The 54,992-nt window shown below is 65.1% G+C and carries 58 protein-coding genes and 5 pseudogenes (1 of these 63 running past the window's edge); 42 read left to right on the top strand and 21 right to left on the bottom strand.

Annotated elements, in window-relative coordinates:
• The 11 genes and pseudogenes from AC50YA_RS10900 to AC50YA_RS10850 all read left to right on the top strand — a co-directional run.
• On the top strand, window positions 1-162 hold the 3' end of the coding sequence (locus tag AC50YA_RS10900; protein ID WP_494982304.1) for an ArsR/SmtB family transcription factor. Its footprint begins 195 nt before the window's first position; the window shows 162 of its 357 coding nt (coding positions 196-357); its start codon lies beyond the left edge, outside the window; the stop codon is at window positions 160-162.
• Entirely contained in the window at window positions 155-598 is a 444-nt protein-coding gene (locus AC50YA_RS10895; RefSeq protein ID WP_459319351.1) for an SRPBCC family protein, read from the top strand. The genes AC50YA_RS10900 and AC50YA_RS10895 overlap by 8 nt, the downstream gene beginning before the upstream one ends.
• Window positions 595-1,224, top strand: a complete 630-nt coding sequence (locus AC50YA_RS10890; protein ID WP_494982303.1) for a maleylpyruvate isomerase family mycothiol-dependent enzyme — start codon at window positions 595-597, stop codon at window positions 1,222-1,224. The genes AC50YA_RS10895 and AC50YA_RS10890 overlap by 4 nt, the downstream gene beginning before the upstream one ends.
• 359 nt (window positions 1,225-1,583) lie before the next feature.
• Window positions 1,584-1,985, top strand: a complete 402-nt coding sequence (locus AC50YA_RS10885) for a hypothetical protein (RefSeq protein ID WP_494982302.1) — start codon at window positions 1,584-1,586, stop codon at window positions 1,983-1,985.
• A gap of 92 nt (window positions 1,986-2,077) precedes the next feature.
• A pseudogene (locus tag AC50YA_RS10880) lies at window positions 2,078-2,409 on the top strand (hypothetical protein).
• A complete protein-coding gene (locus AC50YA_RS10875; RefSeq protein ID WP_494982301.1) occupies window positions 2,390-2,659 on the top strand; it encodes a hypothetical protein in 270 nt (89 codons plus the stop codon). Before AC50YA_RS10880 ends, AC50YA_RS10875 begins: the two are co-directional and overlap by 20 nt.
• A gap of 49 nt (window positions 2,660-2,708) precedes the next feature.
• The gene (locus AC50YA_RS10870; RefSeq protein WP_494982300.1) at window positions 2,709-3,353 is read left to right on the top strand and encodes a hypothetical protein; all 645 of its coding nucleotides are present in this window, start codon (window positions 2,709-2,711) and stop codon (window positions 3,351-3,353) included.
• Entirely contained in the window at window positions 3,350-3,898 is a 549-nt protein-coding gene (locus AC50YA_RS10865) for a tyrosine-type recombinase/integrase (RefSeq protein ID WP_494982299.1), read from the top strand. Before AC50YA_RS10870 ends, AC50YA_RS10865 begins: the two co-directional genes overlap by 4 nt.
• Window positions 3,895-5,805 carry a hypothetical protein gene (locus AC50YA_RS10860; RefSeq protein ID WP_494982298.1) on the top strand — a complete coding sequence of 637 codons (1,911 nt, stop codon included), beginning with the start codon at window positions 3,895-3,897 and terminating at the stop codon, window positions 5,803-5,805. The genes AC50YA_RS10865 and AC50YA_RS10860 overlap by 4 nt, the downstream gene beginning before the upstream one ends.
• A 157-nt stretch (window positions 5,806-5,962) precedes the next feature.
• Window positions 5,963-6,610, top strand: coding sequence for a hypothetical protein (locus tag AC50YA_RS10855; protein WP_494982297.1), 648 nt, complete (start codon window positions 5,963-5,965; stop codon window positions 6,608-6,610).
• On the top strand, window positions 6,607-7,173 hold the full coding sequence (locus AC50YA_RS10850) for a hypothetical protein (protein WP_494982296.1): 567 nt from the start codon (window positions 6,607-6,609) through the stop codon (window positions 7,171-7,173). Before AC50YA_RS10855 ends, AC50YA_RS10850 begins: the two co-directional genes overlap by 4 nt.
• Window positions 7,174-7,503: 330 nt before the next feature.
• On the opposite strand, the gene AC50YA_RS10845 is transcribed toward AC50YA_RS10850, so the two are convergent.
• The 8 genes from AC50YA_RS10845 to AC50YA_RS10810 all read right to left on the bottom strand — a co-directional run bounded on the left by AC50YA_RS10845 (window position 7,504) and on the right by AC50YA_RS10810 (window position 13,785).
• Window positions 7,504-7,629, bottom strand: coding sequence for a hypothetical protein (locus AC50YA_RS10845; RefSeq protein WP_494982295.1), 126 nt, complete (start codon window positions 7,627-7,629; stop codon window positions 7,504-7,506).
• A 180-nt stretch (window positions 7,630-7,809) separates the two neighbouring features.
• The gene (locus tag AC50YA_RS10840; RefSeq protein WP_494982294.1) at window positions 7,810-8,238 is read right to left on the bottom strand and encodes a hypothetical protein; all 429 of its coding nucleotides are present in this window, start codon (window positions 8,236-8,238) and stop codon (window positions 7,810-7,812) included.
• Window positions 8,171-8,485 carry a 3-oxoacyl-[acyl-carrier-protein] synthase III C-terminal domain-containing protein gene (locus tag AC50YA_RS10835; RefSeq protein WP_494982293.1) on the bottom strand — a complete coding sequence of 105 codons (315 nt, stop codon included), beginning with the start codon at window positions 8,483-8,485 and terminating at the stop codon, window positions 8,171-8,173. Before AC50YA_RS10835 ends, AC50YA_RS10840 begins: the two co-directional genes overlap by 68 nt.
• A gap of 110 nt (window positions 8,486-8,595) precedes the next feature.
• Complete coding sequence (locus tag AC50YA_RS10830; RefSeq protein ID WP_494982292.1) at window positions 8,596-8,934, bottom strand: pyridoxamine 5'-phosphate oxidase family protein; 339 nt, start codon at window positions 8,932-8,934, stop codon at window positions 8,596-8,598.
• Window positions 8,935-9,265: 331 nt separating this feature from the next.
• Complete coding sequence (locus AC50YA_RS10825; RefSeq protein ID WP_494982291.1) at window positions 9,266-10,486, bottom strand: NADP-dependent isocitrate dehydrogenase; 1,221 nt, start codon at window positions 10,484-10,486, stop codon at window positions 9,266-9,268.
• A 221-nt stretch (window positions 10,487-10,707) separates the two neighbouring features.
• Complete coding sequence (locus AC50YA_RS10820) at window positions 10,708-12,567, bottom strand: phosphoenolpyruvate carboxykinase (GTP) (protein ID WP_494982290.1); 1,860 nt, start codon at window positions 12,565-12,567, stop codon at window positions 10,708-10,710.
• A gap of 286 nt (window positions 12,568-12,853) precedes the next feature.
• On the bottom strand, window positions 12,854-13,330 hold the full coding sequence (locus tag AC50YA_RS10815; protein WP_494982289.1) for a DUF6278 family protein: 477 nt from the start codon (window positions 13,328-13,330) through the stop codon (window positions 12,854-12,856).
• Window positions 13,327-13,785: a hypothetical protein gene (locus AC50YA_RS10810; protein ID WP_494982288.1), complete on the bottom strand. Its 459-nt coding sequence runs from the start codon at window positions 13,783-13,785 to the stop codon at window positions 13,327-13,329. The genes AC50YA_RS10815 and AC50YA_RS10810 overlap by 4 nt, the downstream gene beginning before the upstream one ends.
• Window positions 13,786-14,132: 347 nt before the next feature.
• Here AC50YA_RS10810 and AC50YA_RS10805 point away from each other — a divergent pair, with 347 nt between their 5' ends.
• The 10 genes from AC50YA_RS10805 to AC50YA_RS10760 all read left to right on the top strand — a co-directional run bounded on the left by AC50YA_RS10805 (window position 14,133) and on the right by AC50YA_RS10760 (window position 24,374).
• Window positions 14,133-14,513, top strand: a complete 381-nt coding sequence (locus AC50YA_RS10805) for an ArsR/SmtB family transcription factor (protein ID WP_494982287.1) — start codon at window positions 14,133-14,135, stop codon at window positions 14,511-14,513.
• Window positions 14,510-16,249: a SulP family inorganic anion transporter gene (locus AC50YA_RS10800; protein WP_494982286.1), complete on the top strand. Its 1,740-nt coding sequence runs from the start codon at window positions 14,510-14,512 to the stop codon at window positions 16,247-16,249. Before AC50YA_RS10805 ends, AC50YA_RS10800 begins: the two co-directional genes overlap by 4 nt.
• Window positions 16,250-16,266: 17 nt before the next feature.
• The gene (locus AC50YA_RS10795; protein WP_494982285.1) at window positions 16,267-16,533 is read left to right on the top strand and encodes a hypothetical protein; all 267 of its coding nucleotides are present in this window, start codon (window positions 16,267-16,269) and stop codon (window positions 16,531-16,533) included.
• A gap of 11 nt (window positions 16,534-16,544) precedes the next feature.
• On the top strand, window positions 16,545-17,267 hold the full coding sequence (locus AC50YA_RS10790; RefSeq protein WP_494982284.1) for a class I SAM-dependent methyltransferase: 723 nt from the start codon (window positions 16,545-16,547) through the stop codon (window positions 17,265-17,267).
• Window positions 17,264-19,000, top strand: coding sequence for an aa3-type cytochrome oxidase subunit I (gene ctaD / locus AC50YA_RS10785; RefSeq protein WP_494982283.1), 1,737 nt, complete (start codon window positions 17,264-17,266; stop codon window positions 18,998-19,000). The genes AC50YA_RS10790 and ctaD overlap by 4 nt, the downstream gene beginning before the upstream one ends.
• 48 nt (window positions 19,001-19,048) lie before the next feature.
• Window positions 19,049-19,288 carry a hypothetical protein gene (locus tag AC50YA_RS10780; protein ID WP_494982282.1) on the top strand — a complete coding sequence of 80 codons (240 nt, stop codon included), beginning with the start codon at window positions 19,049-19,051 and terminating at the stop codon, window positions 19,286-19,288.
• A complete protein-coding gene (locus AC50YA_RS10775; protein WP_494982281.1) occupies window positions 19,269-20,150 on the top strand; it encodes a potassium channel family protein in 882 nt (293 codons plus the stop codon). Before AC50YA_RS10780 ends, AC50YA_RS10775 begins: the two co-directional genes overlap by 20 nt.
• A 42-nt stretch (window positions 20,151-20,192) precedes the next feature.
• A complete protein-coding gene (locus AC50YA_RS10770; protein WP_494982280.1) occupies window positions 20,193-21,212 on the top strand; it encodes a beta-ketoacyl-ACP synthase III in 1,020 nt (339 codons plus the stop codon).
• A 545-nt stretch (window positions 21,213-21,757) separates the two neighbouring features.
• The gene (locus AC50YA_RS10765) at window positions 21,758-22,186 is read left to right on the top strand and encodes a hypothetical protein (protein ID WP_494982279.1); all 429 of its coding nucleotides are present in this window, start codon (window positions 21,758-21,760) and stop codon (window positions 22,184-22,186) included.
• 205 nt (window positions 22,187-22,391) lie between these two features.
• The gene (locus tag AC50YA_RS10760) at window positions 22,392-24,374 is read left to right on the top strand and encodes an aconitate hydratase (RefSeq protein ID WP_494982278.1); all 1,983 of its coding nucleotides are present in this window, start codon (window positions 22,392-22,394) and stop codon (window positions 24,372-24,374) included.
• A gap of 728 nt (window positions 24,375-25,102) precedes the next feature.
• Here the strand turns inward: AC50YA_RS10760 and AC50YA_RS10755 are convergent.
• Together AC50YA_RS10755 and AC50YA_RS10750 are read right to left on the bottom strand one after the other, a co-directional pair.
• Window positions 25,103-27,598 carry an ATP-dependent Clp protease ATP-binding subunit gene (locus AC50YA_RS10755; protein WP_494982277.1) on the bottom strand — a complete coding sequence of 832 codons (2,496 nt, stop codon included), beginning with the start codon at window positions 27,596-27,598 and terminating at the stop codon, window positions 25,103-25,105.
• A 113-nt stretch (window positions 27,599-27,711) separates the two neighbouring features.
• Window positions 27,712-28,440, bottom strand: coding sequence for an NADPH-dependent FMN reductase (locus AC50YA_RS10750; protein ID WP_494982276.1), 729 nt, complete (start codon window positions 28,438-28,440; stop codon window positions 27,712-27,714).
• 517 nt (window positions 28,441-28,957) lie between these two features.
• On the opposite strand from AC50YA_RS10750, the gene AC50YA_RS10745 reads away from it, so the two are divergent.
• A complete protein-coding gene (locus tag AC50YA_RS10745) occupies window positions 28,958-29,842 on the top strand; it encodes a slipin family protein (RefSeq protein WP_494982275.1) in 885 nt (294 codons plus the stop codon).
• Window positions 29,843-29,993: 151 nt separating this feature from the next.
• Window positions 29,994-30,134, top strand: coding sequence for a hypothetical protein (locus AC50YA_RS10740; protein WP_494982274.1), 141 nt, complete (start codon window positions 29,994-29,996; stop codon window positions 30,132-30,134).
• An 82-nt stretch (window positions 30,135-30,216) separates the two neighbouring features.
• Here AC50YA_RS10740 and AC50YA_RS10735 read toward each other — a convergent pair whose 3' ends face one another.
• Window positions 30,217-30,630 (bottom strand): VOC family protein, encoded by a 414-nt coding sequence (locus AC50YA_RS10735; protein ID WP_494982273.1) that lies wholly within the window; start codon window positions 30,628-30,630, stop codon window positions 30,217-30,219.
• A 265-nt stretch (window positions 30,631-30,895) separates the two neighbouring features.
• Between AC50YA_RS10735 and AC50YA_RS10730 the strand changes: the two are divergent.
• Window positions 30,896-32,319: pseudogene (locus AC50YA_RS10730) on the top strand (Tn3 family transposase); the annotation flags it as partial.
• A 663-nt stretch (window positions 32,320-32,982) separates the two neighbouring features.
• Here the strand turns inward: AC50YA_RS10730 and AC50YA_RS10725 are convergent.
• Window positions 32,983-33,309: pseudogene (locus AC50YA_RS10725) on the bottom strand (ParB/RepB/Spo0J family partition protein); the annotation flags it as partial.
• Window positions 33,310-33,785: 476 nt separating this feature from the next.
• Between AC50YA_RS10725 and AC50YA_RS10720 the strand changes: the two are divergent.
• The 6 genes and pseudogenes from AC50YA_RS10720 (at window position 33,786) to AC50YA_RS10695 (ending at window position 41,165) form a co-directional block, all read left to right on the top strand.
• Window positions 33,786-35,023, top strand: a pseudogene (locus AC50YA_RS10720) (IS110 family RNA-guided transposase).
• A 403-nt stretch (window positions 35,024-35,426) separates the two neighbouring features.
• The gene (locus AC50YA_RS10715; RefSeq protein ID WP_494982272.1) at window positions 35,427-36,176 is read left to right on the top strand and encodes a class I SAM-dependent methyltransferase; all 750 of its coding nucleotides are present in this window, start codon (window positions 35,427-35,429) and stop codon (window positions 36,174-36,176) included.
• A gap of 660 nt (window positions 36,177-36,836) precedes the next feature.
• Window positions 36,837-38,354 carry a purine-cytosine permease family protein gene (locus tag AC50YA_RS10710; RefSeq protein WP_494982271.1) on the top strand — a complete coding sequence of 506 codons (1,518 nt, stop codon included), beginning with the start codon at window positions 36,837-36,839 and terminating at the stop codon, window positions 38,352-38,354.
• Window positions 38,347-38,955, top strand: a complete 609-nt coding sequence (locus AC50YA_RS10705) for a TetR/AcrR family transcriptional regulator (RefSeq protein ID WP_494982270.1) — start codon at window positions 38,347-38,349, stop codon at window positions 38,953-38,955. Before AC50YA_RS10710 ends, AC50YA_RS10705 begins: the two co-directional genes overlap by 8 nt.
• 99 nt (window positions 38,956-39,054) lie before the next feature.
• Window positions 39,055-40,044 carry a nitrilase-related carbon-nitrogen hydrolase gene (locus AC50YA_RS10700; protein WP_494982269.1) on the top strand — a complete coding sequence of 330 codons (990 nt, stop codon included), beginning with the start codon at window positions 39,055-39,057 and terminating at the stop codon, window positions 40,042-40,044.
• Window positions 40,041-41,165 (top strand): agmatine deiminase family protein, encoded by a 1,125-nt coding sequence (locus AC50YA_RS10695; protein WP_494982268.1) that lies wholly within the window; start codon window positions 40,041-40,043, stop codon window positions 41,163-41,165. The genes AC50YA_RS10700 and AC50YA_RS10695 overlap by 4 nt, the downstream gene beginning before the upstream one ends.
• A 51-nt stretch (window positions 41,166-41,216) precedes the next feature.
• On the opposite strand, the pseudogene AC50YA_RS10690 reads toward AC50YA_RS10695, so the two are convergent.
• Window positions 41,217-42,422: pseudogene (locus AC50YA_RS10690) on the bottom strand (IS110 family RNA-guided transposase).
• A 550-nt stretch (window positions 42,423-42,972) separates the two neighbouring features.
• On the bottom strand, window positions 42,973-43,518 hold the full coding sequence (locus tag AC50YA_RS10685; RefSeq protein ID WP_494982267.1) for a DUF3846 domain-containing protein: 546 nt from the start codon (window positions 43,516-43,518) through the stop codon (window positions 42,973-42,975).
• 60 nt (window positions 43,519-43,578) lie between these two features.
• Here AC50YA_RS10685 and AC50YA_RS10680 point away from each other — a divergent pair, with 60 nt between their 5' ends.
• From AC50YA_RS10680 to AC50YA_RS10660, 5 genes are all read left to right on the top strand, one after another.
• Window positions 43,579-44,232, top strand: a complete 654-nt coding sequence (locus tag AC50YA_RS10680; protein ID WP_494982266.1) for a hypothetical protein — start codon at window positions 43,579-43,581, stop codon at window positions 44,230-44,232.
• A gap of 85 nt (window positions 44,233-44,317) precedes the next feature.
• Complete coding sequence (locus tag AC50YA_RS10675; protein WP_494982265.1) at window positions 44,318-45,163, top strand: S26 family signal peptidase; 846 nt, start codon at window positions 44,318-44,320, stop codon at window positions 45,161-45,163.
• Complete coding sequence (locus tag AC50YA_RS10670; protein WP_494982264.1) at window positions 45,160-46,038, top strand: LamG domain-containing protein; 879 nt, start codon at window positions 45,160-45,162, stop codon at window positions 46,036-46,038. Before AC50YA_RS10675 ends, AC50YA_RS10670 begins: the two co-directional genes overlap by 4 nt.
• 190 nt (window positions 46,039-46,228) lie before the next feature.
• Entirely contained in the window at window positions 46,229-46,495 is a 267-nt protein-coding gene (locus tag AC50YA_RS10665; protein ID WP_494982263.1) for a hypothetical protein, read from the top strand.
• A 101-nt stretch (window positions 46,496-46,596) separates the two neighbouring features.
• Entirely contained in the window at window positions 46,597-47,334 is a 738-nt protein-coding gene (locus AC50YA_RS10660; protein ID WP_494982262.1) for a VOC family protein, read from the top strand.
• A 61-nt stretch (window positions 47,335-47,395) separates the two neighbouring features.
• Here the strand turns inward: AC50YA_RS10660 and AC50YA_RS10655 are convergent, their stop codons facing one another.
• The 6 genes from AC50YA_RS10655 to AC50YA_RS10630 all read right to left on the bottom strand — a co-directional run bounded on the left by AC50YA_RS10655 (window position 47,396) and on the right by AC50YA_RS10630 (window position 50,211).
• Window positions 47,396-47,737, bottom strand: coding sequence for a hypothetical protein (locus AC50YA_RS10655; RefSeq protein WP_494982261.1), 342 nt, complete (start codon window positions 47,735-47,737; stop codon window positions 47,396-47,398).
• A 188-nt stretch (window positions 47,738-47,925) separates the two neighbouring features.
• On the bottom strand, window positions 47,926-48,147 hold the full coding sequence (locus AC50YA_RS10650; protein WP_494982260.1) for a hypothetical protein: 222 nt from the start codon (window positions 48,145-48,147) through the stop codon (window positions 47,926-47,928).
• 118 nt (window positions 48,148-48,265) lie between these two features.
• Window positions 48,266-48,505 carry a hypothetical protein gene (locus AC50YA_RS10645; protein ID WP_494982259.1) on the bottom strand — a complete coding sequence of 80 codons (240 nt, stop codon included), beginning with the start codon at window positions 48,503-48,505 and terminating at the stop codon, window positions 48,266-48,268.
• Between the two features lie 117 nt (window positions 48,506-48,622).
• The gene (locus AC50YA_RS10640) at window positions 48,623-49,036 is read right to left on the bottom strand and encodes an Asp23/Gls24 family envelope stress response protein (protein ID WP_494982258.1); all 414 of its coding nucleotides are present in this window, start codon (window positions 49,034-49,036) and stop codon (window positions 48,623-48,625) included.
• Window positions 49,029-49,391 (bottom strand): Asp23/Gls24 family envelope stress response protein, encoded by a 363-nt coding sequence (locus AC50YA_RS10635; protein WP_494982257.1) that lies wholly within the window; start codon window positions 49,389-49,391, stop codon window positions 49,029-49,031. The genes AC50YA_RS10640 and AC50YA_RS10635 overlap by 8 nt, the downstream gene beginning before the upstream one ends.
• Window positions 49,392-49,608: 217 nt before the next feature.
• On the bottom strand, window positions 49,609-50,211 hold the full coding sequence (locus tag AC50YA_RS10630; RefSeq protein ID WP_494982256.1) for an RNA polymerase sigma factor: 603 nt from the start codon (window positions 50,209-50,211) through the stop codon (window positions 49,609-49,611).
• A 201-nt stretch (window positions 50,212-50,412) separates the two neighbouring features.
• Here AC50YA_RS10630 and AC50YA_RS10625 point away from each other — a divergent pair, with 201 nt between their 5' ends.
• From AC50YA_RS10625 to AC50YA_RS10600, 6 genes are all read left to right on the top strand, one after another.
• Window positions 50,413-50,922, top strand: a complete 510-nt coding sequence (locus tag AC50YA_RS10625; RefSeq protein WP_494982255.1) for an Asp23/Gls24 family envelope stress response protein — start codon at window positions 50,413-50,415, stop codon at window positions 50,920-50,922.
• A 58-nt stretch (window positions 50,923-50,980) separates the two neighbouring features.
• Window positions 50,981-51,160, top strand: a complete 180-nt coding sequence (locus tag AC50YA_RS10620) for a hypothetical protein (RefSeq protein WP_354249741.1) — start codon at window positions 50,981-50,983, stop codon at window positions 51,158-51,160.
• Window positions 51,157-51,552 (top strand): Asp23/Gls24 family envelope stress response protein, encoded by a 396-nt coding sequence (locus AC50YA_RS10615; protein ID WP_494982254.1) that lies wholly within the window; start codon window positions 51,157-51,159, stop codon window positions 51,550-51,552. The genes AC50YA_RS10620 and AC50YA_RS10615 overlap by 4 nt, the downstream gene beginning before the upstream one ends.
• Window positions 51,549-52,130 carry a DUF6286 domain-containing protein gene (locus AC50YA_RS10610; protein ID WP_494982253.1) on the top strand — a complete coding sequence of 194 codons (582 nt, stop codon included), beginning with the start codon at window positions 51,549-51,551 and terminating at the stop codon, window positions 52,128-52,130. The genes AC50YA_RS10615 and AC50YA_RS10610 overlap by 4 nt, the downstream gene beginning before the upstream one ends.
• Window positions 52,131-52,172: 42 nt before the next feature.
• The gene (locus AC50YA_RS10605) at window positions 52,173-52,793 is read left to right on the top strand and encodes an Asp23/Gls24 family envelope stress response protein (protein WP_494982252.1); all 621 of its coding nucleotides are present in this window, start codon (window positions 52,173-52,175) and stop codon (window positions 52,791-52,793) included.
• 105 nt (window positions 52,794-52,898) lie between these two features.
• A complete protein-coding gene (locus AC50YA_RS10600; RefSeq protein WP_494982251.1) occupies window positions 52,899-53,171 on the top strand; it encodes a PRC-barrel domain-containing protein in 273 nt (90 codons plus the stop codon).
• Window positions 53,172-53,413: 242 nt separating this feature from the next.
• On the opposite strand, the gene AC50YA_RS10595 is transcribed toward AC50YA_RS10600, so the two are convergent.
• Window positions 53,414-53,770, bottom strand: a complete 357-nt coding sequence (locus AC50YA_RS10595; RefSeq protein ID WP_494982250.1) for a YegP family protein — start codon at window positions 53,768-53,770, stop codon at window positions 53,414-53,416.
• A gap of 640 nt (window positions 53,771-54,410) precedes the next feature.
• Between AC50YA_RS10595 and AC50YA_RS10590 the strand changes: the two genes are divergently transcribed.
• Entirely contained in the window at window positions 54,411-54,623 is a 213-nt protein-coding gene (locus tag AC50YA_RS10590; protein WP_494982249.1) for a hypothetical protein, read from the top strand.
• Window positions 54,624-54,992 lie beyond the last annotated feature (369 nt).

The following is a 54,992-nucleotide window of genomic DNA, read 5'->3' as shown; positions in this document are numbered from 1 at the left end:
CGACACGCTCAGTTCCGCCCCTGCCACTTGGAGTTGCATGCCCTCGATGCCGCTGCCGGTTGGATCGAAGAGAGTCGGCGTCTTTGGTCGGAGCGCTTCGACAAGCTCGACCAACACCTCCGCACCCTGCAAGAACCACCGATTGGAGATCCCCATGAATGAGAACACCCTGCGTTTCACCCGCACCTTCGAGGCGCCACGGCAGCTGGTTTTCGACTGCATGATCGACCCCGAACATCTGACTCACTTCTGGGGTCCCATTGGAGTCACCACACCCTCGGAAACAATTACCGTAGACGCCCGCGTCGGCGGGGTCTTCACGACCATCATGGTCAACGGCGCCGACGGCAGCACCTACCCAACCAGTGCAAGATACCTTGAGGTGAGCCCACCAGAGCGGTTGTCGTGGATCGAGGACCGATCGGGGATGACCGTGACCATCACCTTCACCGAACTCGGGAACCACCGAACCCAAGTCGACATAGAACAGACCAAGGTGCCGTCACCGATGATGAATGCCGATGCCCAGGCCGGATTCCTCACGTCCCTGGACCGGTTCGACGCCTACCTCGCTCAGCTGACCCGAGCCGATCGATGAGCGCGGGCAACGACCTGATGGCGACCATCGCCGCCGAGCGGCGGGCCTTCAGCAATATCCTGGAAGCCCTGCCCCAACAGGACTGGAACACCCCCTCGCTATGCACGGGCTGGCGGATACGCGAAGTTGTCGCGCACATGACCATGCCCCTGCGCTTTTCGACCCCGCGGTTCATAGGCGAGATGCTCCGTTCCCGCGGCAACTTCGCCCACATGGCCGATCGAGTCGCCCGCCACGACGCCCAGGAACCCATCAGCACACTGCTCCACCGGTGGCGGACGAATGAGGACACCCGGTGGAAGCCCCCGGGTGGCGGCCTCAAAGGGGCCCTCACCCATGACATCGTTCACGGCCTGGACATCACAATCCCGCTGGGCATCAGACACTCAGTTAGTGAGGCCAGCTTGCTCACGGTCCTCGACCAGGCAACCAGCCCGCTCAGCCAGAAACATTTCCGGCTTGACCTGATCGGCATCCGCCTTGAGGCCGACGATGTCGACTGGGCCTTCGGAGCTGGCGAGCCGCTCCGCGGTGCCGCCCACCACCTCCTGATGGTCCTCATGGACCGCAAGCTGCCCACCGGCGTCCTCGCCGGCCAGGCAAGTGATCGGTTCACACCTGCCTGATCCAGCCCCGACCACCCTCGCTGCACAGACACTGTCGACGCGCGGACGTTAGGCGGTAGGAGATCCGCTCCCTTAAGACGGCAGCCCTCCCGAACTTCATGACCCCGCTGCCCCGAGGAATTGCCGACCGTTCAACCCCGCGTGCTGAACAGTTTCAGGATTAGGGCTTTTCCGATTTGACGCCTATAGGAGCATCGTCGTAGACACAACAGGGCCAGGGCGGGCCGGAGCTCTGCGACGGACAGCACTGGACCCAACAGCCGGCGGCGCCAGCGGACGCCCGACCACTGGTTGAAGCGCAGCGGAAACCAGGGCATTGATACTCTGGTCCCCGCTCTCACCGTCAGAAGGGACACAGAATGGGCCTACGTAGTCTCTTTCAGCGAAAAGCAGCAACCACGGCCCCTGCCGTCGCTGCTCCCGCCGGCGCTGTCCAGGACGAGCCCTTGTCACCGGAACTGCAGAAGGAACTGCAGGCCGCGTGGGCCGAACTGACTGAAGCAGCCAAATACTCCGCCGTGACCAACTTCCACGCATGCACGAGGGGCGGCCGCCCATGGACCGAGGACCCGGCAGCCGTTCGCGCCGTCGCGGCCACGCTTCGTGAATTCGCGTCCACCGATACCCAGCAGCCGACCGGAAGGCATGCGCTCCGCGGGGACGACCGCGCGGACGCCGGGCCGAACGGGTTGTGCCCCCTGGGGGCAGGTGGAGCCCTCCGCACAGCTCAAAGCTGTCCCCATTGGCGTGCAACCCGTTAATGTCGGTCCCCTCCCCCATAGTTAACAACTGCGGCCCAGACGGCCGCTTTTCTTTGGCGCGTCTATTCGAACATATGTTCTAAGGTTGTGTTATGGGACCGGAGCAAGCGAGCAGGCTGCAGGCGCAGTATGCGCGGCGCGCAGGCCCCATCGGGCTAACGGTGGAAGAGCTCAATTTTGAGCAGTTTCCGGCTAAGAACGGCTTCCCGGGATCCCCGTGAAGGCGTGGATCCGGTTCCCGAACTGCGCCGAGCTGGTGGACGGTGAGGTGTTTGCCTGGACCGCGAAAGCTGTCGAAGTGACATGGAAGGACGGGCCGGTGACGTACCGGACCTGGGTGTGGAGCTCGGCGGTGACCCGCCGGGAAGAAATGATGAACAGAAATTTGGGAGAGCGGACCAGCCGTGACGGCAACAGCAAGTGAAAAAACCCTGGACGTTCCCGTGGACGTCCGATTTACCGCCGCAGGCGCTCCCCTGGCCATCCGCCACGACGGCCGCATCTGGGCCGTGGCGGCTGATCCATTGCACTGGTTCACCAGGGACTCCTGGTGGGACACCCGGCGATCCGCACCGGTGGGCATGGGGAATGTCGTGGACGTCGAACATTGGCGCGTGCAGGTCCGCCTTATCTGCCCTCGCGTGGGGTTCACAGCCATGTGTGTTCTGCACTAGGGTCGTCTCGGAACGCACGGATTATCTACCCCTGACGAGGTACGTTCGTATGGCGCAGTCCCTGATTCCGTTTCCCTCGACCAACCACCCGAACGTCCCGATTTCACGGCGCTGGATCGCGTTCAGCGTCATCCACAAAGCTGGAGGCCCGTCTTGGGCAGTGGTGGACGCCTCCACCTACGAGCTGCATCCTGAGGCCAGCGCCTACCTTCACTACCTGCTGGGTTCTGCCCGGTCCACCAACACCATTCGGGCATACGCGCAGCGCCTGGCCGCGTACTTCACCTGGTCCGGTCCGGCCCGGCTGGACTGGACAGGCGGCGTACCTGTCGTTTCCCGGTTCATCCGGGAACTCACCGTCACCGCGTTGACCGCCCCGGCAGGAAACGCGGAATATCGTGAGCCGCGCTACCGGAGCGGGAAAACGATGAACCAGTACGCCGCGGCAATCACCCAGTTCTACATGTGGGCAGCACGCAGTGATCTGATCAGCGAGAAGACGGCGGCCGGTTTCTACGAGACCAGAATCGCCTACGGCTTTTCCGGTGACAGGCTCCTGCCGGGCCAGGTTTCCAAGTCCCGGGCCGTTCGGGTCAAGGAAGTCGAAGAAGCCCCAAAGCTGCTCGATGAATCCGGAGAGGAGTCGTTGCTGGGAGCCATCACCAACCGGCGTGACCGCTGGTCGCACTCATGATCGAAACCGGGGTCCGGATCGGCGAGGCCTTGGGGCTCCGGACAGAGGATCTGCATCTATTCCATGACTCGCGCGCCGTCGGTTGCCAGACCGTTGGGCCGCATATCCACGTTCGGCGGCGGCAGAATCCCAACGCTGCACTGTCCAAATCCTCGAACCCACGCACAGTCCCGGTCACCGCAGCGGTCTGCACCCTGTACCACCTCTACCTCGAGGACCGCATCGACCGCCTGGCCCAGGATTCCAGCCCAATGGTCTTCGTCAATCTGTATTCCCGGTCCCCTGCCGGAGAAGCGCTGAAGTACTCCAACGCCGTCAAAATGTTCTACCGCTCCTCAGGCAGGGCAGGGGCCCGGGCGAACCCGCACATGACAAGGCACACCGCGGCGACCCGCTGGAAACGCGCAGGAGTGCCGGCACGGGACGTTCAGGCACTCCTCGGGCACCGCAGCCCCGCATCCCAGCTGGTGTATGAGCACTCCACCGACCAGGACCTTCGCGACGCCATCGAAGGCGTCCGCTACGGTTCGCCGAGGCCCTCATGAGTCGCGGACAATCGGTCGCCTCCGAGGTTGCCCCGGCACTGGCGCCGGCGGAACCAGTCGACCCGGCCGCGGACCTTGCCGGTTTCCAACACATGCTTGCCCAGGAAATCCGGGACGATTGGCGGCCAGACGAATGGGACAGCGAGGCGTGGGTCTTCACCGGAGTCCCGGGCCACCTGGGCACGCTCGTCAACCGGTGCAGGTTCCCCGGCTGCCATGGCCCCTCGTTCACCCGCCGCAGCGGGCTGTGCAACGTCTGCACCGGCCGCTACAGCCGGCACACCAAACGAATGGGCGACATGAGCGTCGAGGCCTGGATCAACCGGGCGGTCGAGCTGCAGGGCACGAACTGGGCCTCCCGCATCGTCCCGATCCTATGCTCGGTCACGAACTGCACCAACCGCAGCAGGGGCCTCGGTGTGCCCTTGATGGCCACGACGGGTGGAAACCCCAAACGATGGCACCAGCAAAAAGACCGGCTCCCTCCCCTGTGCCTGGGCCACCAGCCCCGCCACACAGTCGAGGACATTGATGCATGGATCGCTTCCCAAGCCGCCACACCGGTTGCGGCGCCGGACTATTGCGCAGTTCCTTGGTGTGGTTTCAAACGTCACCATGCCAACAACCAGGTGGGCATCTGCAGACGGCACGCCAAGCTGATCAAAGACCAGAGTGGGCTGGCTCTGCACCTTGAAGTGGAAGCCGTCGTCTCTCTCGAACCTGACGGCTACCGGGAAATTCACGCCCCGGCCGCGAGACCCGGCGGGTACCAGCTCAGCCTTGCCCCACTGCGCCAGCGGCACCCTGGACTGGCCACGGAACTGCTGTGGTCCCTTCAGCACCAGGACCGCATTGGTTTCCCGGTCAACATCTCCACGACCAAGGCCCTCATCAAGTCGGCACTGGACTTCCCGCAAGAAATGCAATCCTTCCTGAACGCAGACACCCACGCGCTTGCCGAGGGCAGGATGCTCCGTTCCGTAAACGCCTGGTCCATGTTCCGTGTGGTCCGCGCGAGGTTGTTGGAACGCTACGTCCCGTGGTCCACCAACGGCGATCTGCTCCAATCGGACCTCATCCCCTTCTGTCTGCTGATGACCTCCTCTAACAGATCAGGATCCACCCGCTCCATGGCAGCCCTGGACTTCCGGCCGATCCGTCTGGACTGGGCACGGAAGATGACCAAGCTCTGGATCCTGGAGCGATCCACCACGGAAACCTCCTCGACGACCCTCATCACCCACGTCGCACGACTGTGCACCGACTTTGCCGTCCAATGTGCGGCGCGACGACTTCCTTCACCGACCAACGCATCCGGACTGACCCGCGAACACGGCAAGATGCTGGCACAGGCACTGGCCGGCATGACACGGCTCGACGGGAAACCTCTGACCAACGCCAACAAACGCTTTCTCGGATCGACCGTGGCAGGCATGATCGACTACGCCCGGAAGAGCTCGGACCTGTTCGAAAACACGACCCTCTCCTTCTCCCTCGACTACGACCTCCGGATCCCCCTCGAGGCCGGCCCAGGGACAGACGCCGACGACGAGACCGGACGGGCAATCCCCGAACCCGTCATCGAGTACCTCTTCGCGCAGTTACCCGAGGCGCATGTCTCCAGTCCGGTCTCGGCCGCGGTCCCCACTGCCGTCTACAAGGCAGCATTTACCTGCTACCTGACGCTGCTGCGCGATGCCGGACGGCGGCCCAGCGAGACCACCGGCCTCGGACGTGACTGCCTCAGCTACGACAGCACCGGCCAGGCCACCCTGCTGTGGAACAACGACAAAGGCAGACGCCGGGGCCGGCGGCTCCCCATCTGGGCAGAAACCGCACAAGCCCTGGAATCGTGGTTCACCATCCGGGACGCACACATCGCGGCAATGCCGGCCGGGCCAGCATGAATGGCTCTTTCCCACGTTCCGCTCCCGGGTCAGGGACAAACACCTCAAAACAGCCTGGTTCACCCGCCGGCTACGGGACTGGACCGACAACAAACTCCCGGACCTGCCAAGCCCGGCCAACGGTCCCGGAGCGGGGATCCCGTTCGGTAAATCCGCCGTGTTCGCCTACGCCTTCCGCCATTCCTACTGCCAACGGCTGGCCGACGCGGGTGTCGCCCAGGAAACCCTCCGCCGCCTCATGGACCACCGATCCGCGGACACCACAGCCAGGTACTACACAGTGACCAACGCCCGAAAACGCAAAGCCATTGAATCCGTCAAAAGACTCTCCTTCGACACCCACGGCACCCACGCACCCGTCGCTGAAGAGCTCTACTCGATGGCCGCCGTGGCCGTCCCGTTCGGAAACTGCACCGAACCGACCAACATCAAAGCAGCAGGCAAGGCATGCCCCGCACGATTCCAATGTGGGGGCTGCACGTTCTTCAGATCCGATCCCTCCCACCTTCCCGACCTGAAGGCACATCTGGAACGGATGAAAGAAGACCTCGCCTGGCAGATCGCCCAAAACCTGCGGCCGTCACTAATCACCGATACACGGAATGAAGTCGAAGCGTTCACGGCCCTCATCCACGCACAGGAATCGCGGCTCGCTGACCTTCCCGCCACCGAAAGGGACTCCCTGCAGGAAGCCTCCGTCGTGCTGCGCCGGCTCCGCGCGGATATCCCAACCGCCATCGAAAAACCCTTCATCCCTGTCGGAAGCCTCAAAATCAGGGCCGGCAACGGCAAGGACTTCGAGTGAACGAGCATCCACCGAACACCGCTGCCATGGTCCGGCAACGGAAGAAGGACAGCAAGAACAAGCGAGGTGCAGTCCTAGCCACCATTGAGGCCATGGAAAGCACCCGCAGCCCGATCACGGTCGCGGAGGTAGCCCGCCGCGCTGGCGTCAGCCCCTGGCTTGTCCGGCAGGAACCGCTCCTGAACGACGTCAGGAACGCCCAGAAGCGGCTGTCCACGGGAGTGCCCCGCGAGGCCAAGGACTCAAACACTGGATCGTTCCAGGTTGAGCGTGAGCTCCTGCGCCACGAAAACAAGCGGCTCCGCGACGAGACACGTCGATACCGACAGCACATCTCGGAACTGCTAGGGGATCAGATCGACGGCACCGACGCCCACGCCCAAAGCGTCCGCGTTCAGGAACTGACAGACCAAAACGCCGCCCTCTCCCGGCAGACCAGCGAAGCAACCCAACAAGTCCATCAGTTGCAGCAGCAGCTTGCAGCTGTGTCATCAGACTTGGAGGCTGCACATACCGTCAACCGTTCCCTGATGGCCCAGCTCAACCGGCCAAGATCAACATAACGATCCCAAGCCGTTCGCCGACGCCCTCAAAGCTGAGACGGGTCAGGGTCGAGCCCATGTCGAAGAGAACTTTTCATCAAGTCGGCATCGAATGCCCATGGATTCTTCGTCCATCAGATGAGACCATCGACACCGCAGTGCTGCTCAAACGCCTCGCGCTCCGCCAGCTCAATCACTCCATGTCCTCCAGAAGGATGAATCTCTCGACCGCAGCAGCCGCAATGAGCGCCCGTCAGCAGTTCAGGTTCCGATTCCGGTGCCGGCTTCCTGGCATCGGCGCGGCCCGTGCCGGGCGCCGCGCCGGGTACACCCGCCTGAACGGCCGGGGACTCAAGAGTCCAGCATCCCCTTCAGGACCTCGGCCTCATCCCAGGCACCAGCAGCTGCAAAGTCCCTGGATTCGCCCGCATAGCTGAGGGTAAGGTGCAGAATCAGTCCCGCTCTGTTCCACTGCATTGGGGCCCAGTCTTTGACGTAGCGGGGCTTCAACACAAGCGGACTTTCGTGAACAGGTCGACAGCGGACGACGGACGGGCGGGGTTGTGGGTGCCAGGAAGAATCCAAACGGTGTTCGCCGCATCAAGAGGGGCCCTGCGGTTTACTGCGGTTTTCGGCTTGGTGTGTTTATGGCTGTTGTCAGCTGTCGTACCGGGTCGGGGACGGCTCGCTGGTGGCGCCAGCCAGGTAGTCGAGGCAGGCGTTGTAGTCGGCTATGACTTCTTCGAAGTTCCGCAGCCGAGGCCGGGCACCAGTGGTCTCGGCGATGTCCGTTTGGGTCAGTTGCGGTTGGCAGCTGCGTTTGCCGGTGCTCAGGGTTGCGATGCCCCAGTCGGTGGTGGCCGGGGTGGTGGTGATGCCGACTCCTTCGAAGGGGTCGGTGAGAATGTTCCGGGCAACGGATGCCCAGGCGATGAGGTGGAATTTCCGGGCGGTGTCGAGTTGGTGTTCGTCGCCGCTGGCCCAGGCCTGATGGACCTTTTCGGAGAGTTTGTTCCATTCATCGGCGGGGCGGACCAGCAGGTGAGTGGCATGGACCTTGTCTTGGAGTTCTTTGAGCAGTGGCATGTGTTGATTCCCTTGTCTTTGCCTGGGTGTGAGGTCTTGGTGTTGCGTCAGGCCCGGGGCGCGGTGCCTGTGGCGGGGTGCAGACGACTTGGCCGGCGTGGGAGAATCCTTCACCGAATCCGAACAGCAGTACCGGGCTGCCGGGTGGGAGTTGGCCGCTGCGGATGAGTTTGGCCAGTGCGATGCGGATGCTGGCATCGGAGGTGTTTCCGGAGGTGACGACCTCGCGCGCCGTGATGGCCCGCAACCTCGCCAGGCGGATGAATACGAAGGCTCAGCGGGCATGCCTGAACTGGGAATTCCTTCCGCAACCAGCCAAGTGCAGGGGACGGCCGGATGTGACCCGGCCCTCCTCTCTTACTCCTGTGCGTCCTCCTGGGTGTCGGTGGGCCGCCGCCGGCCGGTGAGCCCGGTGGGGACAATCTCCACGTAGGACCCTTTCGCGGTCGGCGTCCAGGGGCGCTGGGCCTTCTGCTGAGCGGCGTCGATTTCCGACCAGTTCTGCAGTTCGCGGGCCGTCCCTTGAACGACAACGATCCAGGCGGACGCTTCCGACCGACCGTTGGCTTCAAAGGCCACCGAAGGGTTGATGGTCAGTTCCACAAGCATTTCGCCCTGCGGCGTTCGCACAAGTATTTTTCCGTCCTGGGCGTGGAATTCCACGGGAAAGATATCAGGCTTGTTATGCACACTCACGGCCAGCCGGCCCTCTCGTACCGGTCAGCAGGTCCCAGCATTCATCCGGGGCCAGGTTCGCCGCGGGATACTGCGCATCAGAGAGCATGATCGTCCTTCCACGGCCCCGGACATGCCGTTGGCCTTGTCAACTGCCTCATCCGACGTTCTTGCGCCGATGATATACCGCCCAGCATAGCGCCGGGTTTGGACCCCTTGGCCCTCCACGACCCGACCCGGACTCGGCCCCGGAGGACACGGAAGCCGGTCGGACCAAGCTCGAGACGCGTACCGCCCGTTCGGCGTTCCCCCGAGCGGGCGAGTCGATCTCCGGGAACGGTCGCTCGGGGGACTAGCCCAGGCGTGCCTTGAGGTTATCGTCCAGTGCTGCGAGGAACTCCTCGGTGGTGAGCCATTCCTGGTCCGGTCCCACCAGGAGGGCCAGGTCCTTGGTCATCTGACCGGCTTCGACCGTCTTGATGACGACGTCTTCGAGAGTGACGGCAAAGTCAATGACGGCAGGGGTGTTGTCCAGTTTGCCGCGGTGCATGATGCCCCTGGTCCACGCGAAGATCGAGGCTATCGGGTTGGTGGACGTGGGCTTGCCCTGCTGGTGCTGGCGGTAGTGGCGTGTCACGGTGCCGTGTGCGGCTTCGGCCTCGACGGTCTTGCCGTCCGGTGTCATCAGCACGGAGGTCATGAGTCCGAGCGAGCCGTAGCCCTGGGCAATGGTGTCGGACTGGACGTCGCCGTCGTAGTTCTTGCAGGCCCAGACGTAGCCGCCTTCCCACTTCATCGCCGATGCCACCATGTCATCGATCAGCCGGTGCTCGTAGCTGAGGCCTGCTGCTTGAAACAGATCTTTGAACTCGGCTTCGAATACTTCCTGGAAGAGATCCTTGAACTGTCCGTCGTAGGCCTTCAGGATGGTGTTCTTGGTGGAGAGGTATACGGGGTAGTTCCGCTGCAGTCCATAGGCGAAGGAGGCGCGGGCGAAGTCCCGGATGGAGTCGTTGAAGTTATACATGCCCATCGCCACCCCTCCCCCGTCGGGGTAGGTGACCACCGTCTGCCTGATCTCTTCGCCTCCGCCGGAGGGGGTGAAGGTCATGGTCAGCGTGCCAGGACCCGGGACCTTGAAGTTGGTCGCCATGTACTGGTCGCCGAAGGCATGACGGCCGATGATGATCGGCTTGTTCCAACCCGGAACCAGGCGCGGGATGTTGGAAATGATGATGGGCTCACGGAAAACGACGCCGCCCAGGATGTTCCGGACGGTTCCGTTCGGGGACGGCCACATCTTCTTCAGGCCGAATTCCTCGACCCGGGCCTCGTCAGGGGTTATCGTGGCGCATTTGACGCCGACGTTGTATTCCTTGATGGCGTTCGCAGCGTCGATCGTGACCTGGTCATCGGTCGCGTCACGGTTCTGGATGGACAAATCGAAGTATTTCAGGTCCACATCCAGATACGGGACGATCAGGCGGTCCTTGATGAACTGCCAGATGATGCGGGTCATCTCGTCGCCGTCAAGCTCCACAATGGAGCCAACAACCTTGATCTTTTCGTTCATACCGTCTCCTTGATTCATGGGCACAATGACCCACACCGATGGTGGTCTCTGACATCTGAAGCCCCGGCGGTGGGCCTGACGTCGCGGGCCGGCGCGACAGGCTGGGATGACGCCGGATCACCCGGTTCTTTCCGGGTGCGCGCTGCCGGTCCGGCGCGCTGGCAGCCGAACCCGGAAGCGGCGCCCGGCGCACGGACGGTTCCGGGCACCACCCCTGGCACCTATCGGGAGCTGACGCGCGGCGTCCCCCGGCGGGCAGCAAAGCGGTTCTTGAGATGTTGCAGCTCGGCCGGCAGCTCGGCAGGCAGCGAGTCACCGAACCTGGCGTACCACTGATCGATGCTGTCGATTTCCTGGGCCCATTCCTTTGAATCGACCGCCAATGCGGCACTGAGGTGTCCGGGGGTGACGTCAAGGCCTTCGATGTCGAGGGACTCCGGTGCGGGGACGAAGCCGATGGGGGTTTCGATGGCAGCCGCTGTCCCTTCGAGCCGTTCGATGGCCCATTTCAGGACGCGGGAGTTGTCTCCGAATCCGGGCCAGAGGAAACTTCCGTCGCTGCCGCGGCGGAACCAGTTGACCAGAAACATCCGGGGCAGTTTTGCGGGATTGGCCATCCGGCCGATCTCCAGCCAGTGATTGAGGTAGTCCCCAGCGTTATAGCCGATGAAGGGCAGCATGGCCATCGGATCGCGGCGGACGACCCCGACCTGACCGGCGGCTGCCGCTGTCGTCTCGGAAGACAGCGTCGACCCCATGAAGACACCGCCCGCCCAATCCCTGGACTCGGTGACCAGCGGGATGGTCGTCTTCCGGCGGCCACCGAAGAAAATGGCCGAGAGCGGAACGCCCTCGGGCTGATAGTATTCCTCGGCCAGGATGCCGACCTGGCTGATGGGCGTGCAGAACCGTGAGTTGGGGTGCGCTGCGGGCCGGCCGGAGGCCGCGGTCCAGTCCTGTCCGATCCAGTCGGTCAGGTGCTCCGGGATGTCCCGGGTCATGCCTTCCCACCACACGCCGCCGTCATCGGTGAGGGCGACGTTGGTGAAGATGGTGTTGCCCTTGGCGATGGCGTCCATCGCGTTGGGGTTGGTGTGCCAGCCGGTGCCCGGTGCCACGCCGAAGAGACCCGACTCCGGGTTCGTGGCCCGCAGTTCCCCGTCCTTGCCCGGACGTATCCAGGCGATGTCATCCCCGAGGGTTTCCACCGTCCAGCCCTCCACGGTGGGGTTCAGCAGGGCGAGGTTGGTTTTACCGCAGGCCGAGGGGAACGCGGCGGAGATGTAGTAGACCTTCTGTTCCGGGCTGGTGAGTTTGAGGATGAGCATGTGTTCCGCGAGCCAGCCCTCCTGCCGGGACATCGCGGAGGCGATACGCAGTGAGTAACACTTCTTGCCCAACAGCGCGTTGCCCCCGTAGCCGGAGCCGTAGGACCAGATGGACTTCTCCTCGGGGAAGTGAACGATCCATTTCTCCTCGTTACAGGGCCAGCTGACATCCTGCTGGCCCGGTTCCAGCGGTGCGCCGACCGAGTGCAGCGCCGGGACGAAATCCGCGTCCAGCTCGACCATTCTGGCCAGCACGTCCGCACCGGTGTGCGCCATGATCCGCATCGACGCCACGACGTAGGCGCTGTCAGTGATCTCAACCCCGAACTTGGGGTCCTCCGCGTCGAGGTGGCCCATCACGAACGGAATCACGTACATGGTGCGCCCGCGCATGGCGCCAGCGAAGAGCCCCTGCAATTTTTCCTTCATCTGCGCCGGTTCCATCCAGTTATTGGTGAAACCTGCGTCCCGTTCGTCTTCGGAGCAGATGAAGGTCCGCTCTTCGACCCGGGCGACGTCCTTGGGGTCGGAGAAGGCGGCAAAGGAGTTGGGGAACTTGTCCTCAGCCAGGCGCGTCAGCGTACCGGCGGCGACGAGCCCGTCGGTGAGCGCACGATATTCGGCCTCTGATCCGTCGACCCAGTGGATCCGGTCCGGTCCGGTCAGGGCGGCTACATCGCCGACCCAGCCCAGAAGACGGGTGGAGGCAACGGGGGCGGTGTCCAGGAGGCTGGAGTATGTGGTGTTGTGCACGGTTCTCTTCCTTCCCCCGCACTCACGGCGGGCGGGGCGGTCCTAGAAAGCTCATGGGAATGGTTCGTGAAGCCGCGGCCAAGCGGCCCGGGTCAGGCAGTGCCCGCCGGCATAGCGGTAAAGAAAACTGGCCGCAGGTTTACTGTTTGATGGATACATCATCTAATATAACAGCTAGTTGCGGACCTGCGCTGCCCTGCCCCCTGAGATCGTGAGGCTCCGGCGCCCCCCGTGAGGCGGCCCTTCGGCCGGCAACGGCAGGGATTGGGCGGGGCGCCGGCAGGTGCTACGGTCCCGGCGTCAGGCTTTCGGCGTAGGGCAGGACGGTCCTCAGGTCCGGGGCCCCGATTTCCAGGCGCGCCCGGGCGAGGGCGATGACGTCCAGGTCGGTGTTTTCGGCAAGGTGGACGACGGGGTGGCCGTTGGGCAGCAGGAGCCACCGGGCCGCGGGGAGGTTCCGGACCAGGACGGTTCCGATGAAGAGTCCGGCTTCTACCCTCAGGCGCCACGGCGCCAGCGCGTTCCTCTCCGGCCCGGCGAGGAGTCCTTCGAGTACTTCGATCCCCTGCCCGGCGTCAGCGAGCGTTGCGCCGCGGGCCGCTGCCCATTGACGGAGGCTGCTGCATTGCCCCAGATGGGCATCGAGTTGTTTTTCGACGGCAGCGACGTCACCGGCCAGTTCCCGGGTGAAGAAGATTGCGTAGTCCCGGGCGGTGCCGGTACCTGGGCTGTGCCGGGAAAAATCCGCGGGCTGTCCGCTCATAGCCTGAGGCCTCCGGTCGCCATCCGGGTGAGGGGAATCCCTGTTTGGAGTTCATGTCCGTTGAGGGAGCTGTACGCGGTGATACGGCGATCTTCCCCCAGCCCGGTCAGGGATGCCCGCGGGAAGAGCGCCGTGACGGACGCGCCCGCGCAGGACGCGCCGCCTCGAGGGTGCACCGTGCGGGTGACGGTCCCGAAATCGTAGGTGGACTGGCCCGTGACGCGGCCGTCCCGGAGGCTGACTGTGAGGTGCCTGATCGTGGTCCGGTCCGCGTCGCCGGCACGGAGCCCTACCAGGTAGCTTCCCCCGGCTGGGGGCCTGTTCAGTTCAAATTCCACGCGCACGTCCGGTCCGGAGGTGTCCACCGAGACCCCGGTGATGATCGGAGCCGGAGGCGTGGGGGCAGGAACGGGCGCTGGCCGCTCGACCCCCGACGTCGTCAGCGGGTCCCTCATGCCGCCCCCGCCCCGGCCGCTGCGCGGACCGGAGGGGCTGTGTCCGGGCAGCGGTTCGGAAGGCTTGCGGCGCGCCGCGCCCAGCCCGTCCTATGGAGGCCGGCTCCCCGGCGAGGGGGCTCTGACGCGCGGCGGGCCGTGGGGGCCGGCTGGGGCTTTACTGCCATGGGCATGGTGAGGGACCTCTTTCCGGCCGGCCAACGTCCGTGACGGTGCCCACCGATAGGGGCTGTGTCCGGGCCCGCGCAGCGGGCCCGGCAGGAGCAACTGCTTTACCCCCTGTTATATTGGATGATAGAAGGATAAAATAGTCAAGCAAGGTTTTGCTGTGAAGCCGGGAGGCAGGCATGGACGAGTTTTCGGATTTCCGGGCGCCCTTATATGAGGTAAAGGCCAACCTGTTCAAAGGTCTGGCGCATCCGGTGCGGATCAGAGTGCTGGAGCTGTTGTCCGAGGCACCGGAAGTGTCGGTGACTGACATGCTCGCCGCGACCGGGCTGGAGGCCTCGCATCTGTCCCAGCACCTGTCCGTGCTGCGCCGTTACCACCTGGTGACGGCCGAACGCAGGGCCCTGCAGATGTTCTATTCCCTGGCTTACCCCCAGGTCGCGGACCTCCTCGCGGTGGCCAGGCTGCTGCTGAACGACATGCTGCGCAACACCCGTGACCAGCTCGAATATTCAGCGGCAAGCTCTCCCGCGGCTGCCCCGGCGAGCAGCGCCCGATGAGTGCTCTGGACACGGCCCGTGCGCTGTTGCCGTCCTGGCGGGACTATGGTGAATTGCCCCGCAGCTGGAAAGGGGACCTGATCGCGGGCATCACGGTCGGTATCGTCGCGCTGCCGCTGGCACTGGCCTTCGGTGTCAGCTCCGGCGCCGGTGCGGCCAGCGGACTGATCACCGCCGTCATCGCGGGGGTGGTCGCGGCTGTTTTCGGCGGCTCGAACATCCAGGTTTCCGGGCCGACCGGCGCCATGGTCGTCGTCCTGGGCCCGGTCATCGCCACCCAGGGCATCGGTGCGCTGGCCGCGGTCTCGGTCCTGGCCGGCGTGATCGTCATCGTTGCCGGGGTACTCAAACTCGGCCGGGTCGTTACCCTCCTGCCCTGGCCGGTGATCGAAGGATTCACCTTGGGAATTGCCATGATCATCTTCCTCCAGCAGGTTCCCGCTGCCTTCGGCGTCAAAGCCGGACCGAGCAGCAACGCCGCCGTCTCCGCCGTCCAGGGACTCACCACAGCGACCCCCGCCGCTCTCCTGGCCCCCGTGGCCCTGGTGGCCCTGGTCGCGGTGATCATGATCGCCGCGCCCCGGATCCACCCGCAGATCCCCGGGTCGCTCATTGCCATCATCGTCGCCAGCATCGCCGCCCAGGTCCTGGACCTTCCGGTGGCCCGGATAGGTGCCCTGCCGGACACCCTGCCCGCCCCGGTGATCCCCGCCCTGGACTGGGGCGCAGTGGCTGCGCTGGCCGCCCCGGCGGCCACGATCGCGGCGCTGGCCGCGATCGAGTCGCTGCTCTCAGCACGGGTCGCCGCCTCGATCTCTGACACCGGCCCCTATGACGCGGACCGCGAACTCCTCGGCCAGGGACTGGCTTCGGTCTGCTCCGGGTTCTTCGGCGGCATGCCTGCCACCGGTGCCATCGCGCGCACCGCGGTAAACATCCGCTCCGGCGGCCGGACCAGGCTTGCCGCGATCATCCACGCCTTGGTCCTGCTGGCCGTGGTCTACCTTGCCACCGGCCCGGTCTCCCGGATCCCGCTCGCGGCCCTCGCCGGTGTCCTGATGGTCACCGCTACGCGCATGGTGTCCCTCGCCACGCTGCGCAGCGTGATCGGCTCCACCAGGGCCGACACGGTCGTTTTCTTCGTCACAGCGCTGATCACCGTGTCCTTCGACCTGATCCAGGCCGTTGCGATCGGCATCGCCGTCGCGTCCTTCTTCGCCCTGCGCACCCTGGTCAACTCCAGCGGCGTGCACCGCGAAGAGATCCCCGGCCCTATTCAGGAAGGCGACGAACACATCGCCGTGTTCCGGCTCGACGGGGCCCTGTTCTTCGCCGCGGCCGAACGCGTCCTGGACCGGGTCAGCGCGATCCGCAACGTCGATGTCGTCATTATCCGTATGTCCCAGCTCCAGGTCCTGGACGCGACCGGGGCAAGGGTCATCACCGACATCGTCAACGCCCTGGAACGCCGCGGGATTACCGTGCTGATCAAAGGCATCCAGGAACGCCACCTGGCCCTGGTCACCCGGGTAGGTGTGCTGGAGTCCCTGCGCCACCACAATCACCTGTTCGAAGATCTGCCCCCGGCCGTGGAACACGCCCGCAGCCACGTCGCCCGCGCCAGGGCCGCCCGTGCCGCCGAACATCCCCCACAGGACAAGGCACCCGATGCCGGGCAGGACCCCGTCCGTGGCCGGGCTGCGGGAGCTACTCCCGGAAACACCACGGTCCGATGAATGTTCAGGAGCATCCTTTGCCACCGACAGCCTCCGCGGAATCCAGGCCGCAACGGGATCACGTGCCGCACTACCTCCTGGGTTTCGGACTCGCGGCCCTTCTGCTGTTCGACCTCCCGGCACTTTTCGCGGGCCCCACGAACCCGGCCTGGCTGGCCGCGGTGGTACTGACCGGCCCGACCGTCGGCATCCCCGCCGGGATCGCCGCGTTCCGACGCCGCAATGCCTCATCCGGCGGTCCTGCGGGAGCTGGCGCGCCGTACCCGGGCAGGGCCCGGCGGTGAGCGTGGACGGCATGCCGCTTCCGGCGTGGAAGCACTCCAGACCCGGCGGGACCGGCTACCCCGCAGACGCGCAAGCCTGGGACCGCTGGTACGCCGACGCCGATTACGGCTGGTCCCCGGCCAGCTCGACGGTCCGCTCAGCACTGAACGGGCTTACGCCCGGGCGGGCGCTGGACCTCGGGTCCGGGGACGGCCGGCACGCGGTCTGGCTGGCCGGGCGCGGCTGGCACGTCCAGGCCCTGGACTTTTCCGCAGAAGCCCGGGCCATCGGGCGGGAGCGCGCCTTCGCCGAGCGTGTGACCGGGCTGATTACCTGGACATTCGGCGATCTCACAGCGCCCATCCCTGACCCGGCGAGCCTGGACCTGGTCCTGGCCGCCTTCCTGGACCTGCCCGGACCGGACCTCGAACGCGTCATCGCCCGCGCCGCCCCGGCTCTCGCCCCCGGGGGAATCTTCCTGTTCATCGGCCATGATCCGGAAGACCCGCGCGAAGGCACCACAGGCCCGCGGGACCGGTCAACGCTGCACGACAGTACCGAAGTCGCCACGTGGGCCAGGGCGGCCGGCCTGGAAGTCCAATCAGCCGAAACCCTCTCACGGCCCGTCCCCGGGTACCGGCGCCCCGCGCTGGACTGCGTCGTCCTGGCCCGCAAACCTGCCCAGGCTCCGGACGTACCGTCCTTCAACACCCCCTTGTCCACCAGGCACACCAATCGTGAGGTCCCTTCATGACCACGAACACCACCTTCCCCGCAACCCCCGCCGTGGTCCCCCGGTCCAAGGGACGCATCGTGGTCAGCTGGATCACCACCACCGACCACAAAACCATCGGGTACATGTACCTGATCGCATCCTTCACGTTCTTCTGCCTCGGCGGGGTCATGGCGCTGCTCATCCGGGCCGAACTCTTCGAGCCAGGCATGCAGATCCTGCAAACCAAAGAACAGTACAACCAGCTGTTCACCATGCACGGAACCATCATGCTGCTGATGTTCGCCACGCCCCTGTTCGCCGGGTTCGCGAACGTCATGATGCCCCTGCAGATCGGCGCCCCGGACGTCGCCTTCCCGAGACTGAACGCCCTGGCGTTCTGGTTCTTCCTCTTCGGCTCCCTCATCGCTGTCTCCGGGTTCATCACCCCTCAGGGCGCCGCGTCGTTCGGCTGGTTCGCCTACGCCCCCCTGTCCAACACCACATTCACCCCGGGAGTCGGCGGTGACCTGTGGGTCTTCGGCCTCGCCCTGTCCGGTTTCGGCACCATCCTGGGCGCGGTGAACTTCATCACCACCATCATCTGCATGCGCGCCCCGGGCCTGACCATGTGGCGGATGCCGATCTTCACGTGGAACACCCTGGTCACCGCCATCCTGATCCTGATGGCCTTCCCCCCGCTTGCAGCCGCGCTGTTCGCCCTCGGCGCGGACCGGAAATTCGGCGCCCACATCTTCGACCCCGAAAACGGCGGCCCGGTCCTGTGGCAGCACCTGTTCTGGTTCTTCGGCCACCCCGAGGTATACATCATCGCCCTGCCGTTCTTCGGCATCGTCTCGGAGATCTTCCCCGTCTTCAGCCGCAAACCCATCTTCGGCTACAAGGGCATCGTCTACGCAACCATCTCCATCGCCGCACTATCCGTGACCGTGTGGGCGCACCACATGTACGTCACCGGCTCCGTGCTGCTGCCGTTCTTCGCGTTCATGACGATGCTCATCGCCGTGCCTACCGGCGTGAAATTCTTCAACTGGATCGGCACCATGTGGGGCGGGTCCCTGACCTTCGAAACCCCCATGCTCTGGAGCCTGGGTTTCATCGTCACGTTCCTCTTCGGCGGCCTGACCGGGATCATCCTCTCCTCCCCGCCGCTGAACTTCCACGTCTCCGACACCTACTTCGTGGTCGCCCACTTCCACTACACCGTCTTCGGCACCGTGGTGTTCGCGATGTTCGCAGGCTTCTACTTCTGGTGGCCGAAATGGACCGGCAAGATGCTCAACGAACGCCTGGGCAAGATCCACTTCTGGCTCCTGTTCGTGGGCTTCCACGGCACCTTCCTCATCCAGCACTGGCTCGGCGTCGAAGGCATGCCCCGCCGCTACGCCGACTACCTGCCCGAGGACAACTTCGCCTGGATGAACCAGTTCTCCACCATCTCTTCCTTCCTCCTCGGCGCCTCCCTGATACCGTTCTTCTGGAACATCTTCATCACAGCCCGCAACGCGCCCAAGGTCGAAGTGGATGATCCCTGGGGTTTCGGTGCCTCGCTGGAATGGGCCACTTCGTGCCCGCCGCCGCGCCACAACTTCACCTCCCTGCCCCGGATCCGCTCCGAACGCCCCGCACTGGACCTCCACCACCCCGAACTGGCCACCCGGACCCATGACACCACCCACAGCCCGGCAGCCGCTGCCCTCGGAGCCGCCGAGATCGGAGAACGCGATGTCCGCTCCCCGGATTCCAATGACTGACCTCGCCGCGCTCCTTACCGTCCTCCCCTCACCGAAAGCAGGACCATCATGGACCGGTACCTGACCAGCATCTGGTCCGCGTCCGCCGAACTGGAAATGATCCAGGTGCAGACCGACCAGGCCCATGAGGCCCTCGTCCAGGCCCTGTGCACGGCCATGGCGGCACAAATCCCGCCGGAAGAGGTCGCCGCGGCCGCCAACATGGACTTGCCTGAACTCTTCGACACGCTCCGCAGGCCCAGGATCGCCCCATCCCAGGGAAACCGCGATGCGGTACACGACCCGTAAGCCCCGTCCCGTCGCGGGGACCGGCAGCGACGCCCGCCCCGGTCCCCGCGATCGGGGCGCCGCCCGTGCGCGCCGCCCGGGCCCCCCGGCCCTGAACCAACAGGCCTGGCGCCAGGCGTCGGAATGGCCGTTGCTCGCCGCCGCCGTCCTGTTCCTGGCCGCCTACTCGGTCCAGGTCATCGCCAACCTGCCCGAAGCCCGGTCAGGAACACTCGAGGCGGTGATCTGGATCACCTGGGCCGCGTTCGGCGTGGACTATGCCATGAACCTTCTGCTGGCCCCCCACCGGGGCAGATGGTTTCTCCGGAACCTCCACGAACTGCTCATCGTCGTCCTGCCCGTCTTGCGGCCCCTACGCCTGCTCCGTCTGATCACGCTCCTGCAGCTGATGCACCGTGCCGCCGGGAGCGCCCTGCGGGGCCGCATCATCGCCTATGTCCTGTCCGCGGCGGCCCTGCTCACCTACGCCGGCGCCCTGGCCGCCCTGGACGTGGAACAAAACACCACCGGAGCGAACATCACCACTTTCGGCGACGCCCTCTGGTGGGCCGTGGCCACCATCACCACTGTCGGCTACGGCGACTTCTACCCGGTCACGGAGCTTGGCCGGTTCGTCGCCGCCGGACTCATGATCGGCGGCATCGCGGTCCTGGGGATCGTCACCGCCGCCGTGGCATCCTGGCTCGTCCAGCATGTTGCCGCTGAAACCGCGGCCGAACTCGGCGCCGCCGAGGCACCCATCCACGACGAACTCACCCGGCTCACCGCCCGCATCGAAGAACTCACAGCCCGCATCGACCAGTTCAATGCCCCCTCCCCGGGGCATGCTGGCACCGACCACCTTCCCACTCACCCGCGCTGACGGACCCGTCATGCCATACCGCACCCAGACCAGGAGCCACCCATGAACCCGTCCCCCCCTCGCAGCATGCCGGACCCGCCTGTCCGCGGATCCCGTGTCGTCGACGTCGGATCCTACCAACCGGCCAGGATCCTCACGAACAGTGAGCTGAGCCTGCTGGTTGACACCAGCGACGAATGGATCCGCAGCAGAGTCGGCATCGAATCGCGCCGCATCGCCGACACCGAATCCGTAGCCGACATGGCCATCCGGGCCGGACAGGACGCCCTTCAGAACGCCGGGATGGACGCCGGGGACCTGGACCTGATCATCGTTGCCACGGTCACGGCCAAGGACCGCTCCCCCAGCACCGCAGGCCGGGTCTCGGCCAGCATCGGCGCCGCGTCGCCAGCCGTTTTCGACGTCAACGCCGCCTGTTCCGGTTTCACCCATGCGATGGCCATCGCCGATCAGGCGATCAGGGCAGGGTCCGCGACCACAGCCCTGGTCATCGGAGCGGAAAAACTCAGCGACTTCACCGACTGGGCCGACCGGAGCACCTGCGTCCTGGTCGGAGACGGTGCCGGCGCCGCAATCCTGACTGCCACCGACGAACCCGGGGTCGGGCCGGTCCACTGGGGCTCAGTACCGGCCCTCGCACAGGCAGTCAGAATAGAAAAACCCTCCCTGCACCTGGAGCAGGAGGGCCTCACCGTCTACCGCTGGGCCATCACACAGGCAGCGCAACTGGCACGCCGGACCTGCGAACTGGCGGGAATCCGCCCCGAGGACCTCGCCGCATTCATTCCGCACCAGGCGAATCTTCGGATCATCGAACCCCTTGCCGACCAGCTCGGCATCCCCCGGGCAATCACCGCCCGCGACGTGATCCACTCCGGGAACACCTCATCAGCCAGCATCCCGATCGCGCTGGCCAAACTCGTCCGCAACGGGGAAGTACCCCCGGACAGCCCCGCCCTGCTCTTCGGATTCGGCGGCGGTTTCGCCTTCGCCGGCCAGGTCATCCGCACCCCCCGGAACACCCCAGCTATTCTCCCGGCAGGCGCCCCGCCCCTCTCCTGACGGGCCGCGCGCGGTGCCGGGGCAGGACCATCGACACCTACGGGGCAAACGAAAGTACGAAACTTAAATACGCACTGCGACGATTCAGGACGAGGAGGAACAGAATCAGGAACGAAGCCAGCCCTTCAACGACACCCGGACCGGGCGTCGTGATTGTGGCCTGCCTGCATTCGGTCCGAGAGGGGCTCCGGATACTTCTGGACAGTGAAGGGTTCAGGCCGGCGCACACGGCCGGTTCCGCAGCTACTGCCGGGACCGTGGACAGGCAGCCCCGGCCTGCCACGTCGTCCCCCGTCAACCTGGCCCCTGCGGAGCGTCTCCCGCCCCGCTCGCACACGGACGGGACGATGAGTGCATCAGCCAGACACTGGCCATTCCCCCCGGGAACGGTCCCGGCCCTCGTGCGCACGGCACTGACGAAACTGGGCATCGATCCGCAACCGCACCCACGGAACCACAGCCAAACCTTGCCGCATCGGGTCGCACAATGATGCTGGTTCGATTCAGCGCACGCACTGTCACCGAAGAGAAGCAGGAGCACCGAAATGAAAAATAAGCTCGTATTCGTATCAGGTATGGCGGTCGGCTATGTCCTTGGGAGCCGGGCAGGCAGGGGCATCTACGTGAAACTCAAAGTAAAAGTCCGCGGTTTCCGGGAGGGCCCGACCCACCGGGAAAAAGTCTCCGACACCGACGGGACCCCCAGGAACAAAACACCTGAAGTTCAGGAACAGGCAAGCCAGGCGGGGACGAAAGCGAAGGAAGAAATTACCGGCACACCCCGGCACGACACCACACCGCCCAAGGACGGGGCGACATCCGGCACCCCAAAGCACGACCACTCAAAGGCCTACGCGCCGCCCGAAAGCGACTTCTACGGCATAGGCGGACCGGCGTCGCATGAGTCGCTGGACGGGGACACCGCACGGCAGGCGCACCGCGATGAAACCGGCGGCCAGAACCGTACGGACTAGGATTCACGTGCGGCGGAACTACGGACAAATCAGAACCAAGACAGCTTTGAGCGTCGGCCCGGCCGGCCGGGGTTGCAAGGTGAGGTGCCAACCGCTGGTCCCGGCGCCATGAGGGGGTTACGTTTGGGATAAGCGGAATACCTCCGGAGGCCGGTTCCTTACCCGGCAGGTCTGCGGGCAGCCCTATCGAGTAAGGACGCTCACCATGGCCTACAACGTCGCCCAGAAGCTCATCGCATCCCATCTCGTTACGGGGGAGATGATTCCGGGGTCTGAGATTGGTCTGCATATTGACCAGACCCTCACCCAGGACGCGACCGGAACCCTTGTCATGCTTGAGCTGGAGGCGCTGGGACTCGACCGCGCACGCACCGAAGTGTCCGTGCAGTACGTCGACCACAACCTTTTGCAGGCCGACAGCAAGAACGCGGAGGACCATGATTTTCTCCGCTCCGCCTGCCGGCGGTTCGGTCTGTGGTTCTCGAAGGCCGGCAACGGGGTATCTCACCCAACCCACATGCAGCGGTTCGGCATTCCGGGTAAGACCATGGTCGGCTCCGACAGCCACACCCCGGCCGCGGGTTCGCTCGGGATGCTGGCCATCGGCGTCGGGGGCACCGAGGTGGCCCTGGCAATAGCGGGTGAACCGCTCTACTTCAAGATGCCGGAGATCTGGGGCGTGCGGCTCACCGGCAAGTTGCCGCCGTGGATCAGCGCCAAGGATGTCATTCTCGAAATGCTGCGTCGGCACGGCGTCCATGGTGGCCTGAACCGGATCATCGAGTACCACGGCCCCGGCCTCACAACACTGACCGCGATGGACCGGCACGTGATCGCCAACATGGGCGCCGAACTCGGTGCGACGACCACGGTTTTCCCGGCTGACGATCAGGTCCGGGCCTTCCTGCGCGCCGAGCAGCGCGAGGCCGACTTCACCGAACTTATCGCCGACCCTGGTGCCGGCTACGACGTGACCGAGGAGCTCGACCTCTCCGCGATCGAGCCGCTCATCGCGCTCCCCAGCTCACCGGGCAATGTTGTTCCGGTACGGGAGGTCGCCGGCCGCCCGGTGGAGCAGGTCGTGATCGGGTCATCGGCGAATCCTGGGCTGCGCGATTTTGCGATTGTCGCCGCAATCACAAAGGGGCGGCAGTCCCACCCCGGCTTGTCCTTCGACGTCAATCCCAGCTCGCGTCAGATCCTGCAGGACCTGACGAAAATGGGCGCCACCTTCGATTTGATCAGCGCGGGAGCGCGGCTGCATCAGTCCGGTTGCATGGGCTGCATCGGCATGGGTCAGGCTCCCGCGAACGGAACGAACAGCCTGCGCACCATGCCGCGCAACTTCCCCGGCCGATCGGGAACCCGGGAAGACTCGGTCTACCTCTGCTCGCCCGAGACGGCCGCGGCGGCAGCACTCACCGGAACCATCACCGACCCGCGGGACCTGCCCGAGCTCTTCGATATGGAGTACCCCGAGCTCGAACTCCCCGCGGTGTCGAGCGTGAACCTGACGATGCTCGAGAAGCCGTTGCCGCCGGACGAGGCCTCCGAAGTGACACTGATCAAGGGCGAAAACATCTCCTCGCTCCCGGTCTTCGGCCCGCTCGCCGACCGCATCGAGGCGCCGGTCGCCCTGGTCATGGGGGACGATGTCTCGACCGATGAGATCCTGCCGGCCGGCGCGCGCGTCTTGCCCTACCGCAGCAACATCCCCAAGCTCGCCGAATTCACCTTCGACCAGATCGACGAAACCTACCCTGCCCGCGCCGCCCAAACCCGCGACACGTCCGGCCACATTGTCATCGCCGGCGCCAACTACGGCCAGGGATCCTCACGGGAGCACGCCGCAATCACCCCGCGATTCCTGGGGCTGCGCGCGGTAATCGCCGTCTCATTCGCGCGCATTCACTGGCAGAACCTGGCCAACTTCGGCGTCCTCGCACTCGAGTTCACGAATGCGGCCGACCACGATCGTATCCGGCAAGGCGATGTGCTCCTGCTGACAGGCACGCGCCAGGCGCTCGTGGCCGGCACGGAGATCCTCGTGCGCAACGAGACCAGCGATGCGGTCTACCCTGTGCGGCACAGTCTCTCCACCCGTCAGGTCGACATGCTCCATGCGGGCGGTCTCATCCCCTGGCTGCGCGAGCGGAGAGCGCGGGACGCCGCGATTCTAGGGAAGTAAGATAGGCCCGCGCCTTTACATTTGTGCTTCAAGCTTCCATCCGGCGCGCCGGACACTCGATACGCCCAACGATCATTCACGCTCATGGCTCTCATCCGATTAGGAGTGTCAGCGATGTCCAGCTAACACCGATAGTGGTTCCGGCCGCACTCCCGACGCTGCCGGGCACTCCGATGGCTGGACAGCGGGAAACTGTCCACGAGCGCAAACGCCTCCGGCAGCAGCGGCGGGATGACGCAACAACCATCGGGAATGCACAGGGCCAGCTCGCGGCCGTCAGGGAGGTCATTGTGGAAGCGCTCTACCTGTCCCCGTCAAGATGTCGGTGGCTGGTGAAATCTGCCCTCCAGCCCACCGGCCCCAGGAGCCCCGGCGTTCTTCCCCTCAGATCGGATGCGGGTTCACTCCTTGTCGGTTCCGGCCTTACGCATGGGATCCACCGTTCCGTCCGTACCGTAGTCACCCTCGGAGTACTGGCCCAAGTCTAGCCAGGGCCGCTACGCCGGAACAGGACGCGCGCGAATTCAGGCTCCTGACTTGTTCAATGGCTAATGGGATGCCGCAGGATCTGCAGTCTTGCAGTGTCCAGGGTGTCGGCCGGCACAGGTCCGCAAGCGCCCGGCCGTGGGCAACAGCCTGCCGCCCGGTCCACGACCACACCCTGCAGGACAGTGAGTTGCGACACCAGGCTTCAGCCCGCCTCAACGGTGGTCAGCCGTGGTTGCTGTTCAGGTCGCGGCGGGCAGTGCGTCCGGGATCCGCGGTTTCGTGTTTCCTGTGAAGGTGAACGTCGCGTCCTCGCCCTCGCCGTCAACATCGACGGTGATGGTCTCGCCGGGGTGGATTTCGCCGAAGAGGATCTGCTCGGAGAGCTGGTTCTCGATCTCGCGCTGGATGGTGCGGCGCAGCGGCCGGGCACCCATGGCCGGGTCGTAGCCGCGGGTTGCCAGGAGAACCTTGGCAGCTTTGGTCAGTTCGATGCCCATGTCCTTGTCTGCCAGGCGCTGCTCCAGGCGGCCGATCATCAGGTTCACGATCTGGATGATCTCCTCCTGGGTCAGCTGCGGGAACACGATGACGTCGTCAACACGGTTCAGGAACTCGGGGCGGAAGTGCTGCTTGAGCTCCTCCGTGACGCGGGCGCGCATCCGGTTGTAGCCGGTCTGCGTGTCCGTGCCGGACTGGAAGCCGGTGGCGACGCTCTTGGAGATGTCCCGGGTGCCCAGGTTGGTGGTCATGATGATCACGGTGTTCTTGAAGTCCACGACCCGGCCCTGGGAGTCGGTCAGGCGGCCGTCTTCCAGGATCTGCAGGAGGGAGTTGAAGAGGTCCGCATGGGCCTTCTCAACTTCGTCGAACAGGACGACCGAGAACGGACGACGCCGGACCTTCTCGGTCAGCTGCCCACCCTCGTCGTAGCCGACGTAGCCCGGAGGGGCGCCGAAGAGCCGCGACACCGTGTGCTGCTCAGAGTACTCGGACATGTCCAGGGTGATCAGGGCGTCTTCCTCGCCGAACAGGAACTCGGCCAGGGCCTTGGCGAGCTCGGTCTTGCCGACGCCGGTGGGGCCGGCGAAAATGAACGAACCGCCCGGACGCTTGGGGTCCTTCAGGCCTGCACGGGTGCGGCGGATAGCCCGCGAAACGAGCCTGATCGCCTCATCCTGGCCGACGACCCGCTGGTGCAACTCGTCTTCCATCTTCAGCAGACGCGAGGACTCTTCCTCGGTCAGCTTGACGACCGGGATGCCGGTGGAGTTCGCCAGCACCTCCGCGATCAGATCCTCGTCCACCTCGGAGACGTCGTCCATGCCGCCGGTCTTCCATCCGCGCTCCTTCTCCTTGCGCACGGTCACGAGTTTCTGCTCCTTGTCGCGCAGCGCTGCGGCCCCCTCGTAGTCCTCCGCATCCAACGCGGACTCCTTCTCCAGCTTCATGGCGGCGATGCGCTCGTCCATCGCCTTGAGCTCCGGCGGGGCCGTCATCCGGCGGATGCGCAGCCGGGCGCCGGCCTCATCGATCAGGTCGATTGCCTTGTCCGGCAGGAAGCGGTCCGAGATGTAACGCTCCGAAAGGTTCGCCGCGGCGACCAGTGCGCCGTCGGTGATGGTGACCCGGTGGTGTGCCTCGTAGCGGTCACGCAGGCCCTTGAGAATCTCGATGGTGTGGGCCACGGAGGGTTCCTTGACCTGGATCGGCTGGAAGCGGCGCTCCAGCGCGGCATCCTTCTCGATGTGCTTGCGGTAGTCATCCAGCGTGGTGGCACCGATGGTCTGCAGCTCGCCCCGGGCCAGCAACGGCTTAAGGATCGAAGCCGCATCGATCGCACCCTCGGCGGCACCCGCACCGACCAGGGTGTGGATCTCGTCAATGAACAAAAGAATGTCGCCGCGGGTGCGGATCTCCTTCAGGACCTTCTTCAGCCGCTCTTCGAAGTCACCGCGGTACCGGGACCCTGCCACCACGGAGCCCAGATCCAGCGTGTACAGCTGCTTGTCCTTGAGCGTCTCCGGCACATCGCCGCGGACAATCGCCTGGGCCAGGCCCTCGACGACGGCGGTCTTGCCGACGCCGGGCTCACCGATCAGGACCGGGTTGTTCTTGGTACGGCGCGAGAGGATCTGCATCACGCGTTCCATTTCGGATTCGCGGCCAATCACCGGGTCCAGCTTGTTCTCGCGCGCAGCCTGCGTCAGGTTGCGGCCGAACTGATCCAGAACCACGGAACCCGCAGGAGTGACTTCGGCCTGGCCCGGGCCTGAGTCTGCGCCCGTGGTTTCCTTGCCCTGGTAGCCGGCGAGGAGCTGGATGACCTGCTGGCGGACCCTGTCCGGGTCCGCGCCGAGCTTGACCAGCACCTGGGCGGCCACACCCTCACCCTCGCGGATGAGTCCGAGCAGGATGTGCTCCGTGCCGATGTAGTTGTGGCCCAACTGCAGGGCCTCGCGCAGCGAGAGCTCCAGCACCTTCTTCGCGCGCGGCGTGAAGGGAATGTGGCCGGACGGGGCCTGCTGGCCCTGGCCGATAATCTCCTGCACCTGCTCACGGACACCGTCGAGCGAAATACCCAAGGACTCCAGAGCCTTGGCGGCAACACCCACACCCTCATGGACCAGACCCAAGAGGATGTGTTCGGTACCAATGTAACCATGGTTCAACATGCGTGCCTCCTCCTGGGCAAGCACCACCACGCGACGGGCACGGTCCGTAAATCGCTCAAACATTTCGCCACACTCCTAGCTGCCGCCTACCCTGATGCTACGTCGCCTCAGGCCCGCTTGGAGGCGTTCGCCGGAGGCAGGAGATTAGAGAGCCAGATTCATCTGACGTCCCCGGGTCAGTGGCAGGTTGCCGCACCGCTATCCGGCGTGCCACGGCGAGTGGCCTCCGCCGCCATGACACCTCCTTGGATGCCCGATTCAATTCCCGCCACCGCGTACGGAACGCACGGTGGATGTAGGTGGCGGCACGCATATGAGTCCCTGGCGGCCGGGGTGCCCCGGGTACCGGGGTGCCCCGGGTACTGCGGTTGTTGCTGCATTGACGGCGGGCTCGCCCGGCGCCGGGCGATCAAGCCGGATTGAAGACCCGGATTGAAGACCCGTATTGATGACCCGGTGGTGTCTGTCAGCGGCGCAGTGGTTGGGAGGGCTCCGGCCCAGGCGATGACCTGGTCGAAGACCGCGCCCAGGCCCTGTACCGCCCGGGGCGACGGTGTGAAGGTGGTGTAGTTTTCAAACTCCGTAGCCAGAGGCAAGGCGACCTGCGCGCGGACATCGGCCATCTGCAGCTCCGCGGCGATGAGCCGCAGATGTTCCACCGCCCGGGTCCCCCCGGTGCCGCCGTGACTGACGAAGCCCGCCGCTTTGTTGTTCCACTCCCGGTAGAGGAAATCCAGGGCGTTTTTCAGTGCCGCGGGCACGGAGTGTTTGTATTCCGCGGTGACGAAGACGTACCCGTCGAAGGATACGATGGTTTCCGCCCGGGCCTTCGTGTGTTCCTCACGGTAGTGCCCCAGTGACGGCTGGAGCGGTTCATCGAGCAGCGGGAGACCAAAGTCGGCCACATCGACGAGTTCGAACTGCGCATCGGTGCGTTTGCCGCCTGTTCGTAGACCCAGCCTGCGACGGCTTTCCCCCTGCGGCCCGGGCGGGTGCTTCCGAGCACGACCGCTATCCTGAGCATGAAGCCGCGCCTCCCGTCAACTACAGGACTCCTTACCCGTTTTAACACTCCGGGACGGGCCCGGCTTCCCGCGGACCGGGCCGTCCGGACCTGTCCCGGCCGCGAAACACCGGCGTCGGTCCCCCGAAATCTGCAGGACCGTCCATGGACGGTTCAACCTATTCCCCGGGCTCCGGTGGCACTGCCGGTCATGTCGTTGAACCGGCCGGGGAGACAGGACCCGTCATGGCACTAACCAGCCGTCTCCCCAATCCCGCGGGGTGGGTGCTTCCGCTGGCTTTTGCCGGCGGATCCGCAGGCACATTTCCCTGGGTTGATGGGACAATAGGACAACGGCCGTGTCCCGGCGCCGGACCGGCGCCGACAGACCCGGCCCAGGACACTAAGGAGGGATCCTGATGGACCCCACCAGCTATGTTGTTGCCGGAATCATCATCGTGCTGCTGTTCATCGTGGCGAAAATGTCCATCCGGATCGTGCGTCAGTATGAGCAGGGCGTGCTCTTCCGGCTCGGCCGGGTCACCGGCGTCAGGATGCCGGGGCTGCGGTTCATCATCCCGGTGATCGACCGTCTTCCGCTGGTCAGCCTGCGGATCGTGACCATGCCGATCCAGTCACAGGGCATCATCACCCAGGACAACGTGAGCGTCGATATTTCCGCCGTTGCGTACTACCGGGTGATCGACGCCGTGAAGTCCGTCGTGGCGATTGAAAACGTCGCGGCAGCCATCAACCAGATCGCCCAGACCACCCTGCGCAAAGTCGTCGGCCGGCACAGCCTGGACCAGACGCTTTCCGAAACCGAGCGGATCAACAGCGATATCCGGGAGATCCTGGATGCCCTCACCCTGGAGTGGGGCGTCGAGGTTACCCTCGTCGAGCTGAAAGACATCCAGCTGCCCGAGAGCATGAAGCGCGCCATGGCCCGCCAGGCCGAGGCCGAGCGGGAGAAGCGGGCCAAGATCATCGCCGCCGAAGGCGAAGCCATCGCCGCCGCCGCCCTCGGGGACGCCTCCGACATCATGATGGCCCACCCGCTGGCCCTGCAGCTGCGCAACCTGCAGTCCCTGGTCGAAATCGGTGTGGACAAGAACACCACCGTCGTTTTCCCTGCCCCCTTGATGAGCACCATCGGGGAACTCTCCGCGTTTCTGGCCCGGGAAAACCAGGCCGCGGCAAGCTCGCAAGGAAAACCACCGGTCCGGGCCGCATACCGCCCGCAGGGGCACAATACGCCCGTTCCGGCCGAAGCAGCCGCCGTGCGCCTCCCGTCGGGCCGCTGACCCGTCGACGTCCATCCCGTCAGAACCCTTGGCGGGGCGGCGGGACCGTGCGACGATCCGTTCATGAATGAAGGAAAGCGCTTCCGCCACGGGCCGATCATGACGGAACGGAAAGGACCGATCATGCCTCCCGGGTGCATACGATCGGCAGGTGGCCAGGGAGACGGCGGTGTTTCTGGCCGGCCATCAGCCGGTCATCGATTTTCCGCCCATGTTCGATCTGGCTGACCTCATCGCCAGTTATGAGGACTTTCCTGAACAGCTCAGGCGGCACTTGGCAGCGGACCACTGAAAACGGCTTTGCCGCTTTACGGCACGGATCTGGCGGGGTCAGCGGGGGGCGATTCACGGCGCCTTCTTCCGAGGTTGTTCCGTCAGGCGTACAGGCGGCTGTCGAAGATTGAACGCGGCCGTTGTGCGGGATCAGGATGGGCTATGACGACGCGAAGGCCGTCGGGGTCGCGGCCTTCGACAAACGTGACTTCACCGGCTGTGTGGGTGTCTGTGTAACTGCCCGCGTCCTTCAGTGCCTGTTCGAAATATTCCAGGCCTTGGGCGCTGTCTGTGGCCCACATCAAGAGGTGGTGTCCCAGCCCGCCCGGGTGGCGCTCAGCATGTTTGCCGCGTTCGATGATGTACAACTGGAAGCCCGCCGGCGTCAGGAGAAGGGCAGCCTCCCCCGAGCGCAGGGTTACTTCACATCCGAATAGGTCGCGGTAAAAGTTCACGGACCGGTCAAGTTCGGATACGAACAGAACGGATGACGCGACCTTGGCTGAATACCCCATTCAGTCATTGTTGACCTGCCGGCCGCATATGGCCAGCACAAACCGGGCAGGTCAGCCATGGCGAAGCCAATCCAGGCCGTGCGGTAGCGGACTCTAGCGGGCCATGTGTCGACGAGACCCGTGGCGGCGCCGCCCCGGCACCTGCGCTTCCGCTGCGGTGTGGTTCATTCTGTCGGCGTGGTCAGCCGGGCGCAGCAGGGTGAGCCCTCGGGTGCGGCCTCGATCCGGTGCTGTGAGTTGAAAACGCGGCAGACGCATCGCTCCATATCTCCAGAACCGGCTGGCCCTGCTCAGCGAACGGCTGCACCAAGTCAATGACTTCGCCTCCCGCGACGAACTGCCCGGAGTGCTGATCACCGACAAGGGCGTGAAAATCACCCCGCTCGAGACGATCGTCCCCGCGCACGCGCAACCACTGATCGACCAGGCAAGCACCATGTTTCCGCGGATCAGGATCACCGATCTGCTGATGGAAGTTGACGGCTGGACCGGATTCACCCGCCACTTCACTAACCTCAAGTCCGGCCATCCTTCCAAGGACAAGCAGCTTCTTCTCACTGCAATCCTCGCGGACGGGATCAACCTGGGCCTGACGAAGATGGCCGAGTCATGCACCGGTGCCAGCTACGCCCAGCTGGATCGCCACCAGGCCTCCTACATCCGCGACGAAACATACAGCGCCGTGCTGGCGGAACTGGTGAACACCCAGCACGGTCACCCCTTCGCCGCACAGTGGGGCGACGGAACCACCTCTTCTTCCGACGGGCAGCGTTTCCGGGCCGGCAGCAAAGCCGAATCCACCGGGCATGTGAATCCCAAGTACGGTGCCGAGCCCGGCCGGCTGATCTACACGCACGTCTCGGACCAGTACTCGCCCTTCCACAGCAAACTCGTCAACGTCGGTGACCGCGACGCTACCTATGTTCTGGACGGGCTGCTCTATCACGAGTCCGACCTGGCGATCCAGGAGCACTACACCGACACGGCCGGATTCACCGACCATCTCTTCGCCCTCATGCACCTGCTCGGCTACCGGTTCGCACCACGGATCCGCAACATCGGCGTCACCCGCCTCTACACACCCACCAACGATCCAGGACTCCCGGCCCTGGCGCCGCTGATCGGCGGTGCCATCAACACGACAACGATTGCCCTGCACTGGGACGAGATCCTCCGGCTCGCCACGTCCATCAAAACCGGCACCGTGACCGCGTCCCTGATGATGCGCAAACTCGGCGCCTACCCCCGCCAAAACGGGCTCGCCCTCGCCCTGCGGGAGCTGGGAAGACTGGAACGGACCCTCTTCCTGCTGGACTGGCTCCAGGACCCCGGCCTGCGCCGCAAAGTCACGGCCGGCCTGAACAAGGGCGAGGCCCGGAACACCCTCGCCCGGGCCGTCTTCTTCAACCGCCTGGGCGAGATCCGCGACCGTTCCTTTGAACAACAGCGCTACCGCGCCAGCGGGCTGAACCTTCTCACCGCGGCCATTATTCTCTGGAACACGGTCTACCTTGACCGCACCATCACCACCCTCAACAAGGACGGGAACGCCACAGACCCTGACCTGCTGCGGTTCCTCTCACCCCTGGGCTGGGAACACATCAACCTCACCGGCGACTACACCTGGCCCCGCGCCAACCAGATCAACCCGGCAAATACAGGCCGCTACGACGCCCGGCAAAACCTTAGCGTCGGATATTTCACTTTTTCACAAGCCACCCCTGATAGTCAGTGGAACTTTTCGCGTGGAGACTGGCTAGTTGAGTGAGTCGTTGAATGCCGGCAACCTTCGACAGCTGAACTGTCCCGTCCTTCACCGGGGGCTTGGTGCCCGGTCTGCCCGTCCCCATCGTGGCGCTCATCAGGGCGCAGGAGTTGTTCGTTGCGCTGGGCGGCGCGTTGAGCGGCCGCTGTCTCCGCGAGCCCTCGGGGCCGGAAAGCGGATCGTGGTCCGAGGGGGCGCCACCAATGGCGGGGGCCGGGAGCGGGCGCCTGACTCCGGTTCCAGTCGGCCTCCTCGTCCCTGCCCTGGGCACGCAGCAGGGCCACTTCGATGTGTTCCAGCCCGATGTAAGGGCACGCAGCAAGGTCCGCCTCATGCTCGGCAGCCAGGAGCAATTCTCCATCGACGGCTCCGGATTCGATCAGGTGACGAACTCTCCTGGTGGGTCCGCGGCTCATCCCGTCAGAATACTCCCCGCCCCCTCGCGCGACTCGCTGTTCCCGCGTCCGGCAAGGGATCCTTTGCCGGACATCACTGATCGCGCGCCGCCGGTTCAGGCAGCCAGCGTCGCCCAGATGAGACCGGCAGTGCATACGACCAGGCCTATAGTCGCCACGACGAGGGCCCAAGGCGTCGGCCTCGTCCGCTTCGGTCAGTTCGGCACGCTGGATGTTCTCCACCACCTGGGTCACGATCCGTTCGGCTTCCTCGGGGCTGTCGATGATCATCACCGGGATGCTGGTGCGCCCGGCTTCGACGGCGGCGCGGGTGCGGCGCTGTCCCATCAGAACGTGCACGCTGCCGTCGTCCTTGCGGTGGGCAATGACAGGTTCCATCACGCCGTGGTCCTTGATGCTGGCAACGAAATCGGGGGTCAGGGCCGCGTCTTTGCGAACGTTGATGTCGACGGTCAGGGTGGCCGGGTCGAGCATTTCGAGGGTCGGTGTGGCGTTCATGGTGTTGCTCCTTCTTGTCCGAGAAGTTGGGGTGCGTGGGGCGGCTTAGGTGACCGGCCAGCTTCACCGCTCCCCCGTTGTTTTTTTGTTGCTGGCAAGCTCACTTGCTCGGCGGCCGACGGAGGCCTGTCTACCCGGAGGGCAAGGGGGAGGAAATTCCTGGAGGAAATCAGCGACGAAGGAGGGGCTAGCGGTCCAGCGTCCTGTCGCGCCGTGGTGGGAGAAAGTATGCGGTTGCCTCGCCCCGGGCTCTGGCCGGGAATGAGGTTTCGGGCAGATCATGGAGTTGTCGGCCGCGGTGGACGCCGGTCCGTCTATGGTGCTGTGGTTGAGCCTGTGGGCTAGCGTGGCGCGGAGGGCTTCCCCGGGAACCGTGGATTGTTGCCTTTGGAGCACGAGTGTTAGATTCCTCTGTTTTCCCTGTCCTCCCCGCGGCAGACGCCAGCTGACCAGGTCGAGGTGTTGGAGGAACAGTCATGGATATCGTGCATGAGCGGGCTGCCGGTTTGGACATTTCCAAACGCGACGCGAAGGTCTGTCTCCGGCTACCCGGGCAACGGGCCGGAACCTACACCTCCACGGTCACCACCTGGGGTGCGACCACGGGCCAAATCCTTGCCCTGCGGGACTTCCTGGAACGCGAACATGTCACCACCGTCGTGATGGAGGCCAGCAGTGATTACTGGAACCCTTCTTCTACCTGCTCGAGGACACCCTGCCGGTGATGCTGGTCAATGCCAAGGCGGCCCGGAACATCCCGGGCCGCAAAACCGATGTCTCCGACGCGGCCTGGCTCGCCCAGCTCGCGGCCCACGGACTGCTCCGGGCCTCCTTTGTCCCGCCGGAGCCGATCCGTGAGCTGCGCGACCTGACCCGGGCCCGGGCAATTGCCACCCGCGACCGGACCCGCGAGATCCAGCGCCTGGAGAAGTTCCTGGAAGGCTCCGGCATCAAGTTCTCCTCCGTGGTCGCGGATCTTACCGGTGTCTCCTCCCGGGCGATGCTCGAGGCCCTCGTCAACGGCGAACGGGATCCCCAGGTCCTTGCCAGCCTCGCCAAAGGCACCCTGCGCTCCAAAATCCCCGAGCTCGTGGACGCACTGACCGGCCGGTTCAAGGCCCACCACGCGTTTATGGCCCGGCTGCACCTGGACCAGATCGACGCCCAGTCGGGCATCATCGAAACGCTCACCGGGCGGATCGAGGAGGCGATGACGCCCTTTCGTGCCGCCAGGGAATTCCTGGCCACCATCCCCGGAGTCTCACTCAAAGTCGCCGATGTGATCATCGCCGAAACCGGGGCGGACATGTCCGTCTTCCAAACCCCTGGCCGGCTCGCATCCTGGACCGGCGTTTGTCCCGGCTCCAACGAATCCGCCGGACGGATCAAATCCGCCCACATCCTGCCCGGCAACAAATACCTCAAAGCCGCCCTCGGCACCGCGGCCCTGTCCGCGTCCCGGTCCAAGGACACTTACTTAGCCGCCAAATACCGGCGCGTCTCCGCCCGCCGCGGGCAAATGAAAGCCATCGTGGCAGTGGAACACTCCATCATCACCGCAATCTGGCACATGCTCGCAGACGGCGAATGCTACGCCGATCCCGGCGCGGACCACTTCACCCGACTGGACCCCGTAAAAGCCAAAAACAACGCCATCAAAAAGCTCAACAGCCTCGGCTTCAACGTCACCATCACCCCGGCCACCGCAGCCTGACCAACCTTACTTTCGTATTAGACGGGCCGGAGCGGACGCCTAGAATCCGAAGGAATCTCAATGATGTTGTCAACGATCATCCGCCGGAACACATGCTCCCGTTCTCTGTCCTTCTCACTGTAGGTCGCAACTGCAAACAGGTTCCGGATCCGGTCCGAGGTCCGGATCCCGGCGACCTGTGCCGGCACGTCTCCCCTACCGGCGAATTGAGCCAGGACGGCGAAAGGCTCCTCGCAAAGAGGTAGGGCATGATAGTCGCTACACCAGCGGCTGAGAGAGGCAGCAGAGCGTAGCTTCCCTGAGAGAGAATCAATAGGTTGCACCGGCCAGTCGCGGTGCCCACTAACGAGCAGACCGAGCGGGCATCGGCGGGTGGTATGCAATTTTGAAGGATGGGATGTTGATGCGGGATTTCGAGAGCTTGATGGACGAGGCTGTCTCGGCCGACGTGACTGGCTGGGGATTCGACTGGTTGGACGGGCGAGCCGTGGAGGAGCGTCCGCCTTGGGGATTCGCAAGGACGCTGGCCGGCCGACTCGCCAACGTACGGAGCGCACTCGATCTCGATACAGGCGGCGGCGAGGTGCTCTCCGAGGCGCCTGTCTTTCCCGAACGCATGGTGGCCACCGAGGCTTGGCCTCCCAACGCCCAGCGCGCTGTTGAAAGGCTGGGACCCCGAGGGGTGAACGTGGTCCAGGTGGAGGCAGATAAGCCCCTGCCGTTCCCGGATCAGTCATTCGAGCTCGTAACAGCGCGACACCCAGTGCGACCGAACTGGGAGGAGATCCACCGGGTGCTGGTTCCCGGCGGCCGCTACTTCGCTCAGCATGTCGGTCCGGCGTCGGCGTTCGAACTCATCGAACACTTCCTAGGTCCGCTGCCCGAACAGCGCAAGGGGCGCGACCCCCGGCGCGAGGTCGCTTCGGCCGAGGCAGCAGGGCTGACTATCACGGAGCTTCGCACGGCCCGGTGCCGTATGGAGTTCTTCGACGTCGGTGCTGTCGTGTGGATCCTGCGCAAGTGCATATGGTGGGTCCCCGACTTCTCCACAGAACGCTACCTCGACAAACTCGTCGAGTTGGACGAACAGATGAGAGCCGGCCGCCCCTTCATCGCTTACTCCACCCGGCATCTGATCGAGGCTCGCCGGTAGTGAGTTCCAGGCAAGGGCAGGGGAAGACGGCGCACCGGTCTGGACCGGAGCGTCTAGCCCGTCCAGCCGGGATAGGGCTTCCGGTCCTGGTCGGGCAGTTCGGCTGCCGTGGCAGGGAGGCTCTCCGGTCCCTCCGACTGGCCGGATGCCCAGTGGAAGAACACCTCGGCGGTGATCGCTTCGAAGCAGGCGTCCTAGGACCGGAACCAGTAGGTGGAGGTGTCGCCGTCGACGTGCCGTAGCCGAACAGTTCCCCGTTCCGATCGCCCGTGCGGTCGACGGCGAAGATGCTGCGGGGCCATGATCCGGCATCTCAGCCCTCGCTGCTCCAGTTCGGCAGCACCGACCAGGCCGTGCCCGCGAGCGGGTCCATCCAGTCGTACCCGTCCCCTGCCTGGCCAACTTCGGGTGCTTGCGCTGGAGTTCGCGAATGCGGCCGATCACCACCGTATTCAGCAAGGCCCGCCTGCCTGAGGAAGCCGGATAGCGTGTTCACCGCTCCGACCCGTCCGGGGGCCCACCGACAGACCGCCTGCGCAGCGCCAGATCCCGTCCATAAACTAAGGAAGTTTGTGCGATGAAACCTATTGACTGAAAATTCAGTCAGGCTTTATGGTTGATGCAATGCATCAACATGATGTAGCTCACGAAAGGCTTGCCATGATCAGGACGCGCTTCCGCAATGACGCGGATTCCGTCGGTGCCGCATTCGCGCACAAGGACCGCTTCGGCCGCATTGAGTCGGCCGGCATTGAGTTCATTCCCGACGAACAACGCACCTCCCGCCCACGGAACCTGTTCACCGTGTTCTTCGGCGGCAACTTCGCCTTCTCGGTCATCGTTTTCGGCTGGCTTCCAATCACCTTCGGGCTGGACTTCGTCGGTGCGGCCACAGCCAGCCTCACGGGTCTCATCGTGGGTACGGCTTTGATCGCCCCGATGGCTCTCCTCGGGCCTCGGACCGGTACCAACAACACCGTTTCGAGCGCCGCGCACTTCGGCACCCGCGGGAGGTTGATCGGTTCGGCCCTGACCTTGTTGTTCGCCCTTGCCTACGCCGCCATCGCGGTCTGGACCTCGGGCGACGCTCTGGTGGCCGCCGCTGAGCGGCTGCTGGGTGTGCCCGTTGACGGCACCACGTTGGCGGTTGGCTACGCCGTCATATCCGTGGAAATCGTGCTGGTTGCCCTTTTCGGCCACGGCACGGTGGTCGCGATGCAGAAGTTTGTCGCCCCGGTGGTCGGCGTTTTGCTGATCATCGGCGTCATTGCTTTCGCTCCCACGTTCAGCCCCACCTCCGTGCACGCCGACTACCTTCTGGGTGACTTCTGGCCCACCTGGATATTGTCCGCCGTCATTTCCGTCGGAGGCCCGCTGTCTTACGCGCCTACACTTGGCGACTACAGCCGGCGCATCTCCCGGAAAGAACACTCAGACCGGTCCGTGGTCGGCGCCACCTGCCTTGGTGTGTTCCTTGGCCTGTTTGTCACGGCCCTTTTCGGCGCGTTCACAGCCTCGGCCATTCCGGAGCTCGGCGGCTCTTACGTCGCAGACCTGGTGCGCTCGGCACCAGCCTGGTACCTGCTGCCAATCCTCATCATCGCTTTAGCGGGCGGGCTCGGCCAAGGTGTACTCAATCTCTACGCCAGCGGCCTGGACCTCGAAGCCCTCTTCCCGCGGCTGCGCCGCATTCACACCACACTCATTACCTCCGTCGTCGCCGTAGGACTCCTGTACCTTGGCGTCTTCGTGTTCAATGCGGTGGATTCCATCACGGCCATGACGTTGGTGCTCAACGGCTTCGCCGGCCCCTGGGTGGCAATCAACGTCCTGGGCTTCCTGGTTGCCCGCCGCGGCAACTACCACGCCGCCGACCTTCAACTCTTCCGTGCCAACGGACCGCGCGGCCGGTACTGGTTCAGCAACGGCTGGAACCTCCGGGCCGTGATCCCCTGGGCCATCGGATCAGTCTTTGGCCTGCTGGCCACGGACACATCCCTCTACACCGGCCCGCTCTCGCAGCTCGCCGGGGGAATCGACCTCAGCTTCCTTGGCTCCACCGTCATCGGAGCCGTCGGCTATCTGGCAGCGCTCCGGCTCTGGCCCGAACCGCCCGGGCTCCTGGCGGAGACCGCACCGGAGCGGGGTGAGCACGTATTACTGTCAAACCATGACTGACAAACTAGCCAAGATCCTCACCGCCGCCACCACCTGCATTGCTAGGAACGGCGTCCGCGGAATGCGGGTCAACGACGTGGCAAAGGAAGCCGGAGTCTCGCCGGGCCTTCTCTACTACCACTTCACCGACCGGGCCGGCCTGCTGGCCGCGACGCTTGAACACATCAACAAGCAGGTCAGCAGTGACGACGCCCCTGCCTTACCGGACACCCAAGACCGCGACCGGCACATCAAGCACCTGCTCCTGGACGAAATCAAGGACGACGCTGATGTCCGCCGCAATTCGGTGGCCTGGAACGAGCTCCGGGCCTGCTCCATCTTCGAACAGGAGCTGGCGGAACCGCTTTCCCGGACCACCGCGGAATGGAACCGCGAAATTGCCCAAGCCATCATGGGCGCCAGCGAAGGCACCAGCGAGGACGAGGCCGCAGTCACCGCGGAGATCCTCACCAGTTTGGTGGAAGGGATCTCCGGCCGCTGGCTCAACGGTTTCATCACCACAGACCACGCGCGTTCCCTGTTGACGACGGCCATCGAATCACTCACCACAGCACGCCCGACCACCTTGCAGGAACCTTCCGAACAGGGTCTGGGCAAATGAAGCACCGACCCAACTCTCAACCACTTATCAAACGACGCGATTCCAGCGGAATCCTGCGATCATGCAAGGACCCCTGAGGTCCCGTTAGGAAGCACCACCATGGACATCATCGCCAACACCGAACCGCCCGCCTCCTTCGCCCGCAGCCAGGAAAGCACCCGCAGGCCCCTCCGCGTGGCCCTGGTCCAGCACCACTGGCGGGAAAACGCCGCCGAGCTGAGGTCCGTGCTGACGGCGGCCATCGGCAAAGCCGCCGACGCCGGAGCCAGGGCCGTGTTCCTGCCGGAACTTACGCTGTCCAAATATCCTGCCAACGTCCGGGCCGGCAGCAACCCCGCCCGGAATGCCGAGGACCTGCTCAACGGCCCCACCTTCGAGTTCGCCGCCAACGCGGCCCGGAAACACTGCGTCACCGTCCACGCCTCGCTCTACGAGCGCTCAGACGGAAACGACGGACTGGGCTTCAACACCGCCATCCTTGTCTCGCCCCAGGGCGAGCTGCTGGCACGCACCCGCAAGACCCACATTCCCGTCAGCGCCGGCTACTACGAGGACACGTACTTCCGCGCCGGACCGGCCGTCGACGCCTACCCTGTTTACCGCCCCGCGGGACTGGACGGGGCCGCCGTCGGACTCCCCACCTGCTGGGACGAATGGTTCCCGGAGGCCGCCCGGCTATATTCGCTGGCCGGCGCGGAAATCCTGGTCTACCCCACGGCCATCGGCTCGGAGCCGACCTTCCCGGAGTTCGACCACCAGCCTCTGTGGCAGCACGTGATCACAGGCCACGGCATCACGAACGGCACGTTCATGGTGGTCCCCAACCGGACGGGCGACGAAGGCGACATCAACTTCTACGGTTCCTCGTTCATTTCCGATCCCTACGGCCGAGTCCTGGTCCAGGCGCCGCGGGACCGGGAAGCCGTCCTGGTGGCCGACCTCGACCTGGGCCAGCGCAAGGACTGGCTGGACCTGTTCCCGTTCCTGACCACGCGCCGCCCCGACACCTACGCCGAGCTCACTCGGGAAGTCGATTTTGACCGCCCGTACGGGACGGTATCCGCCAAGCAGACCGCGGCCCAGTCATGAGCTGGATGATGCCTAGCGAAACGGCTCCCCAGGAAAGGATCTGGATGGCATTTCCGCCGGAGCGATCCTCGATAGGGCACACCGCGGAGGAAACCCATGAGGCCCGCACCGCGTGGGCAACCGTAGCCCATGCTGTGGCGGAGTTCGAGCCGGTCACGATGGTCGTGGACCCGCCGGACATCGCTGTCGCGCGGACCTATCTTTCGGCTGGCATTGACTTGGTGGAAGCGCCTCTCGACGATGCCTGGATGCGGGACATCGGGCCCACCTTCGTGACCGGCGACGACGGCCGGCTGGGCGGGGTGGACTGGGTCTTCAACGGCTGGGGGCAGCAGGAATGGGCCACTTGGGGCAAGGATTCCGGGGTCGGTACGGAAGTGGTGAGGCTGGCCGGGGCGGAGCTGCTGGACAGCCCGCTGGTCAATGAAGGGGGCGGGATCCAGGTGGACGGTCTGGGCACCGTGTTGGTCACCGAGACGGTGCAGCTGGATACGTTCCGGAACCCGAACCTGACCAAGGCGGACGTCGAAGCCGAGCTGGCCCGCACCATCGGCGCCACGCACGTCATCTGGTTGCCGCGCGGGCTGACCCGCGATTCGCAGGAACTCGGAACTCGCGGACACGTGGACATCGTGGCCGCTATCCCGTCGCCCGGTGTGCTGCTGGTCCACTCCCAGCGCAATCCATCGCACCCGGACTTCCAGATCACCGCCGATATCATCGCGATGCTCGCCGGGACCAGGGACGCGCAGGGCCGTGCCTGGGACATCGTGGAGGTACCGGCCCCGGACACGCTGCGCGACGAGCTCGACTGGGTCGACTACAGCTACATCAACCATCTGGTGGTGAACGGCGGCGTCATCGCCTGCAGTTTCGACGACCCCGCGGACGGGGGAGCCCGCCGGATCCTGGAGCAGGCGTATCCGGGCCGCGAAGTAGTGACGGTCGATGCCCGCCCCATCTTCGCCCGGGGCGGCGGCATCCACTGCATCACCCAGCACCAGCCGACAGACTCTCGTTCCACCGGAGCCCCGTCCGGTCCCCCTGCCGGCGCGCATTCATGCGCACCGGCCCTTTCGCCCCAAGCTAGACCTGATAGCGTCCGGGCAACAGATCTCTAAGCCCCGCACCCGGATATATCCGGGTCCGCGCAGACAACCGGAGCCGTCACCTCAGGCGGCCAGGCGTGGTGCCGGCGCCGGAAGGGGGGTGTAGGTGGTGCCGTCGCGGAGCATGGCCCAGAGGACGTTGAGGCGGCGTCTGGCCAGGGAGAGCATGGCCTGGATGTGGGTTTTGCCTTCGGTGCGTTTGCGGTCGTAGTAGGTCCGTGAGGCGGGGCAGCTCTTCAGGGCCGAGAGGCCGGAGAGTTAGAAGACGCGCAGCAGCCTGCGGTCGTAGCGCCGGGGGCGGTGGTGGTTGCCGGTGATCCTGCCGGAGTCTCTGGGGGCGGGGGCGAGCCCTGCGACGCCGGCGAACCGGTCCGCGGTTTCAAAGACGGTGAGGTCTCCGCCGGTGGCGCCGAGGAACTCGGCGGCGAGGACGGGCCCGAAGCCGGGCATGCTGAGCAGGGTCTTGGCGTGCCGGTGTTCGGTGACCTTCTCGCTGATCAGCGCGTCGAGGTCGGCCAGTTCCTTGTCCAGGGTGATGATTTCCTGTGCGAGGGCGGCGACGATCAATTCCCCGAGGTGTTGGGCGGGGACGGTGGTGTGCTGGGATTTCGCGGCGTCGACGGCGGCCTGGGCAACCGCGGCGGACGAGCGGGTGCCGTGTTTCTTCAACCAGGCATGGAGCCGGGTCTGCCCGGTGCGGCGGATCCCGTCGGGGGTCCGGTGTTTGGTGAGCAGGAACAGGGCTGCTTTGGAGCGGCTGTAGTCGAAGGCCCGCTCCAGGGCCGGGAAGTATTCGAGCAGCTGGGCCCGCAGTCGGTTGATCGCCCGGACCCGGTCCGCGGATTTGTCGGCACGGCGGGCGGTGAGGATCCGCAGACCTGTGCTGGTCTCGTCCCCGGCCCGGAGGGGCTGGAGGTCTTTGCGCATCCTGGCCTGGTCGGCGATGACGGCGGCGTCTTTGGCGTCCGTTTTGCCCTCCCCGCGGTAGAGGCGGGAGGCGTGGTGGACGATCCGGCCCGGGATGTAGAGGATGGACTGGCCGTGGGCGACGAGCAGCGCGATCAGCAGCGCCGGTCCGCCGTGGTTCAGGTCCGTTGCCCAGACCACCTCATCCCCGTCGGCGAGTTTCAGGACGTCGGCGATGAGGTCCAGCAGGGCTGGTTCGTCGTTGGGGATTTTCTGCGAGAGCAGACGGTTTCCGTCCGCGTTGATCACTACGCAGTGATGATGGGCTTTGCCGGCGTCGATACCGGCCCATAGTTGCACCAAAACAGCCTCCAGTCTGTCGGATGAGTGGAAACCCAGCAGATAACCGCGCCGTCGTGTCCTTATCCGGCGATCATGTCGCGTCTCTCAATCAGCGGTCGGGTCATCGCGGAGTGGCGGGCGGCCAATCCTTCGAAGCCGTCACGACACGAATCGTCCGGCCACAGCAACCAAAGCCATACCCGCCTCCCCTGGGTAGCCACGACCCTACAACGGCCACGGAACCACCCGTCAACACCATAAGGACAGCAACCAAAAGACGTCGTAGACGAGACAGGGCCAGGGTCTCCGGAGCTCTGCGACGGCGAACCTGGACCCAACGGCCGGCCGCGCCAGCGGACGCCCCAATTCGGGTGAGCGCTGCGAACCATTCATCAGTACCCCGGGAGCTGCACCTGGTGTGCAGCGGGCCGGCTGGCCGCGCGGCCCGGGTTCCCATTCAAAAGCCTGGGCGGTTGGCGGTCCGCCGCCGGCAACCAGAAGCGCCGGCCGGCCACGACGGCGGACCGCCAGCGGTGACCGGCCCGTCAGGACCGGCCATCGTCTTTGGGGGTCAGCTCACCGACTGGTGCAGTCCGAAGAGTTGCTGTGCGAGGTCGATCAATTCTTCGGGCACGTCGGCCTCGTCGCCGTCTTCCGTCTCGCCCAGGAACACCGCGTTCCCGCAGTAGACATCGGCCAGGACTCCGGTTTCTTCAAGGACCAACTGAGCGGCGCGGCGGTTAGGGGCGAGGTTCAGGATTTTTCCTTCCTCGTTGACGTAGAAGTGCCAGTCGTAGCCGCTCACGGCTTCGATGTTTCCGGCCACAAGGGTTTGCAGGTTCTCCAGTGACCCCGGGCGATCAGTAGAAGCGTGTCCCAGTTCCTTGGATGCGGGCCGGTCTGCCGGCCCGTCCTGTGTTATGTCCGGTGCCGGTGCGGTGAGCCGGTCGGGCAACGCGGTTACCAGCCGGTAGTGTAAGTGGGGCGCCAGCGGTGCAGCCGTTCGGGCCCGGATACCGGGCCGATCATTCTGAACGGCGCAGGTTAGACCGCCATCAGCGGATATTCGTGAACCATCACCGGATATCTGTGCGCCATGGACAGGCCGGGGGACCACGTCGCAAGGGTGCCTTGGCTGGGTCCTTCTGTCTGATACCGACTGCTGAAAGAAGCTGCCATGAACGATTCCACCCTGCCCGTCAAAAAGAAGAACCGCCGCATCGCACCGCTGGCTCTCATCGCCGCCGCCGCCGGTGCGGGGCTGCTGTCCCTGACAATGACCGGCACGCTCTCCGGGTTCGCCGCGAGCATCACCAACAGTGCCAACACCGCAGGTTCCGGGACCCTGGTGATGCAGGAACAATCCACCGGCACCACCCCCGTGACCTGCACGTCCAATTCCGGCGCCGGCGGGGTCGGGACGAACACCGCGACGTGCGCGACTATCAACAAGTTCGGCGGGAGCACGGTTCTGGTGCCCGGCAATACGGTGAGCACCGACATCACGATCAAAAACATCGGCACGGCCAACGCCGGCACCTTTGCTCTGACTCCCGGCGCGGCCTGCACGCAGTCCAACAACGGCGCCGTCAACGGCACCGCGACGGACCTGTGCGCGAAGCTTAAGGTCGTCATCACCGCCGGCGGCACGTCGATCTTTAACGGCACCGCCGCGACCCTCGCCGGGGCACCCGCGATCAGCATCACCCCAGCCCCGGCCGCCGGTGTGAGTGTCCCGGTCAACATCAAGGTCACCCTCGATACGACGGCGGACAACACCTACCAGGGCCTGGCCGCATCGCTGCCGCTCACCTGGGCCTTCGCCAGCTAGAAACACATAGTGCGGTGCCTGTGCCGGATGACGTCATGCCGGCACAGGCACTGCACCGCGTCCCAGCACGGAAAGGAAGGCAGTGGTGACCCCTGTAAAGGACCGGTCCCGCAGCATGGCCATGGCCATCTGTGCCCTGCTCGCGGTGGGGCTCGTGCTCGCCGCCGTGCTGTTCTTTCTGTCCGGGTGGCGATGGTTCGTGGTCTCCACCCCCTCGATGGGCCAGAGCGCACCCGTTGGTTCTCTGGTCCTGTCCGAACCCATCACGTCGTCCGGGCTGCACCCCGGGGACGTCATCACCTTCACTCCGCCCGGGCGGCCCGGGACGGTCTACACCCACCGAATCGCCGGGATCGACGGTGCCGGGGGAATCACCACCCGCGGGGACATCAACGGAACCAACGACCCCTGGGTCCTGGCACCGCAGAACATTCTCGGGGTGGCCACGCTCCTGCCGGGCTGGGGATGGCTGGTCAAGGCCGTGCCCCTGCTCGTGGCCGGAGGCCTGATCCTGTGGGCGGTGACCAGATATTGGATCCGTGGGCCGTGGCAACGGCCCGTCCGGCTCTTCGGGGCCTGCGCCGTCGTTTCCCTGACCGTCATCGTGCTCCGTCCCTTCATCGGTCTGACCCTGCTGGAGGTCGTCTCGGACGAATCGGGGACCCGGGCAAGTGTCGCCTCCACCGGGCTGCTGCCCATCACCGTCCGGGCCGAGCACGGGGGCACCGCGGAGCTGGCCAGCGGCCAGGTCAGCGAACTCACCGCCAAGACAGGCGAGGGCTATTACTACCTCTCCTCCTCCGCCGACCTGCCTTGGTGGGGATGGATCATCACCGTCCTGGTGTGTCTGCTGCCCGTCTTCTGGGTCCTCGGCCGGGGCCTGTGCTCCGGCGGCGGTCCCCGGCAAACACGGGACCGGGTGCCCGGATGAGCACGGAACCGGGCGGCCCCCGGCTCCGCCGTCGGCTTCCCGCTGCTGCCCTCGCCCTAGCCCTGGTGACCGGTCTGGCCGCGCTGGCCACCCCTGCCACCTCCGGCGGGTATCTGGCCCGGGTCACTAACAGCACGAACACCTCGGGCACGGCCCCGTACTTCACCTGCCAGGGCGCCATGGCGGCGGATGCTGCGTCAGCGATTTTCGCCTACCGGCTCGCCGAGTCCTCCGGGTCCGCCCTGGCGGCGGACTTCTCCGGCAAAAACAACCCCGGCACCTACCGCGGCACCATGAGCTCCGACACCACCTCAGCGAACCGGCCCTGCACACCCCGGGACTCCGGCGGATCCTACGCCCTGACCGGCACGTCAACCTATGTTTCGGCAGGAGGCCCCATCGCCCGGGCCTCCACGAACACCTTCACCCTGGAGGTCTGGTTCAGGACAAGCACTCCGGGCGGCCGGCTGATCGGCTGGGGCAACACCGCCACCGGAACCTCCACCTCATATGACCGGCACATCTTCATGAACAACGCCGGCCAGCTCGTCTTCGGCGTCTACCCCGGCACCGTGAAAGTCATCACCACCCCCGCCAGCTACAACGACGGGGCACCCCACCACGTCGCCGCAACCCTGTCCACCGCAGGGATGAAACTCTATGTCGACGGCCAGCTCGCCGCACAGGACCCCGCCACCACCACCAGCGAAACGTTCAGCGGGTTCTGGCGCATCGGCTACAACAACCTTGCCGGCTGGGGCCCCAACGAACCCACCAGCTATGCCTTCACCGGGACCATGAGGTTCGCCGCCGCCTACTCCACCGCCCTCACCGCCGCCCAAATCGGAACACACTACAACGCCGGACGCCCCTGACAACCGTGCCGATCCGAAGATCGTGCATGGCCGGCACGGCCACGAGCGTGCAGGTCAGGAGCGGCGCGGACCCCGCCAGGCCTGCCCCTGTCCTTCACCGGCCGGACGGCGTACCTTGAGCACACTCTCACACCCGTACCGGCCCGGGATTTGCCTCTTTCCTCCGGGCCCGCTCAGGAAGGCATCATCAATGGAGATGAATATCAGGAACCACTGGGACCGGCTCAGCCCCGCAACACAGCGGTGGCTCACCGACAACCCCGGATGCCTGATCCTGCCGCGCACCATTGCCGAAACGATCTGCCAGGAAACCGGCATCAGCGCGGACTGTGACCAGCACGGCCAGGCGACGCTCTCCTCGGAAGACCTCGACTTCCTCCTCGCCAAGGCGGAAGGAACCCCGGCCCCGCCGGAACACCGGTTCTTTGACGCAATACAGCCCGGGGAAGGAACCTGAAGCCGGCACCGCCCCTGCCCTAGGTTCCACGCAGTGCTGGAGCCGTCACCTAGGGCGTGCCTCCCATATCGGGTTTTACCTGGGTATTAGGGTCGGGCGGTATGGCGCTGCGACTTGTTCAGGTGAATTTCAAGGCCCGGGATGACTCAACGCTCGGCCGGTTTTGGGCGGAGGCGCTCGGCTGGGGTGTTTCCAGCGAGGGACCCGGTGTGACCAATGTTGAACCCGTGGGCTTCGTCTGGCCGGACCCCGTCGCCGTCTGCGTCGATGTCGTCACCGTCCCGGACCCCGAGACGGTGAGGTACCGCGCGCACCTCGATCTCGCCACCTCCTCTGCGGCCCATCAGGCGGAGCTGGTCGCGCACCTGTTGGAGCTCGGTGCGACGCCCGCCGACGTGGGCCAGGATGATGTGCCGTGGACGGTTCTGGCCGACCCGGAGGGCAACCAATTCCGCGTGCTGGAGCCTCGATCGAACTACCGGGACACCGGGCCGATCGCCGCGGTAGTGGTCAGCTGTGCGGATCCGCGGGCCATGGCCCGGTTCTGGAACGAGGCGATGGACTGGACCCTGCACGAGGTGACCGACGATCATGCGAGGCTGCGTTCGGCCAAGGGTGTCGGGCCGTATCTGGAGTTCCATCGCACGCCCGACGTGAAGACCGTATGGAACCGTGTCCATCTCGACCTGAGGCCGTACCCCGGTGATGATCAAGCGGCAGAGGTGGCCCGGCTGCGGGCTCTGGGCGCCACTGACGCCGACGTCGGCCAGGGCGATGTGCCATGGGTGTGCCTCGCCGATTCAGAGGGCAACGAGTTCTGCGTCCTCACCCCGGGCTGACGCAGAGCCTCGGTTGTGGAGGACCCGTACATGGTTTCCCTGCACGCAGGAAATCTCTGTCCTACGTCCGGTTCTTGCGGGCGGCGATGGGATCCAGGAATTGCGGTGCACCTGTCTCGGTGGCTTGGTGATTGACCTGACCGGTCTTGTCGAGATCGATCAGGCCGTCTAGCTGTCTCAGGATCCATTTCCTCACGGCCTGTTCTTCCTCCCAGGATTCAACGTACGTCCAGCGGGCCGCCATTTCGTCGCGGACCTCTTCCAGGGTGTGCCGCTGGATGCCGCGGCGGAACTGATCGATGATGGATGCGCGCGCCTCGCGGCGCTGCTCGTCGTTCCAGCGTTCCGAAGGAACGATGGAACCTGATTCCTCGCGGATTACAGCGCGGGGACGTTGGTTCATCGGGAGCACTGGATCAGCATCCTTCCGGCAATTTCGGCGCGGGACGGGGGCGTCGAACAGGCAGCGGGCAGGTCCCGGCCGGGCGGTTCCCATCCTACGGATACGACGGGGCCCCAGCACTCTTGAAAGATAGCCAGGGAGTATGGCTGACCGGCTTCGCAGCATCCGCAGGGCTCCCGAGGGCTGTCCTAAAGCGTTTCCCAGCCAACGGTTTCCAAATATCGGGCAACCAAGACACCCTGGCCGAAGGAGGCACTCGCAGTGGCCTCGAAGCGCAGCAGGGCGGCCCGGCACCCGGCCTCCCTCACCGCATCGGTGGCCCTGCTCAGAGCTTCCTCCCGGTCAGCGCCGTCCAGCGCAGAACGGATGTCGGCATTCTGATTAACGGTGTATTCGACGTAGAACGGCATGGCTGAAGCATTCCACATACCCCGAGAGGTAAAACAGGCAGACGGCACCCGATGCTTATAGCTGAGACCTGCTTCAACAGGGAAAGTTGGCCTGCCGGCCGGAGGGCCGTTCCGGCGTCTATTCCGGGCTGCGGCCGCGCCTGCGTCTGGCTGCGAAGTAGGCCAGAGCGGCCATGGCGGCAAAGAAGAACACGGCGGCGGGAAGGTAGCTGGCAATCAGCAGCAGCCAGACGCCGCACAGCAGCAGCGCCGGCGGGAGGAGGATGGCCGTTGCCCAGAATGTCCTGCCTTGGTGCCGGCCTGTTCCGTTCGTGTTTCCTTCGGCCGGATTTCCCTGGTTGTTGGGTTCAGAGTTCATGCCGGTTCCATGCCGAGGGGGTAGCGCCCGGGAGTCCGGGTGCGGTGCGGTGGTTCGGAATCGTCAGGCTGATCCGTAACGATGATGGTGGGGTGGCCCTCATGCCGGTGTCCTGGATCAGAGCGGCCTGGGAGGACGGGCCGCTGCGGCGGTGGGTGGGTGCTCTATGGCCAGGACCGAGATGTCGATGCGCCCGGGGGTGAGGCCGGTGTGGCTGATGGTCCGGGCGATCTGCTCCCGCACGGCCTGGGCGACGTTCAGGGCTGCGAAGGCGATATCGGTGGCGATGTCGAGCTGGACGTCGGCGATGCCGTTGTGGACGGTGACGAAGACGCCGTCGTGCCGGGCGGGAGTGGTGCGGGTGTCTGTCTTGCGGAGATTTTGGATTGTTCCTTTTCCCAGGCGGGTGAGAAGGTTTTTCAGGGTCGGTTCGAGTCGGAGGACACCTGGTGTATCGAGGGCGGTGCGGGCAGCAAGGTCGGCAATAAGGTGGCTGCTGATCAGCCGGGCTTCGAGGGGATGCTCAGACATCGTAGAAATCCTCTACGGTGATGTTGACGGCTCCGGCGTTGAGTCCGACGTGTGCTGTGATCATGCTGATGATCCGCTGACGCAGCAGCTCGGCGGTTCCGGGGATGTCGGTGCCGGAGGCCACGGCGATTCGAAGGTTCACCGCGATGTCGGCGGTCCCGTCCGGGCGGGGGTCGTCCGCGGTATCCGGGGCAGGGTGGACGCGGCAGCGGCGGGCCCGTACTCCCGGAAGGGCATCGGCGCCGAACCAGATGACTGAGGTGATGGCTTGTTCGCTGATCGTGATGCCCCCCTGGTCAGCCTGGTAGACGGGGAGCCGGCTGCCCCTTCGGACTTCGGCACGGGCCAGGTTCATGATGGCGTCCTTGACGGCGTGATGGGGCTGCAGGGAGGGGTCTTCTGCATCGTCGTCTCGAAGCGTGCGGGTGGCCTCCGCGAGCCTTGCCAGGCTGGCCCGTGCCGTCCGGCACTGGACGCAGCCGCTTTCATGGGCGGTGGGGGGCCGGTTGATGGATGCCCAGACCTCGTCGATGCCGCGGCCACAGCCCAGCCCAGCCGGGGGATGGTTTCGTCTATTGCCATTGACTCATCTTTTCCGCGAGTTTTGCGCGTGCTCTGGCAAGGCGGCCTCTGACCGTCTGTTCGCTGACCTTCAGCGTTGCGGCTATTTCAGCGTAGCTGCGTTCGTGGATTTCCCGCAGGAGCCAGCAGGCGCGCTGCCCGGGCGGGAGGGCCAGCAGCGCTGCGGCCAGGCCGTCGATCTCGCAGGAGACTTCCGCTTCGCGGGCGGGATCGCCTCCGGCTCCCGGTCCGGCGAAGGAATCGGCGGTTGTTTGCAGAATCACCGGTTCCTGGACGACCTCCGGGTGGCCGGACCGTCGACGCAGCCTGTCCAGGCAGCGGTTGGTGGCCATCTGGTAAAGCCACCCGCTGAAAGCCTGCACGCTTGTCAGCAGCGGCAGCTTTCTCCAGCAGGCCACCAGGGTGTCCTGCACGACGTCTTCGGCCTCGCCCCGGTCAGGCAGCATCCGGAAAGCGAGACGGAAAAGTCTGCCCTGATACGCCTCGACGAGATATTCAAAGGCGTCTAGGTTGCCGTCCTGCGCCCGGGCGACAATGGTCGCCTCGTCCAGATCATCGGGCCGCGTCAGGACAACGGGTTCACGCTCATCCATCGTCACCGCCATCCCCCTTGCCCCCGAACCGCGCCACCCGGGTTCCGGGGCTTATGACCAATTTTTTCAGACGGCGCCGGTAATGGGAATGCCCCGGCGCGGGGACGGAGGGACAAAAAACAGGTTGCCTTTCCGCGTGACGTTTGGCGGTGACGTGCGTCTTTAACCATGTAGGCAACATCGCATCGGTTGATAGAGGAGATGGTTCCCGTGACAGAAGCCCCGCAGTTCCCTGGACAGTCCGGTGGCATGGTGGCTACCGAGGAGGGACAGAAACTGAACGCCCCCGTTGAGACGCGCCGCACGACCGACCTGCTGCACACGGACCGGGGGAATACCACCATTGAGGAAACCGTGGTCCAGAAGCTGGCCGGCATGGCTACGCGTGAGGTTCCCGGTGTGTATGCGATGGGCAGCGCTGCCCGGCGCGCGTTCGGCGCGATGACCGAGCGCATTCCCGGTTCCCAGACGAATGTCAGCGGCGGGGTGAGCGTGGAGAAGGGTGAACGCCAGACCGCCATCGACTTAAGTATCGTCGTCGAGTACGGAACGTCCATTGTCGAGGTGAGCCAGGATATCCGGCGCAACGTCATCCAGTCGGTGGAGCGCGCGACCGGTCTGGAGGTGCTGGAAGTGAATGTCCACGTCACCGATGTTCATCTGCCCGATGATGAACGGCCCGAAGAGGACACCAAGACGCCACTGGAGTAACCAGCTCACCCGCTCCGTCCCGTTTTCGGGCGGTAACCGATTTTGGAAGGAGTGCCGCATGTCCACTACACGATGGTGTCTGGCAGTCGGCCTGGTACTAGGAATCGTTTTGGCCTTCGGAGGTTTTACAGCCCTGGTGATAGCGGTCCTCTTTGGCCTGATCGGGCTGCTAGTGGGCCGTATTGCGGAAGGGAAACTGGATCTGCAGGCATTGTTCGGCAAAGCATCCAGCCGATGAATACCACCGCAGCACATACCGGCCCCCGGGACCTGGATTCGCGGGGGCGCACCGTCCTTGACCGGAAGGTGCTGGAGAAGATCGCCAGTCAGGTCGCCAGCGAAGAGTCCTTTGCCGGCGGGTCCTCAGGAGGGTTTCTGGGCATCGGAGCACATTCGGACTTTTCCGCCCGGCCCAAAGTCACGGTGGAGCTTGCGGGCAATATCGCCGTGCTCAGCGTGGAAATAGGGCTGCTCTACCCGGTACCGCTGCGCCAGGTAACTGAACAGCTGCGCCGCCGGATCAGCGAACGCGTCACCGCCCTGACCGGTGTGGAGGTGCGCCAGATCGACATCACAGTGTCCTGGCTGAAACCTGCCGATGAATCCACCGGCCGCCGGAGGCTGTTATGAACCGGCACGATGCGAAAGCCACACCCCTGCGGCACCGTCCCAGGCGGTCTGTTCCTGCCCTGATCCTGGGAACGCTGCTTCTGGCAGCCGGCGTGGCAGTGGCATGGGCGGCAGTGGCGCGGCTGGCCACGGGTTCGTGGCCGGTGTTTCTGGCCGGACCCCGGGACTGGCTGACCGGTTTGACCTGGAACGATCCGGGAGTCTGGGCCGTCGGGGCTGCGGCGGCGGTCGTAGGACTTCTCCTGCTCGCGGCAGCACTGGTTCCTGGCCGCTTTAACGCCTTGCGGCTGCAGGCACCCGCGGACGAGGGGCAAGTCCCGGTCGCAGGCACGCAGGAGATTGTCATGACGCGGCGGGCCATTGCACGGTACGCCGCGGCGCACTGTGAATACGTCGACGGCGTCGGTTCAGCATCGGCCACGGCCTCGACCCGCGCGGTCCATCTTAACGTGACCACGGCCCTGCGTGAAACAGGGGAACTGCGCGGCCGTGTCATTGCCGTGGTCGGGGAACGCCTGGCCGGTGCCGGGCTCAACCCGGTCCCAAAGGTCACCGCGACCGTGCGGTCCAAGGAATGACCGCGGCCACCATCCTCCCGCATTCCGGAAAGAAGGCACCCCATGCGACAACACGCCGGAGCGCTGAACCGCACCTGCCTGGTCATCCTTGGCATTCTCGCCCTGGCCGGCGGCGTCCTGATACTGCTGGCGGCCAGCGGAACGCTGCACGCCATGAACCCCGCAACGGTCGCCGCAGAGAGTCCCGTCGTGACAGGGGACCTGCACACAGTCTTCGGGCCTGCCTCTGCTAAAGCCATTATCCTGGCGGCCGGGGTTGTCCTGGGCGCCCTGGGGTTGTTGTGGATCCTGGCACAGATTCCACGAAGGAATCCCGCCGACAGGTACCGGCTGCATCAGGACCCCGCCTTCGGAACCACGCTATGTGAAGCCTCCGTGCTGGCCTCCGCGGTGGAAAACCAGATCAATACCCTGCCCGGGGTTGTGGGGTCCTCGGCACTGCTGCGCGGCACAGCCGTGGACCCGGATCTGACGATGAAAGTCACGGTTACCAACCGCGCCGACATCCAGGACGCCCTCCACAGGATCAACACCCGGGTCATTCCGGACCTCTCCACGGCACTGGAGGCACCGCTGCGGCGGACTGGAATCCAGCTCGAGGTCAGCGGCCGAAACGCCATTTCGGGCACCACCGTGGAGACCACCGGCACCGTCATCTACTAAGAACAAGTCACGCCGAAGAACACGACCTTAGCGACTCACAGTCGGATATTTCACTTTTCCACAAGCCACCCCAACCTGCGCGTAGAGAAAATCCAAGGAGACACCATGCTCGGCCCGGAAGACATCGACGATCTGCTCGCCAAGGGCGCAAACGTCCTCTCCATCGACGGAGACAAGATCGGCCCCTTAGGACAGGTCTACCTGGACGAAGACACCGCACGGCCCAGCTGGATGACCGTCAGGACAGGACTGTTCGGAATCTCAGAGTCCTTCGTCCCGATGGAAGGCGCACTGACCGAGGGACAGGACATCCGCGTGCCCTACACCAAAGACCAGGTCAACGAAGCCCCGCAGCTTGACACAGACCTCCAACCTTGAACCCGCCGAAGAGGACAGGCTTTACCGGCACTACGGGCTCGCCCGACCCACATACGCTGACGCCCTCACCGATACGGGGACAATGAGTCCTGGGGGCCCGGAAGGCACCGGTACTGGGACGCAACCCTCCATTCGAGGCCGCCTACGCAAATACGTTCCCACGAAAACATCACCCTGACCATCCAACCGCGATCCGGTGACCGGGGTTAGCCCCGGCGAAGACAGAATCCTGGAGCTTCGCCTCAGGCGGCTCTGTGCAGGCCGCATCCAACAGGAACCCGGCCCGGCGCTGCCGGCCGGTACGATCCCGTGGCGGCGGTACGCTGCGGCGCCTCGGCGGGCCGGCCCGACCGGGGCAAGGTGGTCGGCCTGGCACCGGCTGCCGGGGACGCTGCTGATGATCCGGGGAAGGGGATGTCCGGGCACTGGTCGGTGATCAGGCCCATTCCGGCATACTCGCGGACATCGCTGATGCCGGACACCGCAGCGGACTTGTCGGGGTAAGGCCGGGAGACGGCCACCACTGTTCCATCAGGGGCTTTGAGTCTGAATCTGAAGAGCGTCTCTTCGTCGATGAAGAGTTCAAACACACCGGTCATGGGTATCCTCCTGAATACCGGGCGGCGCCGCCCGGCAGGTCTCGTCGGGTCCGGGGCGAGGCGTTGCGTTCCGGTCGTTCCGATCCGGCAAAGAGTTCGTCTGGTTCACGGCGTGTGAAGCACGCCACATCACGCCGCTACCCAAACTTACGGGGAAGAACCCTTTAATGGCCAGTACGCAGAACCGCCAGCTGCACCGGTCCGCCCGCCCGATGCGGCACCCGCAACAGCTTCAACACCGGGCTGAACACCGCGCCTGCGACCGGATCCCGTCGGAGGTGCCGGTGTCACCGGTGTTACGTATGAGACCCCTTGAGGTTAGTGGTGACAGGGGAGAATTCGGGTAGCACCCACTCATGACCCTCCCCCGCTGCCCTGCCGACAGTGGAGTCATCGCATGCCAGGGCAATCGGCGCGCAAGCTGCTACGCGGCTCGCCCTGCTCCGTTCCGGACCAGGTAACCGCCTACCTCCCCGACGCCCACACGCCGCTGTGTGGCCTCCTGGAGATAGCCATGAACCGCAGCGCCGTCGGCCCCTCCGCTGTTCACGGAGCCGGTCGTCCGGTCCGAGTCTCCCGGGGTTGAGCGGACAGGCATCACAGCCTTTGCAGTTTCGCGATGACGTGGGACGATCCGATCATGAGCGAAAACGAGGAAGCTGGCCTGTTGCGGCCGTCGCCCCGCGAGGTGGCTGAGGCCGTACCGGACCCGAGCACGCCGACAACGCGGCAGCTGCGCACAGTGGGTCAGCGGCGCCGTGACGCTGAGTCGAAGCTGGAGCAGCATCTGCAGGTGGCACGGCACAAAAATGAACCACACGACGGGCACAGTGAGCCTGCCGCTGCCGGCTAAGACGCGCCCATCCCCCGGCCGCTGCCTTCAGGATCTGTCTGTGGGGTCTTCAGGACCTGTGCGTGGGGTCTTCGGTTGGTGGTCCTGGATCCGGGACGACGGGCCCCGGGCCCGGTAGCACCGGGGATGTCGGGTCCGGTGAACCAGGATTAGGGTCAGGAACCGGTTCCGGCGCTGCGGGCGATGTCGGGTCCGGGGACCCTGGCGCAGGAACCGGGTCTGGTGGAAACGGTGCGGGTTCGCGTTGCGGCGGAATGGTCTGTTAGCTGCAACTTTAAACTGACCAGAGACGGCAATTTGGATTGACCGTTCGCGGCAGTGGTTTTGACCAGTGGCTGCAAGTACTTTTGACCAGTTCTTGGCCGTGCG

It is taken from the genome of Pseudarthrobacter sp. RHLT3-21 (assembly GCF_059383495.1).
This window is presented reverse-complemented; position numbering and strand designations above follow the sequence as displayed.

Excerpts from the sequence above, each read along its gene's own strand:
- AC50YA_RS10895 (WP_459319351.1), top strand. The coding sequence starts at position 155 with ATGAATGAGAACACCCTGCGTTTCACCCGCACCTTCGAGGCGCCACGG.
- AC50YA_RS10890 (WP_494982303.1), top strand. The coding sequence starts at position 595 with ATGAGCGCGGGCAACGACCTGATGGCGACCATCGCCGCCGAGCGGCGG.
- AC50YA_RS10885 (WP_494982302.1), top strand. The coding sequence starts at position 1,584 with ATGGGCCTACGTAGTCTCTTTCAGCGAAAAGCAGCAACCACGGCCCCT.
- AC50YA_RS10870 (WP_494982300.1), top strand. The coding sequence starts at position 2,709 with ATGGCGCAGTCCCTGATTCCGTTTCCCTCGACCAACCACCCGAACGTC.
- AC50YA_RS10865 (WP_494982299.1), top strand. The coding sequence starts at position 3,350 with ATGATCGAAACCGGGGTCCGGATCGGCGAGGCCTTGGGGCTCCGGACA.
- AC50YA_RS10860 (WP_494982298.1), top strand. The coding sequence starts at position 3,895 with ATGAGTCGCGGACAATCGGTCGCCTCCGAGGTTGCCCCGGCACTGGCG.
- AC50YA_RS10845 (WP_494982295.1), bottom strand. The coding sequence starts at position 7,629 with ATGCAGTGGAACAGAGCGGGACTGATTCTGCACCTTACCCTCAGCTAT.
- AC50YA_RS10840 (WP_494982294.1), bottom strand. The coding sequence starts at position 8,238 with ATGCCACTGCTCAAAGAACTCCAAGACAAGGTCCATGCCACTCACCTG.
- AC50YA_RS10825 (WP_494982291.1), bottom strand. The coding sequence starts at position 10,486 with ATGAACGAAAAGATCAAGGTTGTTGGCTCCATTGTGGAGCTTGACGGC.
- AC50YA_RS10815 (WP_494982289.1), bottom strand. The coding sequence starts at position 13,330 with ATGAGCGGACAGCCCGCGGATTTTTCCCGGCACAGCCCAGGTACCGGC.
- AC50YA_RS10810 (WP_494982288.1), bottom strand. The coding sequence starts at position 13,785 with ATGAGGGACCCGCTGACGACGTCGGGGGTCGAGCGGCCAGCGCCCGTT.
- AC50YA_RS10805 (WP_494982287.1), top strand. The coding sequence starts at position 14,133 with ATGGACGAGTTTTCGGATTTCCGGGCGCCCTTATATGAGGTAAAGGCC.
- AC50YA_RS10800 (WP_494982286.1), top strand. The coding sequence starts at position 14,510 with ATGAGTGCTCTGGACACGGCCCGTGCGCTGTTGCCGTCCTGGCGGGAC.
- AC50YA_RS10790 (WP_494982284.1), top strand. The coding sequence starts at position 16,545 with ATGCCGCTTCCGGCGTGGAAGCACTCCAGACCCGGCGGGACCGGCTAC.
- ctaD (WP_494982283.1), top strand. The coding sequence starts at position 17,264 with ATGACCACGAACACCACCTTCCCCGCAACCCCCGCCGTGGTCCCCCGG.
- AC50YA_RS10780 (WP_494982282.1), top strand. The coding sequence starts at position 19,049 with ATGGACCGGTACCTGACCAGCATCTGGTCCGCGTCCGCCGAACTGGAA.
- AC50YA_RS10775 (WP_494982281.1), top strand. The coding sequence starts at position 19,269 with ATGCGGTACACGACCCGTAAGCCCCGTCCCGTCGCGGGGACCGGCAGC.
- AC50YA_RS10770 (WP_494982280.1), top strand. The coding sequence starts at position 20,193 with ATGAACCCGTCCCCCCCTCGCAGCATGCCGGACCCGCCTGTCCGCGGA.
- AC50YA_RS10765 (WP_494982279.1), top strand. The coding sequence starts at position 21,758 with ATGAAAAATAAGCTCGTATTCGTATCAGGTATGGCGGTCGGCTATGTC.
- AC50YA_RS10760 (WP_494982278.1), top strand. The coding sequence starts at position 22,392 with ATGGCCTACAACGTCGCCCAGAAGCTCATCGCATCCCATCTCGTTACG.
- AC50YA_RS10755 (WP_494982277.1), bottom strand. The coding sequence starts at position 27,598 with ATGTTTGAGCGATTTACGGACCGTGCCCGTCGCGTGGTGGTGCTTGCC.
- AC50YA_RS10745 (WP_494982275.1), top strand. The coding sequence starts at position 28,958 with ATGGACCCCACCAGCTATGTTGTTGCCGGAATCATCATCGTGCTGCTG.
- AC50YA_RS10735 (WP_494982273.1), bottom strand. The coding sequence starts at position 30,630 with ATGGGGTATTCAGCCAAGGTCGCGTCATCCGTTCTGTTCGTATCCGAA.
- AC50YA_RS10715 (WP_494982272.1), top strand. The coding sequence starts at position 35,427 with ATGCGGGATTTCGAGAGCTTGATGGACGAGGCTGTCTCGGCCGACGTG.
- AC50YA_RS10710 (WP_494982271.1), top strand. The coding sequence starts at position 36,837 with ATGATCAGGACGCGCTTCCGCAATGACGCGGATTCCGTCGGTGCCGCA.
- AC50YA_RS10705 (WP_494982270.1), top strand. The coding sequence starts at position 38,347 with ATGACTGACAAACTAGCCAAGATCCTCACCGCCGCCACCACCTGCATT.
- AC50YA_RS10700 (WP_494982269.1), top strand. The coding sequence starts at position 39,055 with ATGGACATCATCGCCAACACCGAACCGCCCGCCTCCTTCGCCCGCAGC.
- AC50YA_RS10695 (WP_494982268.1), top strand. The coding sequence starts at position 40,041 with ATGAGCTGGATGATGCCTAGCGAAACGGCTCCCCAGGAAAGGATCTGG.
- AC50YA_RS10680 (WP_494982266.1), top strand. The coding sequence starts at position 43,579 with ATGAACGATTCCACCCTGCCCGTCAAAAAGAAGAACCGCCGCATCGCA.
- AC50YA_RS10670 (WP_494982264.1), top strand. The coding sequence starts at position 45,160 with ATGAGCACGGAACCGGGCGGCCCCCGGCTCCGCCGTCGGCTTCCCGCT.
- AC50YA_RS10665 (WP_494982263.1), top strand. The coding sequence starts at position 46,229 with ATGGAGATGAATATCAGGAACCACTGGGACCGGCTCAGCCCCGCAACA.
- AC50YA_RS10660 (WP_494982262.1), top strand. The coding sequence starts at position 46,597 with ATGGCGCTGCGACTTGTTCAGGTGAATTTCAAGGCCCGGGATGACTCA.
- AC50YA_RS10655 (WP_494982261.1), bottom strand. The coding sequence starts at position 47,737 with ATGAACCAACGTCCCCGCGCTGTAATCCGCGAGGAATCAGGTTCCATC.
- AC50YA_RS10650 (WP_494982260.1), bottom strand. The coding sequence starts at position 48,147 with ATGCCGTTCTACGTCGAATACACCGTTAATCAGAATGCCGACATCCGT.
- AC50YA_RS10645 (WP_494982259.1), bottom strand. The coding sequence starts at position 48,505 with ATGAACTCTGAACCCAACAACCAGGGAAATCCGGCCGAAGGAAACACG.
- AC50YA_RS10640 (WP_494982258.1), bottom strand. The coding sequence starts at position 49,036 with ATGTCTGAGCATCCCCTCGAAGCCCGGCTGATCAGCAGCCACCTTATT.
- AC50YA_RS10635 (WP_494982257.1), bottom strand. The coding sequence starts at position 49,391 with ATGAACCTGGCCCGTGCCGAAGTCCGAAGGGGCAGCCGGCTCCCCGTC.
- AC50YA_RS10630 (WP_494982256.1), bottom strand. The coding sequence starts at position 50,211 with ATGGATGAGCGTGAACCCGTTGTCCTGACGCGGCCCGATGATCTGGAC.
- AC50YA_RS10625 (WP_494982255.1), top strand. The coding sequence starts at position 50,413 with ATGGTTCCCGTGACAGAAGCCCCGCAGTTCCCTGGACAGTCCGGTGGC.
- AC50YA_RS10620 (WP_354249741.1), top strand. The coding sequence starts at position 50,981 with ATGTCCACTACACGATGGTGTCTGGCAGTCGGCCTGGTACTAGGAATC.
- AC50YA_RS10615 (WP_494982254.1), top strand. The coding sequence starts at position 51,157 with ATGAATACCACCGCAGCACATACCGGCCCCCGGGACCTGGATTCGCGG.
- AC50YA_RS10610 (WP_494982253.1), top strand. The coding sequence starts at position 51,549 with ATGAACCGGCACGATGCGAAAGCCACACCCCTGCGGCACCGTCCCAGG.
- AC50YA_RS10605 (WP_494982252.1), top strand. The coding sequence starts at position 52,173 with ATGCGACAACACGCCGGAGCGCTGAACCGCACCTGCCTGGTCATCCTT.
- AC50YA_RS10600 (WP_494982251.1), top strand. The coding sequence starts at position 52,899 with ATGCTCGGCCCGGAAGACATCGACGATCTGCTCGCCAAGGGCGCAAAC.
- AC50YA_RS10595 (WP_494982250.1), bottom strand. The coding sequence starts at position 53,770 with ATGACCGGTGTGTTTGAACTCTTCATCGACGAAGAGACGCTCTTCAGA.
- AC50YA_RS10590 (WP_494982249.1), top strand. The coding sequence starts at position 54,411 with ATGAGCGAAAACGAGGAAGCTGGCCTGTTGCGGCCGTCGCCCCGCGAG.